Below are 57,671 nucleotides of genomic sequence, written 5' to 3'. Positions count from 1 at the left end.
GAACAGCCCGCAGCAGCGCGGGGTGAGGCTGTTCGTGAAGCGGGTGCTCATCATGGACCGCTGCGAGGAGATGCTGCCGCAGTGGCTGCGCTTCGTCCGGGGCGTGGTGGACTCGGATGACCTGCCGCTGAACGTGTCGCGTGAACTGCTGCAGGACTCGGCGGTGGTGAAGGCCATCCACAAGCACGTGACGAAGAAGACGTTGGACATGCTGGAGAAGCTGGCCAAGGACAAGCCGGAGGACTACCGGACGTTCTGGCAGAGCTTCGGCACGGTGCTGAAGGAGGGCCTGGCGGTCGACACCGAGCACCGCGAGAAGCTGGGCGCGCTGGTGCGCTACGAGAGCTCGCGCGAGGAGGGCCTGACGTCGCTGGCGGACTACGTGTCGCGCATGAAGGAGGGCCAGGAGGCCATCTATTACGTCTTCGGCGAGTCGAGGAAGGCGGTGGTGGACTCGCCGCACCTGGAGGCGCTGAAGAAGCGCGGGTACGAAGTGCTGTACATGACGGACCCGGTGGACGAGTGGGCGGCGCAGGGGCTGCGCGAGTACCAGGGCAAGCCGCTGGTGTCGGCGATGCACGCGGACCTGAAGCTCAAGGAGACGGAGGAGGAGAAGCGCGAGAAGGAGCAGCGCGCGAAGGGGCTGGGGCCGCTGGCGGAGCGGATGAAGGAGGTGCTCAAGGAGCAGGTGCGCGAGGTGCGGGTGTCGGATCGCCTGACGGACTCGCCGTGCTGCCTGGTAGTGCCCGAGGGCGGCTCGCACGCGTTCGTGGAGCGGCTGCTGCGTGAGCGGGGCCGGAGCGTGCCGCGCGCCAAGCGGATTCTGGAGGTGAACCCGACGCACCCCATCATCGAGCACCTGAAGGCGCTGCAGGAGAAGGAGCCGAGCTCGGCGCAGGTGACGGAGTGGGTGGAGATGCTCTACGACCAGGCACTGCTCACGGAGGGCAGCAGCGTGGAGGATCCGAACCGCTTCGCCCGGCGAATGACGGCGCTGATGACGCAGCTGGCGGCGCAGAAGGTGCCGCCCGCGGGCGCGGTGGCTTCCGGCCCCGAGACGCCCACGTCGGACGCGCAGCCCACGGAGGGAAGCGCGGTGGCATCCGGCCCCGAGACGCCGCTCCCGAGGAACTGAGCAGCGCGTTCAAATGAGAGGGGCTCCGCCGGTGCTCGAGTGCGAGTACCGGGGAGCCCCTTCTCCGTTCGGGACCGCGCTCCCAGCACTGGAGCGCGGTCCCGAAGAACACCTGACCTACTTCCGGCGACGGCGGGAGACGAAGGCGGCGAGCCCCATCAGCACCATCACCGCCGCCGACGGGTCACCGGCAGGCGACGAGCAGCCGCAGCTAGAGGGCTCCTCTTCGCCACCGTCGCCACCACCATTCCCATTGCCAGGATCGCCGCCACCATCCGGCGTACCCGGGTTGCCGCCACCATCCGGCGTACCCGGGTTGCCGCCACCATCCGGCGTGCCGCCGGCAATGGTCCACGTGTGGCGGACAGGCGGAGATTCCACGTTGCCCAACGTATCCTGGGCGCGAATCTCGACGGTGTGGGTCCCTGCGGAAAGGTCCGAGAGACTGTACGGGCTCTCGCACGGGGCGAACGCAGCATCGTCCAGACGGCACTGGAAGGTGGCCTTGGCGTCGTCCGACGAGAAGTTGAACGTAGCGCTCGTCTGCTCCGTCTGCGAGGGCGGAGCCTCCGTGATCGTCGTCACGGGCGCAGTGGCATCCACGCTGAAAGCACGGACTGCCGAATCGGTACTCTCGTTGCCAGCCGCATCGACGGCACGCGCCTTGACGCGATACTCGCCATCCCCGAGGGCCGTCTTCGGAACGAAGTTCCAGGCGCCGGTGGTGGAAGCCGTCGTCGTCCCCACTTCACTGTCATTGATGAAGACATGGACGGTGCTGTTGACCTCGGCCGTGCCGGAAATGGTCGGAGTGCGGTTGTTGAGCGAAGAGCCAACACCCGGCGCCGTCACCACGGGAGCTCCAGGAGGGGTGAGATCCACATAGACGGTGATGGGCGCGGTCTTCTCGCTCCAGGCATCGTCAATGACAGCGGCGAATTCGAGCACGTATGACCCTTCGCCAAGGGGTCCGAGTGATCCCTGGAATGTGCCTGACTCCGAACGCGTCACCCCCTTGCTATAGGTGCCGTTGACGAAGCAGGCGACATAGCCACTGCTACGGCCATTGCCACTCTGCGGCCCCGTCGTCTCGAAGCTAAAGTACGCAGCCTTGAACGCCTTGCCGTTTGAGGGGCTCAGCACCGTAGGCTTGGAAGGAGTGATGTAGCCGGTGGTGTAGCCGGGAGCCGGGGGGAAGACCGTTCCTGGCTGGCCTGCCGTGGCGCCATAACTGACATCATAGGGAGTCGTGGTCGAGTCCTGCTTTTGCCCGAAGAAGCCGAGAGACACCGAAGAGGGGCAGTACGCACCACTTGTGGCCTGATACAAAATATAGCCACCGCTCCCTCCGCCCCCAGGACCCACGTAGGAGGTGCCTCCCGCGTTGGTACTCGCTCCGCGCCCGCCCCTGGCCTCCAAGCCGGAGCACGCGCCCTGACCCACGAGCCGCAAGTGGATGGAGCCACCCGCCCCGGCTCCGCTCCCGCCATCCGTCAGGCTATTGCTCACCTGGGCGTTGCCTCCGCTGGCCGCGATGGTGCCAGCCCCCAACATCAGATTGGCCCGGATGAAGACGACACCGCCTCCATTGCCTCCGGCGCCACCCTTTCCATCCGCCCCATGTCCGGCGCCACCGCCACCGCCAAAGAGAAACCGCTCCTCGGGGTTGTACAACAGACGGGCTCCGCCCTGCCCCCCCACGTTGCGCGCTCCATCCAGCGAGGAATGGGAAAACCCACCCTGGCCGCCCCTGCCCCAGTTGCCGCCTCCACCACCTCCAGATTTCAAGCAGACGCCCCCACCACCGCCGGTGCTCACGTTGCCGCGGCCGGTGGACGTGGGACCATAGGCGAGGGCAATGCCCTCACCTCTCTGGGCTCCCTTGGGCGCGATCTCATCGAGACCCGAACAGCCGCCCGCGCCACTGCTGTCCTGGACATACGCTCCGCCCCGGAATCCCGCTCCGGATGCTGAAATCGTTCCAGCGTTGGAGAGGGTCCCTTGCACCAGGAAGGCAACGATGCCGCCCGTGCTCCCGTCCCATGGCTTCGCTACGATGGTACCAGCGCTACTGACCTGGACCGTCGTGTACTCCGGCACGTGAACCACCTGTGACACCGAAGCGGCATAGCCCTTGATGAGCGGCTGGGTCAGCACCAAACGGTTTCCCGACACCGAGGACACCCGCGCCAGCTCCCAGGACCCCACCGACGAATCGACAGCGTCCAGGTCGATGCTCGTCGTGGAACCCGACGTGGGTACGGGGATCAGCCCCGTCGTCTGATGCACCAGGATCAACTGGCCCGCCGTGAACCCGCTGGCGGATTGCACATCGATGAAGGTGGCCCCCGGCGCGAGCTTCGCGACCACCTGTGCGTAACGATTGACAACTGTCCCGGCTGTCGAAACCGTTAGCGCCCCATCCCGTCCAGTTCCGAGTACGAAAGTGTCGTATCCGGCTCGGGCCGGAAAGGCCCAGGCAGCCACCCACACGAGCGCGGCTGCAATCCAATGTCTTGATGATCTACACACGTTCTTCATTCCTCCAACAGGCACGAAGGTCTCCGGGCTACCGCCTGGGCCGTCTTGCCGAGAAAACAGCCAGCCCCAGCAGCCACAGAGTGGCCAGTACCGAGGAGCCTCCCGTTGTCGTCGAACAGCTCAATCCGCCACCAATCACCTTGCTATCACCGCCCAGGTACACCTGCCAGGTACGGCTGGCGGGCGACTTATCCTCGTTCTTCACTTGATCCAGCGCCCGCACCCGCAGGTTGTGCTCGCCCGCTGGCATGTCGTACGTCATCGTTGCTTCGCACTGTTCGAAAGGACCGAAATCGAGGCTGCACTCGAATGTCACCTCGCTCTCCGAGGCACTGAATTGGAACGAGGCCTGGGTCGTCCGGATCCTGCCCGAAGGGCCATCGGTGATCGTCGTGTCGGGAGGAGTCGCATCCACCATCACGGTGCGCGTCGTCGGATCAGGCCCCTTGTTTCCGGCAGCATCAGTGGCCCAGGCCTGCAGCTCATACCGGCCATCCGTCACCGCGAGTTCGACCGCGACCTTCCAGACTCCCTGCTCGTTGGCGGTGGCGCTGCCCACCTTCGCGGTGCCCAGGAAGACGTCCACCGTGCTGCCCTGCTCGGCCATGCCACGGACCTCGGAAAACGCCGTGGACAGCACGGCATCCGCTTCGGGCCACGTGATGTCAGGGGCAGCAGGCGGAGCGGTATCCACGACCCATTTATACTCGAAAGGAGTTGGGTCCACGTTCTGGGCCGCATCCCTCGCCTGAACCCTCAACACGTGCTCACCACTGCTCAACCCGGTATAGGGCTCGCTCGGACACACGGTGAACGACAAAGCGGTATCCAAGGCACACTCGAAGGTGGCCCCAGCCTCCGACCTGAAGACGAACGAGGCAGTGCTCGAGTTGGTCAGTGGCCGTGGTCCTGATTCGACAAAGGTATCAGGCTCCACCCTGTCCACCCGCCACGTGTATTGAGCGGGTGACGGATCGACATTGCCCGCCCTATCCTTCGCACGAACCTGCAGTGTATGCGTCTGGTCACCCGTAAAGCCCGCTGTCTCATGAGGAAAGGTGTCCGTGTTTTCGCAAGACGCAAACCCGACATCATCCAGGTTGCACTCGTACTCAATCCCTGTCGCATCCGAGGGAGAACCAAAGCCAAAGGTAGCGAAAGCCTGGTTGGTCAGTTTATCGGGAAGAGTTGACACGAATGCTGTGTCAGGAGGATCCGTATCAACGAAGAACTGTCTCTTGGTCGCCCCACTCAGGTTGCCCGCTTCATCCCGGATGACGACCCATACATAGCGCGATCCATCATCCTGGCGCGGCAAGGTCGTCTGCCACTCCTTGTTTCCAGGCAGGAGAAACTTCAATGCAGGAGTGTCATCGACATCCTCATCGATATAAACCTGTACGTAGAATGGCTCTGACGGCCGATCCGTCGGCAGCGCGCGCCCCTTGCCTTGCAAGGATGGGGTCTGCGTTCTCAAAAAAAGTCCATCCGCCGCGGGCACATCAATGCTCGAAGATGCCGGCTTAGACAAGTCCACGGTCCACGTAAAGGAGGCAGTGTCGAGATCGATTCCAGCGGAGGCGCTCAGGGACAGGGTATAGGAACCATCCGTCAGGCCTGTGTACTCGAACGACGCCGAGCAGCCCCTCCAATCATGCACGGGGGCGGTCTCACCACTCTTGATGAGTTGACATTGATACTCCGTAGGAGTCCGGTTGGAGCTCAGAGCGAAGAGTGCCGTCGAGAACCGGCTCAACTCGGCAGGAGATTTGTCAATGGAGATTTGGAACTCCGCATTACTGACATTCCAGAAACAGCCGACGGGAGTCGCATCGACATTACCGGCTTTATCCACAGCCCGCGCAAGCAGGACATGATCCCCCTCCTTTACGGATTCGATCGAGTACGTGCTCGAGCAGGGAGTCACACCATATTCCGCTCCATCGAGGCTGCACTGAAAGGACACACTCGCGAGCGTATCAGGCGACTCCACACCAAAACTGAAATTATAGGGCGCCGATGCCGAAGTACGATCAGGGCAACTACCCAGCGTGGTCTGAGGGGCAGTCCAATCAATCTTCAGGGTATAGGACGCCGATGCGGTCCTTCCCACCTCGTCTTCAGAATTGACCGTGAGCGTGTATGTCTGACCATCCGCTAGATCGCTCGTCGGGTCGACACTCCATCGCCACGCTCCATTGGTGCCAGCCGGAGAAACCGCCACGAGCGTCTGCGCCGGAGTGGTCGTGAGTGTCACGGTCACGCGCCCTGGCTCGTTGAGCTCACCCGTAATGGAAGGCCTCTTGAGGTTGATATCCAAGGAGGTGCCATCCGGGAATCCACCCGTTCCCCCTGTCTTGCTGCCCACGGACAGAACCTTCAACGTGGGATTGGACTGATCCACAAAATACAGGACTTCGGTGGCGGCTGCACCGGGGTTACCTGCATTATCCGTGACGGTAACCAATAGCTTGGCCGGAGTGGAAGGAAGAGTACCCGTCGCAACGGCCGCCAACGCCGTGAACTCCCAAACACCACTGCCATCCACGGTCTTATTTCCCACCGTGGCGGAGTTATCTGACCTCTTGACCACCACGGTGCTGTTGGGCTCGGCAAACCCCTTGATGCCAGGGGTAGTGGTGTTGATCTTCACGGCGGTCGTGGAGTTTGGCACCGGCACGCCACCGAGATGGGTCACCGTAGGAGCACTGGGTGGCGTCTTATCCACGGTGAATCTCACACTCGCCGACGGACTTGGATTACCCGCTTCATCCTGCCCCACCGCTTGCAACAAGTGCGACCCCTCAGTGACTGCGACTGACCCCAAGTTCCATTCGGCCCCGGCGGACGCCACCGTCGCTTCACCCTTTGATACTCCGTCAATCGAAATCAGCACCTTACCTTTTTCCGCAAATGTGCCTTTGATCGTTGGATTAAGGTTGTTGCTGACCAATTGTGGGAAGCCAGAAGACACCACTGGAGCTGCGGTAGGAGCCTGCTCATCTATCGTGAAATAGTAGTAGAAACTCGGGTTACTGGTACCGTCCGTATTCGTTGCAGTTACCACCAAGCCATGCAGCCCATCCGTCGTCAGTGCCTTGTATGGAGTGGCTGTCCACACCCAATCACAACTTCCACCAGGGCAGGAGTCTCCGTTGGCCTTTGCAGTCAACGTCTGCTCCAGATTCGTCAGCAGTCCTGTGAGCGAATCCCGGCCATAAATTTTCACCTCGACAGTTGTATTGGGGTCACTTGTGCCAACGAGTGGTGGCTGCAAGGTTCCGACAGGCAAGGGTTTGAACGGGTCCTGCCAGGTCGAACTCGATCTACCTGCAATAGAAGTGACTTTGGGAACCTTCGGGGCGGCCATAGGCAGCACGGAGTCGTCCCTTGTAGCGTCAGCGGACCGGCTGACCACGAAGGAATGGAGTGAGCTCCTCTCACTCTGGAGTCCCTGATAGGAGGTCTCCGCCTGAACGATGTGATTGCCCGCAGTCAGCGCCAGAGTCGGCGTGAAGGAAAAGACTCCGTCCGCGGCAACCACGCGCCCTGCTTCAGCCCCATCCAGGTAGACGATCACATCCATACCGGACATGGCTCTGCCGAGAATGGCAGGCCTCGAGGTGTCTACGGTGGAACCATCCCCGGGCCACACAATCGTGGCCGGCTCCGGACGGATGAGTCCACCCGGGAGAACCGTCACGGACTCCTCTCCACTGACTGCGGGAACCTCGCTCCAGGAGTCAGACAACCCGGCCCCGGCGGAAATGGGACAACCCGTCACCGAAGAGGACTGATACAGCACCCTGCCAGCGCCACCACCGCCCCCAGACACCGGCTCCGAGGAGCCCAGGCTCGCGCCGCCCCGTCCTCCCTCCGCATGAAGGCCCCCACAGCGCATGGGGCCTGCCAGACGCAACAAGATGCTGCCTCCTGCACCACCTCCGCCCGGCCCATCGGAGACAGAGAAGCCACCTGCCTCTCCCGAGGCGCTGATGGCTCCACTTCCGTCCAACCCGCCAGCGCGGATGAAGATAGCGCCACCGCCCCGGCCTCCTTGGGCCTCATGCGCCAGTTGCTCACCACGCACAGAGCCGCCACCACCGCCACCTCCAAAGGTGAGGTGATCGAGCAGCGAGTAGACGAGCGACGCCCCGCCCTTTCCACCTGAGCCCCAGGGCAGCATTCCCGCCTGACCACCCGCGCTCGCGTTACCACCGCCGCCTCCTGCGCGCCCATGGCACGAGCCTCCTCCTCCACCATTGGCCACGTTCTCGGGGCCGGTGGCGCGACCATGGGCCGTGCTGTCCACGCCCTCTCCCGTTCCTCCCGCCGAGGAGCAGCCCTTCTCCTGCCACGTGGGGCTGCCCCCACTGAAACCCATGCCACTGACATCGATGCGTCCTTCGTTGAGGACTGTGCCCGTCGCCAGGAATGCGAGCACACCACCCGTGGCACCATTCCAGGGCTGGGCCACGAGGCTCGCCCCAGGCAGGACATGAACAGAGGTGAGCTCCGGCACGCGGATGACCTGGCTCACCTCCGCCGCGTACGAGTAGAGGAGTGGGGAACGCAGAGACAGCACGTCACCATCGACGGCGTACACCCTGGCCAGTTCCCAACGACCCACCGCGTCCTGGCTGAGTACCATGGGCTCCACGCGGCCCGGCACGGCTGCGGGCACGAGACCGGTGGTCTGCAACACCATCACGAGCTCTCCCGCGGCGAACCCCTCGGCGGAATCCACCTGGACAGCGACGTCTCCCGTCGCCAGAGGGGCCTTCACCTGCGCGTACCGGTTGATCCGGGTCTCGGGCTGCGACACCTCGAGCGCGCCGTCACGACCGGTGCCCAGGTAGAACGTATCCGAGCCGGCCAGCACCGGGCTGGCCACGAGAGCCAGCAGCAAGCCCACCCACAGCTTCACGCAAGAGAGTCTCATGGTCATCGTGCCTCTTCTATCCTTGCGTCTGGCCACAACCGCCAATGGCGATGCCCCCCTCATGGGAGTCCCCCCGCTTCGAATGTTTCCCTTTGGAGCCGTCACAAAGGTGAGTCGCATACGTCTCGTCCCCATTCGAGCCCCGCCTACTGGCGGCGCTCCTCCGAGATCGTGTTGCCATCACGGATGATGAGGAATTCCACCCGGCGGTTGTTCTCTCGGCCAGTAGACGTCGTGTTGATATCGATGGGCCGTTCCGACCCGTAGCCCCTGGCCTCCAACCGCTCCGCAGGCACGCCCTTATCCATGAGGTAGCGCACCACCGATTCCGCGCGTTGCTGCGTCAACCGGCGGTTCTGTTCCGCGAAGCCCCGGTCATCCGTATGGGCCCCCACCACCACGCGAATGAGCTCCGGATGCTCGCGCATGATCTTGGCCACCCAGTTCAGCAATTCGAAGGACCGCTTCTGGATGCGCGCCTGCGACGCCTCGAAATAGACCTTGCCGCGCAAATCGAGCTGCCGAGGTGCGATGGCCACCAGTGGCATCTCCTGCTGGGGACAACCCAGATTGCTGTCCACACCTGGCTCCTTGACGCAGCTGTCCACCCGATTGGGCACCCCGTCCTTATCTCCATCCTCCTCCGGGCACCCCTGGCGCTCGGCCGGACCGGGTTCGTTTGGGCACGCATCCTGGTCGTTCTCGATACCGTCCTTGTCCCTGTCCTTGAGCGGGCAACCCCGGTTGTCCGCGGGACCGGCCTCCGTCGGGCAGGCGTCATCCTCTTCCCCCACACCGTCGTTGTCCTGGTCACGCACCGGACAGCCCTGGCGCGCCGCAGGACCAAACTCCGTCGGACAGGCGTCCAGCGAGTCCTCAATGCCGTCCTTGTCCGTGTCCGTTCGAGGGCAGCCATCGCGCTGGGAATCTCCCAGCACCGCTGGGCACTTATCCACGAGGTTGCGCACACCATCGCCGTCATCATCTCTGTCCGGGCACTCCTCCGGTGAGAGGGACAAACCCAGATCACACTTGACGGAGGATTCGCCCGGCCCCCGGCGCGGCGTCACGTCACCAAAGGAGCCACCCGCGAGTACCCGAAACATCGGGGTCCCCGGTGCGGACCCCACCCCCACACCCGCCAACGCAAATACTTCCATCGACGGGTTCAGCAGATAGCGAACACCCGGGAGCAATTCCACGGAGCCGGGCTGATTCGTCAGAGGGATCATTCCCCGGACGTTGAACTCGCCCCGCAGCCGGCGCCCCGTCGTTGCCAGCGCCAGCCCGACACGTACCTCATTACCCAACTCGTCCAGGGGCTTGCTGCTCACGTAGCTGACACGCCCCCCCGGGCGCACCAGGAATCCCGCATCCAACGCCGCTCGGATGAAACCGAAGTGCCGGCCCACCATCACTCTGGGCATGTAGCGAAGCCCCCCATCCCCCGCGAATCCCTCCATACTGCCCACTGGCAGTCCCACGTCTCCCTCGACCGCAACGTCGAAGCCGCCCTGGGCGTCCTGGGTCAGCAGACCCAGACGAAGACTCAGCGTGGGCGTCCCCAGTCCGGAGGACTTGGGGTTTGCCAGCAAGCCCTGTTCGGGCAACGTTCCAATCGTCTGTACCGCCACCACCGGGAGCTGCGCCCCCACCTGCAACCAATTCGTGAGGGCATAGGCGGCGGCCACATGCATCGTGGTGCGGCCACCAATAACCTCGTATTTGGTGTCATCCCAGTAAAGCAGCAGGGGTTTATGTGAGTAGTGGCCCACGGCGGAGATGCGGAACATCCCCTCCTGAAGCAGCTCTCCCGTGCCCACGACCAGAGACCCCTCGGCGCCAGGATTCAGCTCCAACCGCTCCAGTTCGAAGTTACGAAGCGGGGACTGAGCCAAGGCCGCCATTCCCGACAACAGAAGGCACAGCGCCAGCGCGCCAGGCCTGAGCATCCTTCGTCCCATGCATCCCCCTCTTTGGATGTGTCGCGGCGCGACCAGGGCGTGCGACGGCGTAGAGCTGAAGTACAAAACCGCGACACTCTAGCAGTGTTCGGTATCCGGCATGAAGTGCGCTCCCCACCTTCGATCGACCGAGAGCGCTCTGCCTGCTCGGCTGCCGCTCCATGCCGCTACATACCTGCCCCTGTCACTTGGGAACCCGATCCGTTCAGAGTGAACATGGCCCCTGGACTTGCAGCCTTTCGTACACTCTGGCAGGTTTTACGCCGTCCATCAGACCTGTGGAGGGGGGAAACACCGCACGTGAGAAGAGGACCCGTGAAGGCACAGCCACAGGCATGCCCAGAGGCATGCGTCCGTTCCGGTAGTCGAAGCAAGGGGGTGCTGTTCACGCTCCTGCTCGCGGCCACCGCCGGTACTTCGTGTGCGAAGCGCATCGCGCCCACGCCGTGCGAGACCCCGCCTCCCATGCAGGTCGTCCTGGATGTCTCCGATCAGGTGAATCCAGATCCGCGCGGGCGTTCGCTGCCCACCGTGGTGCAGGTCCTCCAGCTCAAGGACAGCGCGAAGCTGGAGCGCGCGGGCTTTCGCGACCTGTGGAACCGCCCCAAGGAGTACCTCGGAGAGGACTTGCTCCAGGTGGCCGAGTTCACCGTCGCTCCGGGCCAGAAGCTCCAGCGGTGGATTCAGAGGGATCCCAAGGCCCGCTTCATCCTGACCATGGGCCACTTCCGTCAGCCACTCGGTTATTCATGGCGCACCGTCAGTGCGCTGGATCCCGTGCCCCCGCCCCTGTGCGTCGAGAGACCCGCGGGAGACCAGGGCGAGCCCAAGTTCGGTGACGTGCGGCTGCGCTACCGGCTCCAGGGCTATCAGATCGACATGCTTCGCCCTCAGGCCATGCAGACGCAGCCGGCTCCCGCCGGGCCGTCTGACGAGGCCGAGGTGCCATCCCAGTCCAAGAGGAGTGCATGAAGAACGCGCAACGCGTCGTCTGGTCGGAGGGGATGTTCATGAGTCCCCACCACCTGCAGCAGCTCGACCTCTATCACGAGAACCTGCTGGACCTCCGGCTGGGCGCGGTGGAGCCCTATCCGTGGGGCATCGTCTCCCTGGAGTTCGACATGGAGGCCCTGCGCGCCGGCCGCGTGCAGCTGCGCCACTTCACCGGCGTCCTCCCCGACGGGATGCCCATCACCTTCCAGAGCGGCGATCCCGAGTCCCCGCCGGCTCGCCCCACGGAGGGCGTCTTCCCGCCGGCCCAGCAGGTGCTGGATGTCTACATCGGCGTTCCACGCGAGCGCAGCGGCGTGGAGAGCTACGGCGGCAGTGAGCGGAGCAGCGGCAACCCTCGCTTCACCCCGACCAACCGGCCGGTGAACGACCTGACCGCGTCCACCTCCATCGTCCCGGTGGCCTTCGCGCAGCGCAACGTCAAGCTGCTCTTCGGAACCGAGCCGCGCGAGGACTACGACGCCATCAAGATTGCCGAGCTGTCGCGTGATCGCTCCGGCAGCCTGACGCTCGTCGAGAACTACATCCCGCCCGCGCTGCGCATCGACGCCTCGCCCTACATCATGAGCGAGCTGCGCACGCTGCTACGGCTCATCGTGGCCAAGCAGCGCCAGCTCGCCTCGCGGCGCCGGCACCGGGACGCGTCCGCGCTCGAGTTCACCGCCTCGGACGTGACGCTCTTCCTGGAGCTCAACGCCCTCAACAGCATCATCCCGCTGCTGCAGCACGCCATTGACGCGGGCAACATGCGGCCGCACGCACTCTACCTGGCGCTCAGCCAGTGTGCAGGGCAGCTGTGCACCTTCGCGGCGGACGCGGACCCCACCACGCTGCCTCCCTTCCAGTTCATCCAGCTGCGCGTCACCTTCGAAGAACTGTTCCGCCGCCTCCAGTCGCTGATGCGCTCCGTGGCACTCGAGCAGTGCCTCACGGTGCAGCTGCAGTCTGGCGACGATCGGCTCTACCGCGGGAAGCTCGAGGACGAGCGGCTGGATCGCTGCGGCCAGTTCTTCCTCTCCGTTCGCAGCGAGCTGCCGGAGCGCACGGTGGCCGAGCAGCTGCCCAAGCTCGCCAAGCTGGCCAGCTGGGGCGACATCCAGAACCTGGTGCAGGCCACCTCGCCCGGTGTCCCCATCCAGGTCAACTATCGCCCCCCGCCCGAGGTGCCCATTCAGCCGGGGGTCCTCTACTTCACGCTCTTCACTTCGGACGGCTATTGGAAGAACGCGATGCGTGACCGCACGCTCGCGCTCTACCTGCCGCACCCCTTCGACGCCGCACAGACGACGGTGGAGCTGCTCGCCGTCCCCACCGCCAGCCGCTGACGACCGAACGCCATGCAACGAGTCACCGAAGCCACCAAGGACTGCTTCGACGCGGCGATCCGCATCCGCAATTCGGATGCCGCCACAGTCCCCCCTCCCGAGGTGCTGCACCACCGCCTGCGCGGCGTTGTGGATGAGATGCTGCGGCGCGCGGCCGTGCTGGGCTTCAGCCACCAGGACGCCCAGGACATGGCCTATGCCCTGGTCGCCCTGCTCGACGAGGTCGCGCTCACCCGGCCCGAGCCCTACCGCTCGTTCTGGATGAGCAACCTGCTGCAGCTCCAGTACTTCAACGAGAACGTCGCCGGTGACGGCTTCTTCCACCGCCTGCAAGCCATCCGGAAGGATCCACACCGCGCCGAGGTACTGCAGGTCTACTACCTGTGCATGCTCTTCGGCTTTCAGGGCCGCTACCGCATCCGCGGCGGAGAGCTGGAGTTGATGACGCTCATCGATTCGGTCCAGAAGGACCTGGAGCGAGCCAAACCCTTCGACTTCGACGTGCTGTCGCCACACGGTGAGCGGCCCTCCGAGTCGATGCTCGCTGGCAAGCGCAGGGTGTCCCCGATGATCATCTCGCTGGGGGCGCTGGCGCTCGCCGTGCTCGTCTATGGCGGGCTGGTGCTCAGCCTGGATGGAGCCGTCGGAACCTTCCTGAATGAGATCAAGCTCCACATGGCCACCAACACGGGAGAGACGCGATGATCTGGGCACTCGTCATCACGTTCCTGATGGGACTGGCATGGAGTGCGATCACCATGCTGGGAGCGCCGCCGATCCTCACGGGGCTCATCACCGCGGGCGTGTTCCTGCTGTTCGCGCTCGGCAAGTGGCTCGTCGGGAAGATCAAGTCGCGCAAGGCGGCCAAGAAGCTCGAAGGCGCGCTGGAGGCGCAGGCCGAGGAGCAGATCAAGACGGTCCGGCCGGACCTGCAGCCAGAGATCAAGGCCATGCAGGCCGAGTTCTCCAAGGCGGTGGAGGCACTCAAGACCTCCAAGCTGTCGCGGGGCCGCAAGGATGCCCTCGCGGTGCTGCCCTGGTACCTCATCGTTGGACCGCCGGGCGCGGGCAAGAGCACCGCGCTGCGCAACTCAGGGCTGAAGTTCCCCTACCTCTCCGCCAAGGGTGGCGGCGTACGGGGCGTAGGCGGCACGCGCAACTGCGACTGGTGGCTCACCAACGAGGCCGTCCTCCTCGACACCGCTGGCCGCTACGTGAGCAGCGAGGATGACAAGCCCGAGTGGTTCGCCTTCCTCGACACACTGACGAAGTACCGCCCGAAGCGGCCCATCAACGGCCTCATCGTGGCGGTGAGCGTCAGCGAGCTGATGGGGGTGGATCCCCAGGTCGCCGGCGAACTGGGGCAGAGCATCCGCGAGCGCCTGGACGAAATCACCTCGCGCCTGCGCACGTTGGTGCCCGTGTACCTGATGGTCACCAAGTGTGATCTCCTCCCCGGCTTCACGGAGATGTACGCGGACCTGACGCGCTCCGAGCGCGGGCAGATCTGGGGCTTCACCGTGCCCATGGGCGCTCAGGCCGAGGCCTCTACGGACCTGCTGCTAGAGCGCTTTGACGAGCTGGTAAACGTGCTGGAGCAGCGCACGATCAAGCGGCTGGGCCAGGAGCGCCGGCTGGAGGCGCGCGAGAACATCTACCAGTTCCCGCAGCGCTTCGCCGAGTTGCGCAAGAACCTGGCCGAGTTCGTCCAGCCGCTCTTCCTGGACAACGTGTACCAGGACACGCCGGTGATGCGCGGGTTGTACTTCACCAGCGGTACCCAGGACATCAAGCCGATGGAGCGGCTGTCGGGCTCCTCGGGAGAGCTCTTCGGGGACTCGCGTCCGCAGTCCGAGCCAAGCGCGGAAGGCCGCAGCTACTTCCTGTGGGACATCTTCACCAAGGTGATGTTCCAGGACCAGGAGATGGCCGCCCGCAGCTCCATCGAGGAGCAGAGATACCGTCGGCGGCAGCTGATGCTCACGGCCACCTACTTCACGGCGGCGGCCCTGATGCTGGTACTGCCCATCGTGTCCTACTTCCAAAACCGGGCGCTAGCACGCAACGTGCGCGATGCCATCACAGCCGTGCAGCTGGACGCCCGGGACGATCTCGCGCGCCTCAAGGATCTATCCCCTTTGCAGGCCCAGCTCCAGGAGCTGACGAAGCACAAAACAGAGGGTGCGCCCTTCTGGCTGCGCTTCGGTTTGTACGAGGGAGACAAGCTCTTCCCGCTGGCGCAGGCCTTCTACAACACCGCCCTGCGCCGGGTGCTGCTCGGCAACCAGTATGAGCGCATCGAGCAGAACCTCGACCTGTTTTCGAAGAACCAGGACTCGCCGGAATGGAAGCCCGGCTCCGATGACTACGCGAATCACTTCGATGCGCTGAAGATGTACCTGCTCATCACCTGGCCGCATGCGCAACGCGAGCCGTCGCTCGATGAGGTCCACCAGGACTGGCTGGTGGACCAGATCGTGCGGCACTGGGTCCATGTGAAGGGCCTGAATGGAGAGGCCCACTTGCAACAGGCCATCAACCGCCACGCCCGCACGTACATCCAGATGCTGGCGGCGGATCCGGAGCAGCTCGCCTTCGCGCGCAACAACAACATTGTGCGCGCTGCACGCCGGGCACTCAACCGCGTCCCCGTGACCGCGCTGGAGCTGGATCGCATCGTCTCTGCAGTGAGCCGTGATTACCCGGATCAGACGTTGGACGACATCGTCGGCGCCGTGCCCGCCATGCGAGCCACCAAGCGAGTCCGGGGCGCCTTCACCAAGTCCGCGTGGGATCAGGTGGTGCGCTCACGACTGGAGTCCGCATTCAAGAACAAGGAAGCCTGGGTGCTGGACCGGGACGCCAAGGAAGACGAGGAGATGTCCCGCGCCGAGCTGCGCACGCGCTACTACCAACAGTACATCCAGGAATGGAAGGACTTCCTCCAGTCCATCACCGTCCGGCCGCCGGATGACGTGAACCAGATGCAGGATCTGCTCGAGAGCCTCACGCGCGGCAAGCCACCTGCTTTCGGAAAACTGTTCCGGGCCCTTGCTCACAACGTGCAGCTGGTCCGCACGCCGAAACAGGAGGAGAAGAGCACGGCCCAGAAGATGCTCGAGACGGTCCTGCCGGCGAAGGGCACCGAGGAAAAGAACCAGCTCATCGACCCGAACGCGTCCACGGGCGAGTACACGCTCGGGCCCCGGGACGTGGAGAAGGAGTTCGCTACCCTCATTAGATTCACCACCGAGCAGTCCCGCACGGATGACGACCAGGAGACGCTGACGTCACTGGATTTCTACCAGGACCAGCTCGCGCTGGTGCTCAACGCCCTGTTGGGCGTGAAGGAGAAGCCTTCCGAGTCCGGCGCCCTGCTCGAGAAGATCAAGACCACGCGTGAGAGCGTGGCCATGCTCGTCAAGAAGTACGAGAGCGGCGGACCCATCCTGGAGAAGCTGCTGCTGCCGCCCTTCCAGGACATGCGCTCCATCGTCTTCGCCGGTGTGGCGCAAACCAAGAGCAACGATTGGTGCGAGGCCGTCACCAAGCCTTTCGCCCAGCTCATGGCCAACCGCTACCCGTTCGTGCGCGAGTCGATGCAGGACGCGCCCCTGGCCGAGCTCTCGGAGTTCCTGCGTCCCTCGGGAGGCACGCTGCGCAAGTTCATCCAGCAGAACCTGGCCGACGAGGTCGTCACCTCCGGTCGCAAGTGGACGTTCGCCAACCTCAACACACGCGACATGTACCGCGAGGACCTGCTCACCTTCCTGGAGAAGTCGAACAACCTGGCCACCACCCTCTTCCCGGGTGACACCGTGGACCCGCTCGTCCGCTTCCAGGTGCGCGTCCGCGCGGGCACGTCGCCGGACACCTCGCCGTCCGAGATCTCCGCCATCACCCTGACGATCGACGGCACCGACGAGATGTACCGCAACGGCCCGGACAACCTCTGGAAGCCGATGAGCTGGCCCGGCCAGGCCGGAAAGCTGGGCGCGCACATCCACGTGGAGAACGCCTCCGGTGCCACCGCGGACATCGATGAGCCCGGCGAGTGGGGCCTGTTCCGCTTGCTCGAGCGCGTGAAGCGCATCGAGCCCAGCGGAGACGGTCGCTTCTTCACCGCCGTCTGGGAGATCGAGGACATGAACGGAGCGCTCGTCGCTATCGACTTCCGCCCCGAGCGCACCGCCAACCCGTTCTTCGGCCTGTCCGGCAACAACACCTCTCGACTGCTGCAGATCTTCCGGGATCCGGGTCTGACGCCCCCCAACGGCATCGCCCGTGGGGGCAAGGGCTGCCTCGAGATGGTGAGCACCAACGGAGCTCCTTGAGGATGACGCAGGCGCCTCACATCGGGCTGCTGGGCAAGGCTCCGCGCCACGCGGAGTTCGTCCGGCACAACGCGGCCAGCCCCCTGGCCCGGTATCTCTTCCGCTGGATGGAGGAGAGCACCGGCCGGCTGCACGGGGCGCGGAGCGCGCTGCCCACGACTCACGTCAGCTTTGTCTTCACCGCGCCCGGCGAGAGCTCGGTGCTGGTGGGCGTGCTGGCGCCGAGCTCGGACAGTGTGGGGCGTGCCTTTCCGCTGGCCATCTTCCAGGAGCTGCCCGCCTCGGATGTGGCCGGACGTTACGCGCTGCTGCCAGAAACCTATCAGCCCTTCCTCCAGGCCTGCGTGGAGCTGCTGCGCGAGGCGGTCTCGCTCGACGTGCCGAAGCTGCAGGAGCGCACGGCCAAGCTGCCCACCGTGCGACCCGGAGACATCCGGGTGGCGGAGCGACTCCGGGAGGCGATGCTCTCGGAGAAGCGCTGCACGGAGCTGCTCCAACACGTCAATGGAAACCAGGCTCCCGAGGGGCGCTACTACGCGCTGCACACCTTCCTCACCGCCTGCGCGGGAGAGCGCCACCGCGAACAAGGGCTGGCCGGCGTGATGCTGGACTGTCCCTATCCCCCTCACATGGGGCCTGTCACCTGGCTGGAGCTGGCCACCCGGCTGCTGCGCTGGTCGTCTCGTCCTCCGTCCTTCTTCTGGTCCGACGGGCAGCAGCCCCGGCTCTTGCTCTGCCTCGGCGCCGCGCCCCCTACCCTGCTGCTGCACCTGGCCCAACCCACGCGCTCGGGCAACAACCTCTGGCCCCTGCGCACCGAGAAACCCGCCGCGATGGCGCAGGCGAAGCAGGCGCTGTCCGCCGCGCAACGCCAGGTCATCGATTCCTCCAACAGCACGCTCGAGCAGCTCCTGCGTGCCCTCGCGCGATGAAGGAGCGCCCCTCATGACGCCCTCCAACGACATCTTCCGCGAGCGCGCCAACACGTGGCTCGAGCCCATCTCCGCCGAAGCCCCTTGCGGAGCCTCGTCCAAGCACCACCCCACCTACGACAACATCTTCGCGGAGGTGGCCAAGCTCGAGTCCCCCACGGGTGATGCCGTGCGCTGGGACGAGGTCGTCCGCGACGCCGGGGAGCTGCTACAGACAACCACCAAGGACCTGTGGCTCGCCTCCTACTTCGCCTTCGGGCTGTACATGACGGAGGGCCTGCCCGGAGCCATCACCGGGACGACGCTGCTGGCGGAGCTCACCGAGCGCTACTGGCAGGGGCTCTTCCCAGAGGCCTCGCGCCTGCGCAGCCGCGGGCTCGCGCTGTCCTGGTACGTGGAGCGTATGAAGCACGTGCTCCCCACCGTGCAGGCCGAGAGCACCTCGCCCGCGGTGGTGGAGGCCCTGACCTCCGCCGTGTCGAAGCTCGCCGAGGTGACGCGCACGCGCCTCGCCTCTCAGGGCCCGGCGCTCGGACCGATTCTCACGAGCCTCGAACGGCTGCGCGCGTCCATGCCCCAGCAGGCTGCGGCGCCCACGACGGCCACTCCCGCTCAGGTGGCCCCTCCCGCTGCCCCTCCCACTCCGGAGGCTCCCGCGGAGACCCCGGCCGCCGCGGGAACTACCCCCGCTCCCGCCGTCACGCCGCCACCCACGCCCGCGCCTCCACCCGCCCCGGCCCCCGCTCCGGCGACGCCCACGCCGGCTCCTGTCGCGTCCCCCGCCACGGTGGCGGCCCTGGCCTCGCAGCTCCCCTCCGCGCCTACCGGTGACCTCACCAGTGCGGAGGCCGCCGCGGACTTCCTGCGCAACATCGGCTCGTCGTTGCTCTCCGCCTCCGGGGTGCTGCGCCGAGCCAATCCGGCCGACCCACTCGCCTACAGGCTGCTGCGCACCGGGCTGTGGCTGCACATCTCCCAGCTCCCTCCCACTGGAGCCAATGGCAGGACCTCCCTCCCGCCGCTGCCCACCCCGCTGCGCACCAAGCTGGAAACCCTGACAAACCATTCCCGCTGGGCGGAGCTGCTCGACGAAGCAGAGTCCGCCATGACGCAGTATCGCTTTGCGCTGGATTTGCAGCGATTCAGCGCTCATGCCCTGGCATCACTTGGCCCCACCCATGCACCCGCACGTGAGGCATTGCTGCTGGAGCTGAGCAGCCTGCTCAAGCGCATGCCCGCGGTGGTGGAGTTGGTGGCAGCAGATGGCTCGCCCATGGCGGACGCGGCCACCAAGGAATGGCTGCAACGCGAGGTCCTCGCGAAGCCCACCGCCGCGCCCCGGAACGTTATCCCGGCGCCCCTTCCTCGTGAGCTCGAAACCCCCGCGCAAGATGCAGCTCCGGAGGGCGAAACGCTCGCACAGCTCCAGGCTCGCCTTGCCTCAGCCACCACGGCCCGCGCGCGTTTCATCGCACGGCTGCACCTGGCACGTATGTGTGCCCAATCAGGACAGCTCACCACGGCTCGCGCGCTCTACGAAGCGCTCGATGCCGAGTGCACCGCGCAGGCTCTGGACTCCTGGGAACCCGCGCTTGCCGCTGCCTGTCTCGAGGGATTCCTCACCTGTGCCCTCGCCGGAAAAGATTCACCAGATGGTCTAGTAGGAGATTTCTGGATCCGTTATCGTCGTCTTGCTCAGCTCGACCCCGCTGCCGCCCTGCGCGTTCAACTTTGACCCTCGGGCAGCATCCTCGGACAAGCTTCAACTAGCGACGAGCCCACGCACCACCCACCTCACTCAAGAGGAGATAGCAGCAGATGAGCAAAGAGAGTTCCGTCGCCCCAACCGAGCGCGTCAACATCGTCTACAAGCCCGCCACGGGTAACATGCAGGAGCAGGTCGAGCTGCCCCTCAAGATGCTGATGATGGGTGACTTCACCGGCCGGCAGGATGACCGCCCGTTGGAGGACCGCGCTCCCATCAACGTCGACAAGATGAACTTCACCGAGGTGATGGCGCAGCAGAACCTCAAGGTGGACATCTCCGTCGCGGACAAGCTGTCCAACGAGGACAACGCCAACCTGCCGGTGTCTCTGCAGTTCAAGAGCCTGGCGGACTTCGCCCCTGAGAGCATTGTCAACCAGGTGCCCGAGCTCCGGAAGCTGCTGGAGCTGCGCAGCGCGCTCCACGCGCTCAAGGGGCCCCTGGGCAACGTCCCCGCCTTCCGCAAGAAGCTCCAGGCCATGCTCGCCGACGACGAGGGTCGCAAGCGCCTCATCGACGAGCTCGGCCTCAAGGCCGATGGCAACGGTGATTCCAAGAAGTAGTCCAGCAGCGAGAGCGTGACCCATGAGCACCCAGACCCAGACCCAGAATTCCGCGGGCGCCGCGGCGGCCGTTTCGCCCTCCCTGCTCGACGAGATCCTCTCCGAGGCGAAGATCAAGCCCAAGGACGAGGGCTATGACGTCGCCCGCCGGGGCGTGGAGGCCTTCATCACGGAGATGTTGGCGCCCAACCGCTCCGAGGAGCGCGTGGACAAGGCCCTCGTCGACGCGATGATCGCGGAGATCGACCGGCGCCTGACGGCCCAGGTCAACGAGATCATGCACCACCAGGAGGTCCAGAAGCTGGAGTCCTCGTGGCGCTCGCTGAAGTTCCTCGTGGACCGGGTGGACTTCCGCGAGAACATCCGCGTGGAGATGCTCAACGTCTCCAAGGAGGACCTGCTCAAGGACTTCGAGGACTCCCCCGAGGTGGTGAAGAGCGGCCTGTACCGGCTGGTGTACTCCAACGAGTACGGCGTGTTCGGTGGCAAGCCCTACGGCCTGCTGCTGGGCAACTACGACTTCGGCCCGGGCCCGCAGGACATCGACCTGCTGCGCAAGTGCGCGTCCGTGGCGGCCATGGCGCACGCGCCCTTCATCGCCAACGCCAGCCCGGAGATGTTCGGCGAGCAGAACTTCCTCAACCTGCCGAACCTCAAGGACCTCAAGTCGCTCTTCGAGGGCCCGCAGTACGCCCGGTGGCACTCGTTCCGCGAGAGCGAGGACGCGCGCTACGTGGGCCTGTGCATGCCGCGCTTCCTGCTGCGCCTGCCCTACGGTGAGAAGACCATCCCCGTGAAGGCCTTCAACTTCAACGAGGACGTCGTCGGCCACCACGACCGCTACCTGTGGGGCCACGCCTCCACGGCGTTCGCCACCCGCGTGGCGGACTCGTTCGCCAAGTTCCGCTGGAGCCCGAACATCATCGGCCCGCAGTCCGGTGGCGCGGTGGAGATGCTGCCGCTGCACCAGTACGAGGCCATGGGGGAGATCCAGACCAAGGTCCCCACCGAGGTGATGCTCACCGAGCGTCGCGAGTACGAGCTGAGCGAGGAGGGCTTCATCGGCCTGGTGTTCCGCAAGGACGCGGACAACGCGGCCTTCTTCTCGGCCAACTCGGCGCAGAAGGCCAAGTTCTTCGGCAGCACGCCGGAGGGCAAGGCGGCGGAGACCAACTACCGCCTCGGTACGCAGCTGCCCTACATGTTCATCATGACGCGGCTGGCGCACTACGTGAAGGTGCTCCAGCGCGAGCAGATTGGCAGCTGGAAGGAGCGCTCGGACCTGGAGCGCGAGCTCAACCAGTGGATGAGCCAGTACATCGCCGACATGGACGACCCGGCGCCCGCCGTTCGCTCGCGGCGCCCGCTGCGCGCCGCCCGCGTGACAGTTGAGGATGTGGAGGGTCAGCCTGGCTGGTATCGTTGCAGCCTGCAGGTGCGTCCGCACTTCAAGTACATGGGCGCGTCCTTCACCCTGTCGTTGGTGGGCAAGCTGGACAAGGAGTGAGCCCGTCGCACCCGTGACCCGTGGTTCCGCTGAACGCGGGCTCCATCAACCCCGGGCCCTGAGGGGCCCGGTCTTCCGCGCCGTACGCGGCGCACACACCGAGGTGGCTTTATGGCTGAGACAGTACACCTGTACCTGAAGGCGAACGGCACGGACATCAAGGGTGAGAGCACCCAGACGAGCCTGGGCCGCCAGGACTCCATCGAGTGCGTGTCCTTCGAGCACGAGGTCATCACCGCGCGCGAGTCCGGTTCCGGCCTGGCGACCGGTCGCCGTCAGTACCCCCCGATGCGCATCGTCAAGCGCATCGACAAGGCGTCCCCGCTGCTCATGAAGGCGCTGTGTGAGAACCAGGTCATCGACGCGACCTTCAAGTTCTTCCGCCCCAACCCGACGGGCGATGGCACCACCGAGCAGTTCTACACGATCGCCATCAAGAAGGGCCGCATCAACAGCATCAAGCAGCACGTGCCCGACAGCTTCATCCCGGCCAGCACCAACCTGCCGGCGATGGAGGAGGTCACGTTCGTGTTCCACACCATCGACTGGACCATCACCAACGGTGGCGTGACGCACACCGACACCTGGGATGCCCAGCGCTAGTCCGTCCCGCTCTCGGAGCGCTCGCGTGAAGCGCGGGCGCTCCGGAGCAGCCTCCGCACGCCATGGCCGAACGAGGACTCCTGACACGTCTGGCCTCCAGCAGCCACGGCGCGCTCGCGCCCCGAGGCAATGCGGTGGCTTCCATTGCCGAGCACCTGCGGGTCCTGCTCAACACCCGTAAGGGAGAGGCCGCAGCCGCCCCTTCCTTCGGCATCATGGACTTCAACGACATCATCCATCTGTTCCCTGCGGCCATCCCGAGGATGCAGCAATCCATCCGCACGGCCATCCAGGAGTTCGAGCCGCGGCTGAAGAACGTCGTCGTCATGCACGTGCCCGACGAGCAGGACCCTACCGCCCTGCGGTTCGACATCATCGCGCAGCTCAACATCAAGGACGCGCGCGGCACCGTCCGCTTCCATACCGAGTTGCAACCCGGCGGGCGGGTCGACCTCTGGTGAAAGGGCGAGGATGTTCAGCAAGTATTACCTGAGTGAGCTCAGCTACCTCCGGGAGATGGGCCGGGCCTTCGGGCTGGCCAACCCGAGCGTCGCCGGCCTGCTGGTTGAGCGTGGCGCGGATCCGGACGTGGAGCGCCTGCTGGAGGGCTTCGCCTTCCTCACCGCGCGCATCCGCGAGCGCGTGGACGACGACGTCCCGGAGATGGTGCAGGGGCTCACGGAGCTGCTGCTGCCCCACTACCTGCGCCCGGTGCCCGCGTGCTCCATCGTAGAGTTCACGCCGCAGATGCGCGCCCTGCGTGGCCGCTCGCGCATCGCCGCGGGTGCCGAGGTGGCCTCGACGCCGCTGGACGGCACCAGCTGCGTCTTCCGCACCACCCACGACGTGGACCTGCTGCCGCTCAGCGTGCAGGACGCGGTGCTGGACCGCTCGTCCGTGTCCTCGCCGGTGCTGCGCCTCTTCTTCCAGACGACGGAGCAGGGACGCGAGGAGCTGCAGAAGCCCCACGGCCTGCGCCTCTTCATCCACGGGGAGATGTCCGCCAGCGCCCTCATCCTGTTGTGGCTGCTGCGCTACTGCCGCCAGGTGCGCGTGCGCGGCTCCACCAGCGGCAACGAAGTGGTGCTCCAGCCCAGCTGCATCCGCCCCGTGGGCTTCGACAGGCACTTCCGCCTGCTGCCCTGGCCCCGGGCTTTCGACGGCTACCGGCTGCTCCAGGAGTACTTCACGCTGCCGGAGAAGTTCCTCTTCTTCGAGGTGCACGGCCTGGAGACGGCCGCATCCGCGCTCGAGGAGCGCTTTGAGCTCTCCTTCCACCTGGAGCGCCCGCCACCCCTGGACGCGCGGATCACCCGGGAGATGTTCCGCCTGCACTGCGCCCCTGTCATCAACCTCTTCCGGGCTCCGGCGGATCCGCTCTTCCACCATGCCCTGGGCAGCGAGCACCTCGTGCGCGCCTCGGAGCTGCAACCCCAGCACGCAGAGGTGTACTCCGTGGACTCGGTGACGGGGCTCACCGCCGGCCGCAGCGATCGCCGTACCTACCGGCCCTTCCACGAGTTCGAGCACACCCAGGGCGAGGGCGCCGAGCAGGCCTTCTACCGGCTGCGACGCATCCACTCGCCCGTGGATGACGGCATCGACACGTACCTCACCCTGGAGACGCCGCGCGACGTAGCGCCCACGCTCGGGGCTGAGGAGGTGCTGTCCATCGATCTCACCTGCACCAACCGCTCGCTGCCCGCGCGGCTGCAGGTGGGGGACATCACCCAGTCCACCCCGGCCTCGCCCACCAACGCCAAGTTCAAGAACATCACCCCGGTGAGCCGTCCGGCCCGCGCGCCGCTGGGCTCCGAGCTGCACTGGCGGCTGCTCTCGCACCTGGCCATCAACCAGCACTCCATCGCGGATGCGGCGGCGCTGCGGCGCCTGTTGGACCTGTACAACTTCCAGGCGCTCGCGGACAACCTGGCCGCCCGCGCCAGCCGCCTGCGTATCAACGCCATCCGCAACGTGGACACGAAGGCCCTCACGCGCTTCCTCGAGGGCTCCCCCGTGCGCGGCAATCGGACGATGGTGGACCTCGACGAGACGAACTTCATGGGTGTGGGGGATGCCTTCCTCTTCGGATGCATCCTCGATGAGCTGCTGGCCTCCCACGTCACCCTTAACTCCTTCAACGAGCTGGCCATCCGGCTCCAGCCCTCGCAGACGGAGTTCGCATGGCTCCCGAGGAACGGTTTCCTGAAGCTCTTGTAGACGCCGCCCGCCAACTGGCCGGGATGGCACCCCACCTGGGCTTCTTCCAGCTCGTGTCCTATCTCGAGCGGCTGACGGCCGAGGCGGCGCGCGTGGGCAGCGTCGGCCCGGTGAACGAGGAGATGATCCGCTTTCGGCACGACCCCTCGCTGGGCTTCTCCTCGGGAGACATCAGCGAGGTGAAGCTGCGCCGAGTGCCGGTGCGCGCGGAGGAGCCGTACACGCGGCGTCCCCTCTTCGAGGTCGTCACCCACTTCCTCGGGCTTACCGGCTCGGTGAGCCCGCTGCCGATGTACATCGCGGAGGAGATCGCCCAGGAAGACCCGGACCATGCCGTCCGCCGGGAGTTCCTCGACCTCTTCCATCACCGGCTGCTGTCGCTGCTCTACCGCATCGAGTCCAAGTACCGCGTCACCAGCGAGTCCAACTCCGGGAACACCGACCAGTGGTCCCGCCGGCTGCTGGCAGTCGCCGGCTTCGACACGTACGAGGGCAACGGTACGAGCAAGCTGCCCACGCGGCGGCTGCTGCGCATCGTCCCCTTGTTGAACTCGCGCGCGCGCACCGCCGATAAGCTGGAAGCCGCCCTGGAGGACGTGCTCGGTGATGAGTTGCAGGGCGCGCGGGTCCGGGTGGAGCAGTTCGTGGGCCGCTGGGTGGACATCGATGCCCGGCTGCAGCTCGGCCGCAACAACCACATCCTCGGGAAGAATACCGTGCTGGGAGGCAAGGCGTTCGACCGGATGGGGAAGATTAAAATCCACATCGAGCCCGTGCCCACCACCGTGTACCGGCGGATGCTCCCGGGGGGAGATCTGCTGGTGATGGCGCGCGAGGTGGTGCGGCTCTTCCTGAAGGATCCTCTGGAGTACGAGTTCGAGCTGGGGTTGACGGAAGGCGTCACCCAGACGTTCAACCTCTCGAGCACGCAGTCGGCACAGCTGGGGCGGGATACCTGGTTGGGTAAGGGAAAGCAGATACGCCTCAGCATTCCGGTCGTGTGAAGCGCGACCCCGGGAGCGCTGGCAACCGACGGCGCTGGCGCTCCCGGATAAATCTTCTGCCGTCCCCTGTTGGAGGGTTCCGCCATCCGAGTCGAACCGAAAGCCCTCGTCCGCCGCCTCACGCCCACGGCCACCCGCACCCTGGAGGCCGCGGTCGCGCGTGCCAGCAACGGGCGCTTCTATGAAATCGTGCCCGAGCACATGCTCGCGCAGATGCTCGAGCCTGAGGACTCGGACGTCGCCCGCCTGCTGCAGCACTTCCAGGTGGATCGCCTCCGTCTGGCCGCCAGCATGGAGCGCGCCATCCAAGGACTGCGCGCTGGCAACGCCGGCCGGCCCGTCTTCTCCGAGACGCTCTTCCAGTGGTTCGAGGACGCCTGGCTGATGGCCTCCGTGGAGCAGGGCGCGACGCGCCTGCGCTCCGGAGCGCTCTTCGCCCAGTTCGTCACCCGACGCAGCCGCTACACCGCCGAGCTCTTCCCCGAGCTGGACAGCATCTCCCGTGACGAGCTGATGGCCTCGCTGGACGTGGTGCTGCGACCCTCGCCGGAGAATGTGGAGATGGGCCCCGAGCCCGTCGCGGGAGGCGCTACGCCCGCGGCATCCGCTCGTGGCGCGGCCGGCGGAGAGGCGCTCCAGCGCTTCGCCACGTCCTTCACCGGCCGGGTGCGCGAGGGGAAGATTGACCCCATCTTCGGGCGCCACCGGGAGATCCGCCAGATGGTGGACATCCTCTCGCGGCGCCGGAAGAACAACCCCATCCTCGTGGGTGAGCCGGGCGTGGGCAAGACGGCGCTCGTCGAGGGGCTGGCCTGGGCCATCGTGAAGGGCGAGGTGCCCGACGCGCTGAAGAATGTGGAGCTGATGGGGCTCGACCTCGGCCTGCTGCAGGCCGGCGCGGGCGTGCGCGGTGAGTTCGAGAACCGCCTCAAGTCTGTCATCAACGAGGTGAAGGCGTCGCCCACGCCCATCATCCTCTTCATCGACGAGGCCCATACGCTCATCGGCGCCGGCGGCGCGACGGGTGGCAGTGACGGAGCCAACCTGCTCAAGCCGGCGCTCGCGCGTGGCGAGCTGCGCACCATCGCCGCCACCACCTGGGGCGAATACAAGAAGTACTTCGAGAAGGACGCCGCGCTCGAGCGGCGCTTCCAGCCCGTCAAGGTGGACGAGCCGGGCGTCGAAGAGGCCGAGTTGATGCTGCGCGGCCTGCGGCCCACCTACGAGGCCGCTCACGGTGTCACCATCCGCGACGAGGCCGTCTCCGCCGCGGTGCGGCTGTCCAGCCGGTACATCTCCGGCCGCCAGCTCCCGGACAAGGCCGTGGACCTGCTCGACACCGCGGCCGCGCGCGTGAAGATCGAGCTGTCCACCAAACCCGACGAGATGGTGGCGCTCGAGCAGGAAATCTCGGCCCTGGAGCGTGAGCGCGACGCGCGCAAGCGAGACATCGCCGAGGGCCACCCCGTGGATGCCGCGACGGTGGAGGCAGTGGAGCAGAAGCTCGCTGCCGTGAACGACAACCTGGCCTCCCTGCGAGCCCGGTGGGAGACGGAGCGCACCGCGGTGAGCGCGCTGATGGATGCGCGCAAGGCGCTGCTCTCCGCCCCGGCGGACGCGGACAAGGCGCCCCTGAAGGCCGTGGTGGACGAGGCCTCGGCGAAGCTGGCCCAGGTGCGTGGCGAGGAGCCGCTGGTGCACGCGGAGGTGGACGCGGACATCGTGGCGCGCGTGGTGGCCAGCTGGACGGGCATCCCCGTGGGCAAGATGCGCAGCGACCTGCTCACGGCGGTGCTGGGCCTGGAGTCGCGACTCACCGAGCGCGTGCGCGGCCAGGAGCCGGCCCTGCGCAAGGTGGCGGAGATCATCCGCATCGCCCAGGCGGGCATCCGCAACCCGGAGACCCCCATCGGCGTGCTGCTCTTCGTGGGCCCCAGCGGCGTGGGCAAGACGGAGACGGCGCTGGCGCTGGCCGACGTCCTCTACGGCGGCGAGCGCTTCATGACCACGTTCAACATGAGCGAGTTCCAGGAGAAGCACACCGTCAGCCGCCTCATCGGCTCGCCGCCCGGCTACGTGGGCTACGGCGAGGGCGGTCTGCTCACGGAGGCCGTGCGCCAGCGCCCCTACTCCGTCGTGCTGCTCGACGAGTGTGAGAAGGCCGACCTGGAGGTGATGAACCTCTTCTACCAGGTGTTCGACAAGGGCGTGCTCAACGACAGCGAGGGTCGCGCCGTCGACTTCCGCAACACCGTCGTCATCCTCACCAGCAACCTGGGCTCGGACATCCTCATGAAGATGCACGAGTCGGGCGCCACGCCCACCGCCGAGGAGATGATCGCCAAGGTGCGCCCCAGCCTCAGCAAGCACTTCAAGCCGGCGCTGCTCGCGCGCATGACCATCGTCCCCTACGCCCCCGTGGGCCCCGACATCATGCGGGAGATTGTCGCGATGAAGCTCGGCAAGCTCGTGGGGCGCCTGCGCTCCGTCCACGGTGTGGAGACGACGCTCGCCCCCGAGCTGCTCGACGAGCTGGCCCAGCGCTGCACTGAGGCCGAAACGGGCGCGCGCAACGTGGAGCACATCCTCCAGGGCTCGCTGATGCCCGCCGTCTCTCGTGAGCTGCTGGAGCGCCTGGCCGCTGGCTCGGTCCCCAAGCAGCTGAGCATCTCGCTCGACCCCGAGGGGGGTTGGGACATCCGGTTCGCTGAGGCATAGGTACCACGGCCCCCAGGGAGGCCCGAGGAAACGATGAAACGAAGACTCCTGGTCGCAGCCCTTGCTCTCACCACGCCGCTGGTGGGCTGCGCCACTGTTCCGAGACCCCAGCTGTGCGAGGCCGCCGTCAATCCGCGCGAGCGCTCCTTCCCCACGCCGGACACGTGGTTCGGCCTGCTGCTGCACGGCTTCGATGCGAAACACGGGGCGGCGCCCCGTCCTCCCGTGGACTGCTCGGGCGCTCCCGTGGCCTGGGAGGAACCCTCGGCGGACGAGTGCCGCGAGGCGGGCCCCCAGCCCAAGCCTCTCCCTCCCAAGGAGCGGCTGGACGAGAAGGACCTCATCACCGTGACCACCCAGGCCAATGAGCGGCTGGTGTGGGTCATCACCCGGCGCTTCGACAACGGCGAGGGGCTCGGCCCCGTGGCCCTGGTGGAGACGACGAAGAAGGGGTTCTCCGTCCGAGGTCTGGGCTCGTTGCGTGGCATGACGGAGAACGTGCAGCTGCGCATCGAGCACGTGGGCTCCACGGACGTGCTGGTGGCCGAAGGCGACGCGTGCACGACGGAGGAGCAGCCTCAGGTGTGCCGGCGCGCCGCGCGCATCCTCCCGCTGCGCAATGGCCGCTTCTTCGCGGAAGCCGTGTCCGACTCCGAGCGCGCCTGCCTGGGCGCTGGCTGGTTCCCGCTCGCCCGCGAGCAGATCTTCGAGATGCCCAGCGGCCTGCGCCGCAAGTTCGAGCTGACGTCCACCCTCGTCTTCAACTCCGACTCCATCACCGTCCAGGAGCAGGTGTCGGTGAGCGACTCGGACCCGAAGCAGCCCTCCATCCCCGAGCGGCTCTACCGCCGCGCCCAGAACGAGCGGAAGCTGACGGTGGAGGACAACGTGCTGGTGGGCAGCGCGCCCTCTCTCTGGTCGCGCATGGTGGAGTTGCAGGTGGCCGCGGGCGCCAAGCCCGTGCCCGCCAAGCCCCTCGTCGCGCCCGAGCCTCCGAAGGAAGATCCGAAGGCCACGGGCACGGCCAAGAACATCCCCTGACGAGAGGCCCCGCGGGCTCACAGGCCCGCGGCGAGCCCCTTGCGCAACGCCTGCGCGGGCGGCACGGGCGCGGTGGGGTCCACAGAGATCCTCCCCGTGTCGCCCTCGAGCGAGGCCGCCGTGTTGCGGCCCTTGGCGAACATCACCCGGGAGATACGCTTCAGGGTGTCCCGCCCGTTAGGCTCCCGGCCGATGAGGCGCAGCGCGTGCGCCACCGCGTTCATCGCGTCCTCCAAGGCGCGCCGTCCGGGCTCCGTATCCAGCTCCACCCAATCCACCTCGAAGCTCAGAGGCTTGCCGCCGAGCTTCTGCTCCCCGGGCCAGAACTGCTCGGTGAGGCCATGGGCCAGCTTCTCCGCGTGCCGCAGCAGGTCCTCCCGGTTGAGCGCGGGCCGCACGAGGAAGGGCACCTGGTTGAGCAACGCCGGGGGCTCGACCGTCACCGCGATGACGGAGGAGAACTCCACGTACGTCACCGCCTCGCTGCGCGACAGCAGGCCCTCCTTCGCTGAGGCCAGGAGAATGGCCTCGCGCGGCAGGTAGTCCAGCAACACCCCCGACAGCCTCACCCCCTGCGCCAGGTGCAGGGTGAGGTTGAAGGTCGGAACGTCCTCCCCTGCCCGTCCGCGCGCCACCTGGGCGGCGAGCGCATCCAGCATCTTCTCCACGCGACGTGCGACCAGCCGCTGAACGCCTTCCATTCCGCTGCGCCTCCTGTGTTCGAAAGTCTGGAGCCGGCTCAGCTCCCGCCACGACGGCGGGCCTCGGCATCCATCACACGCTTCTCCACCTTCACCCGAGCGAAGCCGGAGAACAACCCACCCGGCTGCATCCCCGACAGCGCGCGCATCTGCTGCCGAAGGTCCTCCAGTGTCTTCCCCGCCTGGCTCCGTCGCTCGGACAGCTCGGCGTTCGAGGCGAAGCGGATGGACAGCAGCATGTCCACGTCCACACGGCCGTCCAGCTCGCGCTCCTGCAGGTCGAGCGAAATGGCTCGCGGCGCCGGCTCGCCCAGGGCCCGCGCCACCACAGCCTGGAGCTCTCGCGCCACCGTGAGCAGGGAGGGCATATCCGGGACGGTATTCAGCCGCTCCATGCCCGCGGACAGGTCGTCCACCAAGGGTGTCATCGCCTTCCGGCCCGGAGGTGACAGCAACTGCGTGACGTAAGCATCCAGCCCATCCCCCCCCATCTGCTCCACCACCTGGCGCAGCAGGGGCAGCAAGTCCGCCTTGAGCTGCTCGCGAGTGGCCTTCATGGGTTCCTTCGAGCGCGCGGCCTTCTGAAGCGCCTCATCCAGGCTCTTCAACACGGCCTCGGCCGGCAACACGCCCCGTGGCGCCGCGGAGCGCTCATGCCAACGGTTCTGACGGACCTCGGGGGCCACACCGGTGAAGGCCGGGCTGCCCGGGCTCGTGGTCTCTCCGTTGAGGTCCGGCAGCTTGGGGCTCGTGCCCGGCCTGGCGAAGGGCGGACGCCCCGGGTTGGTGGGAACATCCTCGAAGTCGTCACCCCGCGACCGAGAAGGGAGCTTCGGAAGCACGAGCTTGCGCGGCTCGACCACCGTGGGCGAATCGTCATCTGCCCCCAGCGGCACACCCCTGGTGGGAACCTTCGGTTTCGACGGTGGAGGCGACATGTGAACTCTGGAGGCCATGTTGCTACGGCCCGGCCCGGCAAGGAAAGCCGCCCGGGGTAGTATGGCGGTCGGATGCCGCGTGCCCCCACCGCTCCGCCCTTCCTCGACGAGGAGGCGCTGGTCCACCAGTTCCCCGGACTCGACCGGCGCGCGATGGGTGCCTTCTACACCCCCGCGCCTCTGGTGGAGCGGACGCTGGCTCTCGCCCTGGCGTACGCTGGGAACGGGCCGCTCGCGGTGGTGGACCCCGCCTGTGGTGCCGGTGCCTTCCTCGCCGCCGCGGCTCGGGCTCGGCCCGACGCCCACCTCGCCGGCCTGGAGCTCTCTCCCGAGGTGGCCCGCGCCTGTCAGGTCCGCCTCTCCGGCGCGGACATCCGCGTGGGAGATGCCTTGCGCGGCGGGCTCGAGCCCCTCCTCTCGAGCCTTCCCTCGGGTCATCGCGAGGTGTGGATCGGCAACCCGCCCTATAACGGCACCTCCGCGCTCCTGAAGGATCGCGACGCCTACGCTCGACTGCGTGCCCTGCTGCCACTCGCGCTCCCTCCGGGCACCAGCCTGCGCGACGACTTCGCCTTCTTCCTCCTGCTCGCCGCGCACCGGCTCTCCTCACGCCTCGGCGTGCTCGCCTTCATCACCCCCACCAGCCTCCTGGATGCCTTCCTCTACGCGCCCCTGCGTGCCGCGCTGCTGGGAATGCTGTCGCTCCGCGAGGTGGTGGACCTCGGTCCAGGTGCCTTCGCCGGCACACAGGTCCGCACGTGCATCACCGTGTGGACGTCACCCCCGGATCCGCGGGTTCAACCCGTGTTTACCTCATACCCTCACCCCGTCCCTCTCCCAGAGGGAGAGGGGCTGGCGTCGACACCGTTCACTCCCGAGGCCCCCGAATGGCGCCTCGCTCCGACCTCTCCCGAGGCTGCTTCGCTGGATGCTCGCTGGCGCGCTGAGGGCGAGCCGCTCGACACGCTCGTCCCCGTGAGCCTGCCCGGCGTGAAGACGCGCTTCGACGAGTTGCTCGTGGATGACGAGCCACGACGGCTCCTCGAACGAATCCAGGACTTCGCTCGCACCCCCGTGGAGGAGCTCGACCGCTTCGCTCGCGCTCACTCCATCCCCGAGGCCCTGCTGCCCAAGCTGCGTGCCTTGAAGGAAGGCCCTCCCTTCACGGTGGAGCCCTCGTGCGTGCGCCCCTTCTTCCGCTACGCCGGAGCGCGTCACCGCGGCACCCTGCCCTCCGAGGCCCGCGCCTTCTGCTACCTGGACCGGCGCCTCATCCCCCGCGGAGATCACCGCCTGCGCGGACCGTGGGATCCCCACCGCGGCGCGGTGAAGCTCCTCTTCAACGTGCGCGAGCTGCCCCTGTCCGCTGCACTCCTGGAAGAGGAAGGCTGCGTGCATGACCACCGGCACGCACGCTTCGCGCCCCTGCTCGTCCCCCAACGTGTGCGCGATGAGGGCCTCGACATCACCCGTGTCACGCGCTCCGCGGCTGACCTCGGTCCGCTCGTGCCCAACCTCTCCCCACGTGGCCTGGCCTGGGCAGAGGCGCTCGGCGGCCCGCTGGTTGCCTACCGGACAATCGTGCGCTTCCTCAACAGCCCCGACGTGCAGCAGCGCTGGGCTCCTGTCTACGGCGCTTCACGCGTGGTGCCTGTCCCCCTGGCTGCTCTCCAGCCTTGAGGAATGTGCCTGACGCATTAGTGTCCACCTTCTCTCTCGATCCGGAAGTCCGGAATCGGGAATTCCCGCAGAGAAGGAGACACTGTTCATGAAGATTCGCGCGCTGCTCACCGCCACCGCCCTCTGCCTCGCCGGCCCCGCGTTCGCCCAGGGCAAGGCCCCCGCCGCCAAGGAGAAGGCCGCCGCCAAGAAGGAGGAGAAGGCCGCCACGAAGCCCGAGGCTGCGGCTGGCGCTACCGCCAATGTCGATGTGAAGGACGCGAAGGGCCAGTCCCTGGGCTCGGTGACACTCACCGAGACGCCTCACGGCGTCCTGGTGAAGGGCTCGCTCTCCAACATTCCTCCCGGCGAGCACGCCATCCACATCCACCAGACCGGCAAGTGCGAGGCCCCTGCCGGAGCCGCCGCCTTCACCACCGCCGGTGGCCACCTCAACCCGGCCAAGAAGAAGCACGGCGTCCTCGCGGCCGAGGGCAAGCACGAGGGTGACCTGCCCAACCTCTACGTGAACACCGATGGCAAGGTGCAGTTCGACTTCTTCGCCCACGGCCTGAAGATGAAGGACGTACAGGACCAGGACGGCGCGGCCATTGTCGTCCACGCCACCGCGGACGACTACAAGAGCGACCCCGCGGGCAATGCAGGTGACCGCATCGCCTGCGGCCTCGTAGAGGCGCAGAAGTAACCGTCTCACGCGGAGGAGGTGTCGGGCCCGGGGTCTAGCGCCTCGGCCCGGCCCTCTGTCCGCGAAGCCTCCTCACAGTGGCTGCGCAGGACATCCCCCCTTCACGGTCGAGAGCTCCAGCCGCGACCCCTCCGGCGGAGGCACAAGCTGGCGCAACGCCCCCTCTCGCCAGTGCAGGAACACGAGCGAGGGGTCCTCGAGTGGCGTATCGAAGTCGAAGCCCAGCCGTGTGGGTCCCTGGGCATCCGCGGCCAGCACCGTCACCCGCATTCCTTCCAGCGACACCTGCGCGCCCGTTTCGAGCATGAACTCCGGGCCCCGGACGCTCTGCTCCGCATCACTGGTGAGGAAGTGGCCTCCCCGGGGCATCTCCAGCGCGAGCGAGGCCGGCCCAGTACGGGTGACGATGGGGGACTCCTGCACCAGCGAGAGCATCCACCACGAGCGGGGGCGCTCCTGGCCCTGCAAGGCCCACATGACGGGGGTGTACAGGACCGTGCCCAAGTCACGGGCATCGAGGATCACCACCCGCTGAGAGGGCAACCGCGCCGGGTCCAGCTCGCGCCTGAGCTCCTGTGCCGTCCGCGCGGTGGTCTCACCAAGCTGACGAATCATCATCGACATCGCGGGCCAGCTCAGCGGTGCGAGGACGAGGTTCATGAGCGCGAGCACAGCGCCGGCGACGACAACACCCCGCGGGCGCCAGCCCTGCTTGCGCGAGCGCCACGCATGGAGGAGCACCACGGCGAGGAGCACCGAGGCGCCCAGGCTCGGCACGAACAGCAGCCGGCCCATGGGCATGCTGGAGGCCACGGGCAGCAGGGACAGCAACGCACCGGCGCCAAGCCAGCGGCAGTGCCGACGCTCCTCCTCGGAGAGCCCGGACCAGGCGGAGCGCAACAGGAACACGAGCAACGCAAGCCCACCCAGGCCCAGCCCCACCAACACGGGCCGGCTGTCCGCGCTCAACCCCCAGAGGTCCACGGGCACACCCAGCAGCCCACCGATGAGCGCCGGCACCCGACCGAGCGCGGCCACCAGGTAGCGACCGGGCTCCCCTACCGGATCCAAATACATGTTGGAGCCGTAGGCGCCATACCCGAGCGCCTTGTAGACCCCGAGGTAGACAAGCGCGAGCACCGCCGCGGGAGCGATGGCCCGAAGCCGCTCACCCGTTGTCCCCCGAGCGCCGAACAGCTCATAGGCCAGCAGGTAGGCGAAGACACCGAGGGCGGACTCTCCCGCCGTCAGGCTCGCGGCGAGCGCGCTCACGGAGAGCGGCAGGGCCCAAGGCCTGCGGGCCTCGCGCCACTCGAGGTGCATCCACAGCCCCCCCAGGGCAAGGACGGTGGACACCAGGGCGTTGCGGTTGGCGATCCACCCCACGGGGAGCAGGTGCGCCTCGTCTACGGCGAAGAGCAGCAGCGCGAGTGCCACGAGCGAGCCGGGCAACAAGCGCCTCAGCAGTGCACCCAAGAGGGCCACCACGCCGAGGTACCAGGCCAGTGAATGGAGGTGATAGCCCAGTGCGTTACGACCCCAGAGACGATGGTCCAGGACCGCGAGGGCGCTCGACAGGGGGCGCCAGAAGGAAATCTTCAGCTCGGGCAGCGTCCACCAGGGATAGGGACCCTCCTGCACGATGCGTCGCATGCCCTCGGGACTGCCTCCGGCGAAGCGGAAGAGGTCAAAGGGTGAGCCCAAGGGCCACTGTCCCTCGAAAATGAGAAGGTGGATGTAATCATCCAGCGCGAATCCCATGCTCAACGTGGAAAGGCCGAGAATCAGGGCTGCCAACAAGGCGGGCCAGCAGGCACGGGGAGAGTCGAACCAGCGCTTCGGGGCAGAGGCATCCAGAGGCATCAAGGCCCCTGACAGTAGCGCCAGTTGCCTGGTTCCATGAGGCTCCGCCGGGTGCTTTCCCGCTCGCCTGGCCTACATCCTTGGGTTGGACGCACCAAGAGCAAGCCTGCCAGGCGCAATCCCGTTGTAGTATCCGGGGATGCGGCACCGCGCTCCGAACTCGATGCCGCTGGAATGCGAATGGGTACTGAGTCGAATCCGGGCAACGACATCGTGTACGACGCCGAAAAGGATCTCCAGCACCGACTGAGCCTGGCGACACCCCAACACACCACGCGTGGATTTCTGTTCACCTCCATGCTGCGAGTGGTGCGGGAGCTTGGGCAGAACGAGGCGATGGTGCAGCGCTGCCTGGCGGCGAGCGGAGAGAAGTCCTTTGCGGAGTTCTTCAACTATCCCACCCGCTCCCTGCTGTTGTTGCTCTCCGCCGCAGCCCGCGCGCTGAGCCCCAGGTACAACGACAACTTCGAGGAGGCCCTGCGACAGATTGGCTTCAAGGCGGGGCAGAGCTACATGGAGACCGCCGTCGGGCGTACGGCGCTGCAGCAGGCCGGCTCGAGTCCCCAGCAGTTCATGATCGCCCTGCAGACGCTCTACTGGGTCGTGACGACCTATGGGAAGCCTGCGGTGTCCTGGACGGGGCCGAACAGCGGCGCCATCACCATCCAGCGCACCTTCCTACCGCTCGCCTACCATGAGGGAGGAGCGTGGGCGATCGCACAGAAGCTGGGGATCAAGCTCGTGAGTGTCCGAGCGCGGAAGACAGGAGACCTCAGCATCGAACTGGAGGTCTCCTGGTAGTCCCTCAGGACTCCTCGTGGGCCTGCAGCCGACCACTCCGCACCGCCTTCTGGAAGAGGGCGAAGTCCTGCTCGGTCTGGTCCGCATAGGCGCGCGCGAAGCGGCACAGGGCCTGGTCAAACGCCCTGCTCCGGCCGAGGTAACCGCGCAGCATGGCCGCGTCTCCCCCACGCGCATGGGCCCGGGCCAGCGTCTGACCACAGAGTGAGGCGTACTCGCGGAGCCCGCGGGGTGACAGGCGCTCCACGTCGATACTGCCCTTCATGTCGCGCAGCTGGCGCACGTAGAAGTCGCGTCCGCCCACCTGGCACCACCCGAGGAAGATGTCGCTGGCGGCCTGCATCAACCGCTGCCCCTCCACGACTCGCTGCCCAGCATGGGGGTAGGTGCTCTTGCCTGCGAAGGGCTCCAGCACGGACGGCCCCGCCTCCTTCACCTGGAGGAACAGCGGGTCCTCCTCGTGCGCACCGAGCAACAGCGCGATGTAGCAACGCGTCCCCACGCTCCCCACGCCCACGACCTTACGCGCCACGTCCACCGTCTGGTAGCGCCGCACCAACGTGCCGCGGTCCCCCTGCAGCGAGGACAGGTAGCCGCCAGTCATGACTTGGAGCACCTCGGCCAGCAGCTCTGCGTGCTCACGAGGGGAGCGCACCACGAGGGGCGGGGCGTGGATGATGCAGCGACGGCCCTGGCGCAGCTCGGTGAGCTTGGGCAGGGTGGCCAACTGGGTCCGCCGGCGCGCCTGAGCGAGCGTCCTCTCCGTACTCTCCCGCGCCTCACGGCCGATCGCCTCCAGCACCTCCTGGGCGTCCACGCACGAGTACCAGACGTCGAGGAAGGACCAGCGCGACATCCTGATCATCCAGCGGCGGTAGCTGCGCACACAGGCCGCCACCGCCTCCTCGCACCAGGCCTCCGTCGTGCCGTTGCAACGACCTGCCACCCAGACACTCGCCACCAGCCGCTTGAGGTCCCACTCCCAAGGAGCGGGGAGCGTCTCGTCGAAGTCGTTGACGTCGAAGACGAGGTTGCGCTCGGGAGTGGCGTACATGCCGAAGTTGCTCAGGTGCGCATCCCCACAGGCCTGCACCTTGATGCCCGTATAGGGGGTGTGCGCCAGGTCGTTCGCCATGACGATGGCCGAGCCGCGGAGGAAGGAAAACGGATCCTCCAGCATGCGCGCGTGGCGGATGGGAACGAGCGAGGGAAGCCGGCCGCTGTTGGAGGCCTCCAGCAGCGCGATGGGGTCCGGGCGATCTGCCGGGGGCACCCACTGGGCGTGCGCCGCTCGAGGCGTCTTCTCGCGCAGAATCCGCCCCTGATGCTTGCGCTCCCCACGGGTGGGAATGAGCTCGGGCACCAGCGGAGGACCGGGTTCCGGCGCGGTCAAGTCATGCTGAACCACGATCTGGGGCTTGCGACGAGAGCGACGTGAAACGGAATGACGCGCCGTGGCGCGAGTCTTGGACCGAACGGGCACCCACTCAACCTATGCATTCCAGGTCAATGAGGCTGAAGACTCGTACACAGCTCAACATTGGGTGACGCAGTACACGCACCGCCAGGATTGCTCATCACCAAGCCGGAAATGTCTGATGACCCGAAAAAAACGGTCCGCCTCTCCATGTGACGACCCCTTCGCCAGTCTTCGGGCCCGAGGGCGCCGCTCATCAAAGGAGAGCCAGAATGCTCATCCATCGTTTGCAACTGCTGACCCGACGCATGGGGGAACAGGCATTCGCACTGACGGTCATTGCCGCGCTGGTGCTGAGCCTGCTTCCCGCCCTGGCCTCCGCCGCTGACCGCGGCGCCTGGGCGGCCTACACCCACTACGCCGTCGCCGACACCGTCACCTACGCGGGCAAGGGCTACGAGTGCCGTCAGGCCCACCAGTCGCTCCCCGGCTGGGAGCCCCCCTACGTCGCCGCCCTCTGGCTCGAGAAGACTGGCAGCTCTGACACCCAGGCCCCCTCGGCTCCCTCGGGCCTGACCTCCACTTCCAAATCCTCCACCAGCGTCTCCCTCTCCTGGAACGCTTCCACCGACAACATCGGTGTCACCGGCTACGAGGTCTTCTCCGGCTCGACCCTGGCGGCCAGCACCACGGGCACCAGCGCCACCGTCTCTGGCCTCTCCCCCAACACCACCTATACGTTCACCGTGAAGGCCCGCGACGCCGCTGGCAATCGCTCCGCCGCCAGCTCCGCCTTCAGCGTCACCACCGACCCGCAGATCGCCGACACCCAGGCGCCCACCGCTCCGACGAGCCTGCGCGCCACGGGCACCACCAGCAACAGCGTCTCCCTCACCTGGAGTGCCTCCAACGACAACGTCGGCGTCACTGGCTATGAGGTCTTCTCCGGCTCGACCCTGGCGGCCACCACCACGGGCACCAGCGCCACCGTCTCCGGCCTGTCGCCCAGCACCACCTATACCTTCACCGTGAAGGCCCGCGATGCCGCTGGCAACCGCTCCGCCTCCAGCGTCAGCGCCTCCGCGACGACGCTCGCCACGTCCACGGGCGACATCCCCAGCAAGATCCTCATCGGTTACTGGCACAACTTCGACAACGGCTCCGGCTTCATCCGGCTGCGCAATGTCTCCCCGAAGTGGGATGTGATCAACGTCTCCTTCGCCGAGCCGACGAACGGCGCGACGGGAGGCACGATTGGCTTCACGCCCTACAACTCCACCGAGGCCGACTTCAAGGCGGACGTCGCCTACCTCAAGAGCCAGGGCAAGAAGGTGCTCATCTCCATTGGCGGCGCCAACGGCCAGGTCCGGTTGGAGACCGAGGCGGCCAGGACCGCGTTCGTGAACTCGATGATCTCCATCATCGAGAAGTACGGGTTCGACGGAATGGACATCGACTTCGAGGGCCATTCGTTGCAGCTCAATGCCGGTGATTCGGACTTCAAGAACCCGACGACCCCGCTCATCAAGAACCTGATCTCCGCCATCCGCGCCATTCGCGACCACTTCGGCTCGAAGTTCGTGCTCACGATGGCTCCGGAGACGTTCTTCGTGCAGCTCGGGTATTCGTTCTACGGCGGCACCTGCCTGGGTTGCGATACCCGGGCCGGAGCCTACCTGCCGGTCATCCACGCGCTCCGGGACATCCTCAGCTGGCTGCAGGTCCAGGACTACAACTCCGGACCGATCACGGGGCTCGACGACCAGTACCACAACATGGGCAACGCGGACTTCCACGTCGCGATGACCGACATGCTGCTCACCGGTTTCCCTGTCGGGAAGAACCCGAACAGCTTCTTCCCCGCGCTTCGTCCGGATCAGGTGGCCATCGGCCTTCCGGCCAATGTCAACGCTGGCGGTGGTTATACGCCTCCCGCGGAAGTGCAGAAGGCGGTGGATGCCCTGGTGAAGGGAACTCCGATCGGCTCCTACACCGTGCGCAGCAATGTCGCGAACAACAAGGGCCTCCGGGGACTGATGTCCTGGTCGGTGAACTGGGATGCCTTCGCGAACTACGAGTTCACGAACAGCCACCGGCCCTATCTGGATTCGCTGAAGTAATTCCAAACACCTCCACGGTAGGCGTTGCACCCCGCGCCTACCGTGGCGCTCTCTCATCCCATTCTGTGAGGAATCACTGATGAACCTGCCACAACTGACCCGTCGTATGGGGGAACAGGCATTCGCACTGACAGTCGTCTTCGCGCTGGTGCTGAGCCTGATCCCCGCCCTGGCCTCCGCCGCTGACCGCGGCGCCTGGGCGGCCTACACCCACTACGCCGTCGCCGACACCGTCACCTACGAGGGGAAGGGCTACGAGTGCCGTCAGGCCCATCAGTCCCTCCCCGGCTGGGAGCCCCCCTACGTCGCCGCCCTCTGGCTCGAGAAGACTGGCAGCTCTGACACCCAGGCCCCCTCGGCTCCCTCGGGCCTGACCTCCACTTCCAAATCCTCCACCAGCGTCTCCCTCTCCTGGAACGCTTCCACCGACAACATCGGTGTCACCGGCTACGAGGTCTTCTCCGGCTCGACCCTGGCGGCCAGCACCACGGGCACCAGCGCCACCGTCTCTGGCCTCTCCCCCAACACCACCTATACCTTCACCGTGAAGGCCCGCGACGCCGCTGGCAATCGCTCCGCCGCCAGCTCCGCCTTCAGCGTCACCACCGACCCGCAGATCGCCGACACCCAGGCGCCCACCGCTCCGACGAGCCTGCGCGCCACGGGCACCACCAGCAACAGCGTCTCCCTCACCTGGAGTGCCTCCAACGACAACGTCGGCGTCACTGGCTACGAGGTCTTCTCCGGCTCGACCCTGGCGGCCACCACCACGGGCACCAGTGCCACCGTCTCCGGCCTCTCGCCCAGCACCACCTATACCTTCACCGTGAAGGCCCGCGATGCCGCTGGCAACCGCTCCGCCGCCAGCGTCAGCGCCTCCGCGACCACGACGAGCGCCCCGCAGGGCGGCAGCAAGGTTATCGTCGGCTACTGGCACAACTTCGACAACGGCTCGACGAACATCCGTCTGCGTGACATCTCCCCAAGCTACAACGTCATCCAGGTCGCCTTCGCCGAGCCGAGCGGCGGCTCGACCACCGGCAACATGGTGTTCACGCCCTACAACGCCACCGTCGCTGACTTCAAGGCGGACATCGCCTACCTGAAGAGCCAGGGCAAGAAGGTGCTCATCTCCATTGGTGGCGCGAACGGGACGATTGAGCTGACCACGTCTTCGGCCAAGCAGAACTTCATCACCACGATGACGTCGCTGATCGACACGTATGGGTTCGACGGCCTGGACATCGATCTGGAAGGCAGCTCCCTGGCGCTCGACGGCGGGGACACCGACTTCCGCAACCCGAAGACGCCGAAGATCGTCAATCTGATCGACGCCGTCCGGCAGATCATCGCGCGTTACGGCTCTGGCTTCCTGCTGACGATGGCGCCCGAGACCGCGTACGTCCAGGGCGGCTACACGGCCTACGGCGGCCCGTGGGGCGCCTACCTCCCGGTCATCCACGCGCTGCGCAACCAGCTGACGTACCTGCACGTGCAGCACTACAACACCGGCTCCTTGACGGCGCTGGATGGCCGTTCGTACTCGCAGGGCACCGCGGACTTCCACGTGGCCATGGCGGAGATGCTCCTGCAGGGCTTCCCGATCGGGGGGAACACGAGCAACGTCTTCCCGGCGCTCCGGCCTGATCAGGTGGTGATCGGCCTGCCCGCTTCTCCCCAGGCGGCGGGCGGTGGCTACACGACTCCCGCCAACGTCCAGAAGGCGCTCACCTACCTCATCAAGGGGCAGTCCTTCGGCGGAAGCTACGTCCTCCGCAATCCGGCCGGGTACGCCGACTTCAAGGGGCTGATGACCTGGTCGATCAACTGGGACAAGTACTACAACTCCGAGTTCTCCAGCAGCCATCGCCCCTTCCTGGACAGCTTCCGGTAGGGACTCCAAGTGAAGAGGCACCTCGGACTTCGGACCTCGGGCGAGGTCCGAGGTGCTACCCGGCGGGCCGCCGCATGGCTGGCGGCCTGGCGGGCGTTCCCCGAGTAGGAGTTTCTAGGCGTCCCAGGCGCGACGTGGTTAGAGTCCGCGGCCGTGCCCCCCGAAGAGCTTTCCTTCTCGACCCGCAAGGAGCTCGAGGCCTGGGCGGAGGCCCATTCCGTCCCGCACGCGCTCACGATCTCCGCAGAGGTCCTGTTCTCGGAGCTGCCGCTCAACGAGCCCCAGCGGAACGCGCTCCGGCACGCGCTCAACGGACTCGCGGTGCGCGACATCGGCTCCAGAGAGGGCGCGCTCCGTTACGCGGGCGCACGAGGAAAAGGACTCGAGACCGCGCTCGCTGAGGCGGCACGGGCCTACCTCCAGCAGGAGGCGGAGTCTGTCCAGCAAGGACTCGCGGAGGAGCGTGAGCGTCGCGAGGAGCACCCCGACACCGCGATTGCGCCACTCTGGGCGCGCCTGCTCGAGCTGCGCCGTACCGTGCGGGCAACTGCGTTCCCTCGCTCACGAGGGCGGCGTTCGGAGGGAACGTGGGCTTTCGACGCGACGGCATGCGCCCTCTCGTGGAAGGAGCGCGATCGCCTGGTGCGTGGGGGCCCCGACTACAGCACGGTCGCTGGCACCGCGCGGCTGACGTTTACCGGCTCCGGAGAGGCCCGAATCGAGTGCAACTGCTCGTCGCGGTCTCGTGGCTGCACCCACGCGCTCGCGCTGCTCGACACCACACTCGACCTCCTTGAGAACCCCGCCCGCGTCACAGAGGCCCGGGCTTTGGCGGAGGAGATTCTTCGTCCGAGCTGGGCACGCGCGCTGAAGGAGCTCGAGCTCTTCGAAGCCGAAGCAACGAAGCCCCGCGCGCAGCTTGAGGTCTGGTGGTGCATCGAGCATGAGCTCGGAACGCTCACGGTGTCGCCGCTCGTGAAGAAGCAGACCCGTCGCGGCACACTCAGCCCGGGCGCGCGGATGACGGCGGCCCGCCTCCTCGAAGAGCACCGGGAGCTGCTCTCGGAAGCGGATCTCCGTATCGCGGAACAGCTTGCGTCCTGGGCGCCGGCCTCGCGTGCGACGGGTACCTATCCCTCACGGGCGTTCGCCGCGCTGGTCGGGCATCCGCGCGTGTCGCTCGAACTGCGCCCCGAGGAGCCGCTCGAGGTGAAGCGTGTGCGCCTCGGATTCACGGCGCTTGCAGCGGACGATCACATCCACCTTGAGCCGTCGATTGCGGGAGAGCGCTTCAATCCAAAGCTCCTCGCCGCCCTCCTCCGCACGTTCGCGCCCGGCGAGCCGCTGTTCACAGTCGAGGAGCAGCATGGCCGATGCCGATGTCTGCTGATCGACGTGAACGACGAGGCGCGCCAGCTGTGGAACGTGCTCGAGAAGCACGGCGACCGATTCCCGCCGGAGAGCCACGAGAAGCTGCTCGAGCGGCTCTCCCGGCTGGAAGCGAAGCTCCCCCTCGTCGTGCCGGAGACAATCAAAGGCCGGGAGCTCCAGCTGGAGACGACGACCGTCGTCCGGCTCCGCCTGCTCCCCGACGTGTCCCTCGAGCTCGAGCTGCTCGTGCGCCCAGGAGCGGGAGCGCCGCTGTACCACCCTGGAGTCGGACCCCGTGACGTGCTGCTCGCCCGCGGAGGCGAGCGCGGATACGTCCGTCGCCAGTTGCTGCTCGAGGAGGAGCGCGCCCGCGCAGCGCTGCGCCCGCTTCCGCTCGCCGGGGCCGAAGAGGGTCCACCGTTCTGCTTCCGGATGGGCGATACCGACTCCGCCCTGCAGCTCGTCGCGGCGCTCCAGCATCCGCCCCCGGGACTCGAGGTCGAGTGGGTCGACGAGAAGCCCTTCATCACGTCCTCTGTGGGCGCCGAGGCGTTGAAGGTGCAGATCGAGCGCAAGCGCGACTGGTTCGGCGTCTCGGGAGAGCTGAAGATCGAAGCGGGAAGGCTCGAGCTGGCGGTGCTGCTCGATGCGGCCCGGAGGCAGAAGCGCTTCGTGCGCATGGATACAAACCGCTGGGTCGAGCTCAGCGACACCTTGCGCAAGCGGCTGCTCGCGGTGGCGGACCACACCTTCGTCGGCAAGAACCGGATGGAGCTGTCCCCGGGCGCGGTCCCGGCGATGAACGCGCTGCTCGACGCGGGGGCGGACGTCGAGACCCCACCCGCGTGGCAGCTGTTGACCGAGCGCCTCGCGACCTCGCTCTCCCTCAAGCCCAAACCCCCCGCCGCGCTCGCGGCGACCCTGCGTGACTACCAGGTGGAGGGCCATGCCTGGCTCAGCCGCGTCGCCGCATGGGGCGCCGGTGCGTGCCTCGCGGACGACATGGGTCTGGGAAAGACAATCCAGGCGCTCTCCATCCTGCTGGATCGCGCCCGTCTGGGTCCCGCGCTGGTGCTCGCACCGACGTCCGTCGCCTTCAACTGGGTCGAGGAGATCCAACGCTTCGCACCGACGCTCCGTCCCATCCTCTACGCGGAGCAGACGGACCGGATGAAGTGCCTCGCGAAGCTCAAGGAGCGCGACGTACTCATCGTGAGCTACGGGCTGCTCGTGCGCGATGCCGCCCAACTGGCGGCCATCCCCTTCAGCACGCTCGTCGTCGACGAGGCCCAGGCAATCAAGAACCCGAACACGCGACGCGCACGTGCGGCACGGCAGCTCCAGGCGGGCTTCCGGATCGCGCTCTCAGGCACGCCGCTCGAAAACCACCTCGGCGAGCTGTGGAGCATCTTCGCGCTCGTCTTTCCCGGTCTGCTCGGAAGCTGGGAGCAGTTCCGCGAACGCTTCGCCGCGCCCATTGAACGCGGAAAGGATCCCGACGCCCAGGCGGCACTCTCCCGCGTCATCAGTCCGTTCCTGCTGCGCCGGACCAAACAGGAGGTCGCGCGCGAGCTGCCTCCACGAACGGAGATCCAGGTCCCGGTCGCGCTCTCCGAGGAGGAATGGGCGCTCTACGAGGACGCGCGCCTGGCCGCGGTCGCCGAGGTCAGTTCCCAGGGCAAGGGTCTTCGTGACGAGCAGCAGCGCTTCCAGGTGCTCGCGGCGCTCACGCGGCTGCGCCTGCTCGCCTCACACCCGCGCCTGTACGACGCGGAGTCCACCCTCTCCTCTTCGAAGATGCGGCGCCTGCTCGAGCTGCTCGAGGAGCTGCGCAGCGAGGGACACCGCGCGCTCGTCTTCAGCCAGTTCACGTCTCATCTCGAGCTCGTCAAGGAGGAGCTGGAGCGCTCGGGGTTCACGTACCTCTACCTGGACGGCTCCACCCCAGCAGGGGCCCGGGCGCAGCGGATCGCCGCCTTCCAGGGCGGAGAGGGCAACGTGTTCCTGCTCTCCCTGAAGGCAGGCGGAACTGGCATCAACCTCACCGCCGCGGACTACGTCATCCATCTGGATCCCTGGTGGAACCCCGCGGTTGAGGATCAGGCGACGGATCGCGCGCACCGCATCGGGCAGACGCGGCCCGTGACGGTGTACCGGCTGATCGCCCGGGGAACCATCGAGGAGCAGATCCTCTCGCTGCACTCGGACAAACGCGCGCTCATCGCGGGCGTGCTCGAGGGAACGAACGTGGCGGCGCGGCTCACGACGAAGGATCTCCTCGCGCTGCTCGCAGGCGGCGAAGGGCCACGCGAGCGGGCCGACGAAGAAGAGACGCCTCGTACCCGAACGGTGCATTGAACAAACGCACTCGCAAGTACGGACGTCAGGACGAGGCGGAGCCGCGGGGCAGCCGCACGGAGAAGGTGGTACCCACGGCGGCGCTGGAGCTCGCGGTGATGGAGCCGCCATGGGCCATGACGATCTGCTGCGCGATGTAGAGCCCCAACCCCAATCCCTGGCGTGAGCTGTCCGCGGAGCGGCGGAAGGGATCAAAGACATGAGGTAGCAGCGCCTCAGGGATGGGCGTGCCCTGGTTCGTCACCACGAGGACGATCTCCTGGCCCTCCTCGCGGAGGTCCACCGCCACCGGGGTGTTTCCGGCCCCGTGCTTCAACGCATTGCCGACGAGGTTGGAGATGACCTGGGCGAGCCGATCCAAATCCCACTCCCCGGAATAAGGGCCCTGCCCATGGGAGAACACGATGCGGCCCGGGTGCGTCATCTCGAACTCCTCGAGCGTGGTGCGCACCAACTCCACCAGCTCTCCGGACCGGCGCTGCAGGGGAATGCCTCCGCCCAATCGTGCGCGCGTGAAGTCGAGCAGGTCGGTGATCATCCGCGACATGCGATCTCCGCTCTGGACGATGCGCCGAACCCGGACGAGCACAGACTCGGAGAGGTTCTCCCGGCGCAGCAGCGTCTCGGCGGCCAGGGTGATGGCATGGAGCGGGCTGCGCAGATCGTGGCTGACGATGCCCATCAATCGCTCACGGAACTGCTCGGCCCGCTTGCGCTCAGTGACATCCCGGAGGAACACGGCAAGCCCCCCCTCGTCGGTGGGGTAGGCGTTCACGCTCGCCCAGAGGTCCTGCGGGGGGTAGTACTCCTCGAAGTGCACGGGGACCCGCTCAGTCATTGCGCGGTTGTACTCACGCCAATACGCGGACTCGGGATTGTTGATGGCTGGGAAGACGTCCCAGACGGAGCGGCCGAGCTCTTCCTCACGGCTCTTCTGGCTGATGAACTCCTGGTTCTTGTTCACCTGGATGATGCGGAAGTCCTTGTCGAGCAGGAGGAAGGGATCTCCATGCTCCAGCACCTCCACCGCGCGCTGGCTCTGGAGCAGCGCCTGCTCGGCTTGCTCGCGCAGACGGGTCTGCTCACGGAGGAGCTGCTCGCGCTCCTCCTCTCGGTGCTTCCGTTCGGTGATGTCCTGGCAGAAGGCGGCGATCCCATCGTCGATAGGGTAGACGTGGAACTCGAACCAGCGCTGCCAGGGGATGTAGAAGTTCTCGAAGGAGAGCGGGATGCGCTCGGCGGCCACGCGCCGGTAGTAGTGCTCCACGTTCGTTCCCAGGGTGGCCGGGAAGACTTCCCAGTGGTCGCGACCCAGTACCTGCTCGCGCGACACTCCCATGAAGCGCTCGGCCTCACGGTTGACGTAGGTGAAGCGCCAATCCTGATCGAAGGAGAGGAAGGCCTCGGACATGCTCTCCAGAATGGCGGTGAGCCGCTGCCTCTCTCGCTCGGTGGCCTCGCGCTCACGCACCCGCTCGGTGATGTCGAGTACCGTGCCGACGAGGCGTAGCGCCCGGCCGTTCTCATCGAAGAGAGCCCGCCCGTTGGCGGACAACCACCGCTGGACACCGTCCCTCAGGCCCACGGTGCGGAACTCGAGCTGGTGAGAGCCACTACCGGCCGGATTCAAGGATTGCTGCACCACCTGATGCACACGCTCACGGTCTTCCGGGTGCAGCGCGGAGAGGTGAACGGCGTAGTCCAGGGTGGCATCCGAGGGCAGGCCGAGCAGGAGCAGGCAGCGCTCGTCCGCGTGCACCACGCCCGTGATGGGGTCGTAGTCCCACATCCCCATGCCAGTGGCCTCGATCGCCAGGCGCAGATGCGCCTCACGCAGCTGCGGTGCCCCGAGACCGGAAGGGGTGTGGTGGCTGACATGAGGTGAGTGCTCAAAGACGGACTCGGTGTGCTCCATGGCGGCCTGGAGCCAGTCGGAGAGCCGTTGGGTGTCCTCGAGAGGGGGCTGCTGGTTGGGAGGGAGGGACGTCCAGAGGCTCGAGAGGAGCCGCCCGAGGAGGGCGAACTCAGCCTTCACGTCCTCCTGCGTGTAGCCCAACCGGAGACGCCGTCCGAGGTGGGCCTCTTCCAGACGTCGCCGGCTATAGCCAGAGTCCCCGCACTGGCAGTGAGAGCAAGCACGCAGGGAGTCCAGATACTCGGGGAGATTGTCGATGACATCCTGGGGTCGAACATCCCGAGCGGACGCGAGTCGGCTGGCCTCCTCGCGGTAATGCAGGAGCAGGTACTCTCGATTCTGCTCGATGAGGTCCGCAATGGATGGCATGGGCCGAGGTTTGACCTCTCCAACCCCTCAGCCTTCACCAGTCCCTGGCCCGCTTGGGGTGAAATCTTCCAGCGGAGTTGCGCTCCCGACAAATAAGAGCATGAAAAGCATACGCGCTCTCACAACTGGGGATGTTGCAAGGGGTTGTGGTTGAACAGCGTCTGGTCCGTTGATTTCTCAAAAACCAAGGCACCACGGACTAACGACATGTGACGGATTGTGCGGCCTTTTTGACGGAATCGTCGCGCGACTTTTCATGTCAGAGCGGTTGGGATACTCCTGTTTGTCTTGAAATACTCCATTCTCGAGGAGCTCTGGTGCTTCGACGATTCCTTCTAGGAGCCGCCCTCTTCCTGTCGGGAGAGGCGTTGGCCAAACCGCCTGCGGGCAGCGTGTTCTGCACCACATATCCCTCGGCGCCCGCGTGCACTGGACAGCAGCCAGCCTGCACCTACTGTCACGTCGCGCCGCCGCAGCGGAACGCCTTTGGCACGGGGCTGGAGGCCTACCTGGCCCCCGGTGCACCGCGTCCCCTGTCGGACGGTGACTTCGCAGCCGCGCTCCCCACGGCGTTGAGGGCCGTCGAGGCAGCGGACGCCGACGGCGACGGCGTGTCGAACCTCGTGGAAATCCAACGCGGCACCCTACCGGCCGACGCCAACAGCGTACCGGTGGACACGGGCGGCTGCGTGGCGGGCACCAATCCCCACAACCCCCAGTACGACGTGTGCCGCTACGACACGCGCTTCGCGTACCGGCGCGTGCTGCTCGACTTCTGCGGGCAGTCCCCCACCTATGCACAGCTCAAGGAGTTCGCCGCGTTGAACGCCGACGAGCAGCGCGCGCGGCTCGACGCCGAGCTCGACCGTTGCACCCAGAGCGAGTTCTGGCGCGGCAAGAATGGCCAGCTGTGGAAGCTGGCGCACCCGAAGATTCGTCCGGTGGGCTCGCTCAAGGCCGGAGAGGACAAGGGAGCCATTCCGCTCGCCGACTACTATGACGACTACGCCCTCTACACCTACGCGCAGATCGACGACCACGACGCGCGCGATGTGATGACGGCGAAGTACTTCGTGCGCCGGGAGACAAACCCCACGCGCTACTTCATCGAGACGTCGCTGCCGACGCAGTTCGTCGATGAGGCGCACCGCGCGGGCAACATCACCTCCTCGTGGAGCCTCATCTACTTCGTGATGTTCACCGCGCTGCCGCGTAACGCCGCGTCACAGGCCTACCGCGCGTACCTGGGCTACGACATCGCCAAGCAGGAGGGCCTCTACAGCATCCCCAGCGAGCCCCGCGACTACGACGCCAAGGGAGTGGCGGCGCCGACGTGCGCGGCCTGCCACGCGACGCTCGACCCACTGAGCTACCCCTTCCGCAACTACCAGGGCCTCTCCCTCACGGCTCGCAATACCTCGGCGCGCTACGTGCCCAACCGCCTGGAGACGTACTTCAGTGACGTCGCACCGGCCATTACCCAGACGCCCGAGGCTGGCTATCTCTTCGGCAAGCCAGTCAACAACCTCGTGGAGTGGGCAGAGGTAGGCGCCAACAGCGATGCATTCGCCATCGCCACGGTCACTGACTACTGGAAGCTGCTCATCGGCCACGCCCCGACGCCTGAGGAGCACGCCGAGTTCGTCGCCACCTGGCAGCGCTTCAAGGGCACGCACCAGTACCGCGTGCAGCGCATGCTTCACGATCTGATCCGCACGGAGGCCTACGGTGCGCCCTGATTCTCTTCGCGTTTTGCTCCTGTCCGCCGCCTGTGTCCTCACGGCCTGTCCGTCCCCCTCTCCCTCGGGAGAGGACGCCGGCACGCCGCCGCCCGTTGACGCCGGTACGCCCACGGACGTGACACGCTCCTCGCGCAACAACCTGCGCTTCAAGGGCCCGGAGCGGCTGGCCTCTGACTTCGCCGCGGCGCTGTCACTGCCGGCCGAGCAGGTGTGCAACGAGCTGGGCCGGTACCCCTGCACCAGCAATGTGCACATCGTCACACTGGGAGGCGTTGACCCCTACGGCCTGGGCGTCTACGAGCCACTGCCCTACACCGGAGTAACCACGCCCATCGCCGTTGACCGTGTGGCGACGGCGGCTTGCGCCCAGCGCGTCGCGCTCGACGTCACCACCCCCTCGGAGGCCGTCATCTTCGGGGGCATCGAGCTCGACGCCCAGGGACGCCTGGCCAAAAGAGAGAGCACGCCGGTGAAGAACGCCATCACCGCGCTCTACCAGCGCGCGCTGTTGCGAGACCCCACGAAGGCAGAGGTGGGCACGTTGATGCAACTGGCCACCGACATTGAATCCTCGAGCAGCCAGGCGCCCGGCCGAGACTGGATGAAGGCCGCCTGCTTCGTCGTCCTCTCCTCCGCCGAGTCCGTCTTCTTCTAAAGGGAAACTCCATGTCACTCCGCAACAATGGTCGGCTCTCGCGCCGGGAGATGTTGAAGGCGCTGTCGCTGTGCGCGGCGGGCTCCGCGACGCTAGGGCCCTTGCTGACGGGCTGCCGCGATGCACTCAGTACCCCAGCGGCACTCGAGCAACTCGGGGGCGTGCGCCGTGCTCGACTGGATGGCAAGCCCCGCTTCCTCATCGTGGTGGGCGCGGCCGGAGGCGCCTCCATCGTCGACAGCATGCTGGCGGTGCGCGCCTCGGAGGCCGGTGCCAACGCCTCGAAGCTCAACACCTTTCCTGACGAGCAGGTGCAGGGCGTGGACGGCTCCCCGTTCCGCGCGGTGAAGGTGAGCAGCCCCCGGCTGGGCAACATCCCCATGGCGGTGAATACGGATCAACTGCCCTTCGTGCGCAAGCACAAGGACTCCATGCTGGTGGCCACCACGGTGGGCACCTCGGTGAACCACGTCATCGCGCAGAAGCGGAGCCTCACGGGCAACGCGGCCTGGCGAGGCCGCACCCTACAGGAGTGCGTGGCCCTCCAGTACGGCGCGGGCTTCCCCATTCCCAACGTGAACATGGCGATGGGGGGCTACTCCGAGCGCGGCACCGACGGCACGCTGCCCGCCTACTGCTACGGGGAGGTGGTCACCAACGCCTCGCTCTGGCCCCTGGGCCTTGATGGCAGCAAGGGCATCAAGGACGCGCCCGCGCGCGACGTGATGGAGATGGCCCGGCGCACGCGCAACACGCTCGACTCCCAATCGGTCTTCGGACGGACCTTCGAGAACGCGGCGGCGCTCCAGCGGTGGAATGAGCAGCGCATGGTGGGACAACCGGCACTGGAGGCGCAGGATCTGATCAGCCGCCTCAACGTGCTGCCCAACCAGCCGCCGGCCCTCCCTCTCTCGGAGTATGGCCTGTCGAGCTCCCCCGATGGAGAGCGGCTGCGCACGGCCTTCCCGGATTACATGACGGACCCCGTGCAGGGACAGGCAGCGCTGGCGTTCCTCCTGCTCAAGTACCGGGTGTCCGTGACGGTGACGCTGGGCCCGTCGTTCAACGTGGCGGTGGGCAGCAGTGCGAGCCAATACATTGCCAACCCACCGCTGGCCTTCGACTTCAGCCATACCGAGCATCGCACGGGCCAGGCCTTCATGTGGGCCCGGGTGCTGGGCGTGGTGGACAAGCTCGTTGACCTGCTCAAGGCGGAGCCCTTCGATGAGACCACTGGCGAGAGTATGTGGGATCGCACGCTCATCTACGTAGCGACCGAGTTCGGGCGCACGCGCACGCGACCTGGCGACGCCGTGGAGTTCAGCTCCGGGCATGACCTCAACAACGGCTTCCTGATGCTCTCGCCGATGCTCAAGGGCAACACGGTGTTGGGTGGAATCGACCCGAACACCGCGCTGACCTACGGCTTCGACCCGCGCACGGGAGAGCCACAGCGCGGCAAGGTGGACACGAACGAGCCCGACATCTTCTCGGGCATCCTGACCGCGATGGGCGTCGATACCTCCGGCAGCGGACTGCCGGACGCGAGTGCCTTCGTACGCTCCTGAAAGATTGGGGAGGGGCCACACTCCAAGCGCGCTGCGGGTTCACTCGAGGCCCACGCTCGTCTCCTTTCGGCCCCTCCCCTTCAAAGTCCAGCCGCTTTTGAACAGACTTGCCATGAGCCGTGCTCGCTGCAGGAGCGTCCTCCTGACGAGCGCGACATGAACATGGCGAGCACATCCGATCTGAAGCGCGTAACCCCCGGAGCATCCAAGGTACCGGAGCCGGGAGCCAGACGACGAGGGCTGCACACCTGGCTCACGCCCTTGTTGGATGGGTTCCTCTCGGAGCACCTGCGAAAGGCCCCAGCCTCCGAGCTCCACCGGCACCGGATGCTGATCGGCTCCTGCCTGTTCGCGTTGACGTGCTCCGTGCTGTACCTGCTGCTCGTGCCGTTCACGCCCGCCGAAGTCTCCACGCTCATCGCGGGCGTGTGCTACCTCGGCACGCTGCTGCTGGCACGCAAGGCCCGCTCACTGGCCCTTCCGGCGGCATTTCTGTGCGTGTGCGCAGCGGTGGGGTACGTGGTGTCCATCTTCCTGAGTGCTCACCCCGAAGGAGGGCTGCACGCCACGAGCATGCTCATCCCCTCCTTCGCGGCGTACCTGGCGGGGCGACGCTTGTCATTCCTCATCACGTGCTTCCTCGCCGTGTCCATAGGAATTGCCCATCCTCTCTTCCGGGCGCAGCTCTCCACCTACTCCAGTCAAGTCACCCCGCAGGAGTTCATGGTCATGCACGGCAGCGCGGCCGTGGCCCTGCTGGGTGCCTGGGTGCTGAGCATGCTGCACAGCATCTCACGAGACTCAGCCCAGGAGGCGCTCGAGCGGACGCTGAAAACGCTTCGTGAGAGTGAAGGCAAGCTGCTCAGCCTCATCGAGAGCACCGATGACCTGGTGTGCTCGCTCGACACGGAGAAGCGCGTCATCACGGCCAACGCGGCGATGCGCCGGCTCTATCTCGAACTCCAAGGGCAAGAGCTCATCCCCGGGCAGCCGTTCATCCTCCCGAACACTCCGGAGCTCCAGGAGCATTGGTACGCGCTGTTCGACAAGACGCTCGCAGGAGAGCGCTCACGGCTCGAGGTGGAGCAAGCCCAAGGGGAGCGCAACCTCGTCCTGGACGTCTCGCTGAGCCCCATCCTCGGAACCGAAGGGAAGGTCACAGGGCTGACCCTCTTCTCGAGGGACATCACTGCGCGCAAGGTGGCGGAGACGAGGTTGGCCGAAATGCACCGCAGCCTGGTGGACGTCTCCCGCTACGCGGGCATGGCGGAGGTCGCCACCGGCGTGCTGCACAACGTGGGCAATACCCTCAACAGCGTCAACATCTCGGCCGGCCTGCTGAGCGACCGACTGCGCCATTCGAGAGTGCCCGGCTTGCGCAAGGCCGCCAACCTGCTGCATGAGCATGCCTCGGACGCTGGCACCTTCCTCACCACCGATCCGCGCGGACAGCAGCTCCCGGGCTATCTCCTCGCCCTCTCAGAGGAGTTGGAGAAGGAGCGGGAGTCGATGCGCAAGGAGGTAGGCTCGCTCACCGCAAGCGTCGAGCACATCAAGTCCATCGTGAGCATGCAACAGCAGTACGCGCGCGCCGCCGGGGTGGTGGAACGGCTGCCGGTGCCGCAGCTCATCGAAGAGGCCTTGCGCCTGCACGCCGGGTCGTTCGAGCGCAAAGGCATTCACATCGTGCGGGAGTATGACCCGGTTCCCCCCATCCTCGTCGATCGACACAACCTGCTGCAGATCCTCATCAACCTGCTGAGCAACGCCCAGCATGCGCTGATGGAAAGCAACACCCCGGACAAACGACTGAGCATCCGCATCCGGCTCAGCACCGGAGGAGACCAGCTCATCATCGAGTTCTCCGACAATGGCGTGGGCATCGCGCCGGAGAACCTGGCGCGCCTCTTTTCCCAGGGATTCACGACGAAGAAGACAGGGCACGGCTTCGGGCTGCACATCAGCGCGCTCGCAGCCACCAAGATGAGCGGGCGCCTCACTTGCACGAGCGCTGGGCTTGGCCGGGGAGCGACCTTCACGCTCGAGTTGCCGCTGGAGGGCCCGAATGAGCAACAGGAGTCCCAAATCCAGACATGAGCACAGGCCCAGGCACAATATTTTTTGGACACCCCCGGTAGGCCGACTACAAGCAGTGAGCACACACCTCAACGCCCATGCTCACTCTTCGAACCTACGCTCTGCTCCTTCTGCTCTCGGCCTGCGCTTCCTCGCCCCCCTCCCCTTCCACCGAAGCACGGCCAGCCCTCCCCTCGGATGAAGCCAGGCTGGCCAATGACGTGCGCGTGCAACGCCTCGCGCCCGGAGTCTGGCTACACGAGACGATCTCAGGTGAGGACTGGGGCCGGGCTCCCGCCAATGGACTGCTCATCGAGGACGGCGAGTCCTCGCTCCTCGTCGACACCGGATGGAATGCTCGGCAGGCAGAGCACCTGCTCGCCTGGGCCCGGGACACACTGCACCGCCCCGTGCGCGCCGCCGTGGTGACGCACTTCCACGTCGACCGGACCGGAGGCGTTCCCGCGCTCGCGGCCCAGGGTCTGCCCGTGTACGCACGCGCGGAGACAGCGCGGCTCGCGGCCGAGCGTGGACTGCCCGTGCCCGCTCAACGTCTCGCGGACACGCAGGAACTGGGGCCGCTGTCGTTGTTCTTCCCCGGGGCCGGGCACGCACGCGACAACCTCGTGGTGTGGCACCGCGACAGCGGCGTCCTCTTCGGGGGCTGCCTCGTGAAGGAGGCTGGCGCGCAGAGCCTGGGCAATGTGGCGGACGCGGAGATGTCTGCGTGGCCCGAAAGCATTGAGCGTGTCCGCCAGCGTCACCCCAACGTGCGCACGGTGGTACCTGGCCATGGCCTTCCCGGCGGACCCGAGCTGCTCACGCATACCGAGACACTGCTGCGCAACGCCAGCACGGGCAATCCGGCTTCACGTTGAAGCCCTCGGTCGCATACAGGTTCATTTTCATTTTCTTCACCACCGAGAAACCATCCAGCCACCGTCCACCCGGTGGCCCCCCTCCTCGAACTCATTTCAAGCACTATGAGAAATGGCTCATGAGGAGAGGTTTCAGCCGCTATTCATTCACAGCCATGTGTCATTCAAAATCACCGGGAGTGCGAGTCTTAAGCTCGCGAGTTCGTCGTTGCTCCTTACATCAGCGCTAATCAGGTTAAGCACGGAAACTCGATTGCTCTGGATACCGTCAATCGTTAGATTGAATTCATTCCAAGGAGCAATTCGCTCCGGAATGGAGATGAGTTTCCATGAAGATCCAGCTCAAGCGATTGAACGGCCTGCCCATGTTCCTGGGCCTGGCGTTGTCCGTCCTTCCCACCGCGAATACCTACGCCGCTGGAATCACTGACTACAACCTCACGGGGTTTGCCGCTGGCAACACCGGCGGAGGGCAGATCAGCGAGTCGGACACCGCCCGCTACAGGAAGGTCTACACCGCAACGGATCTCGCCCTCGCCCTGAAGAAGGGCTCTGGCGTCAAGGTCGTGGAGATCATGAATGATCTCAACCTGGGCTGGAACGAGCTCCCCGCGGCGGCCAAGGTCTCGCCCTTCTCGGCCCACAACGCGCCGCTGACCCATCCCGTGCTCAAGACGACGGGCGTCAGCAAGATCAGTGTGGACGGCTTCAACGGGCTGACCATCTTCTCCGCCAACGGCGCCAAGCTCAAGCATGTCGCCATCACGATCAAGCGCAGCTCGAACGTGATCATCCGGAACCTGGAGTTCGATGAGCTGTGGGAGTGGGACGAGAAGACCAAGGGCGACTACGACTCCAACGACTGGGACTACGTGACGTTGGAAGAGGACAACAAGGTCTGGATCGACCACTGCACGTTCAACAAGGCCTACGATGGCCTCGTCGACTCGAAGAAGGGAACCACGGGTGTGACCATTTCATGGTCCACGTTCAAGGGAGATGACGGCAGCGCGAACAGCTGGGTGACCCAGCAGATCAATGCGATGGAGGCGAACAAGTCCGCCTACCCGATGTACAACCACCTGCGGAGCAGCGCGGTGGGTCTGAGCAAGGAGGACATCATCGCGATCGCGGGCGCGCAGAAGAAGGGCCACCTGGTCGGCGCGACGGAGTTCGACTCGGGCAATGCGAAGCTCACCATCACGCTGCATCACAACTACTACAAGAACATCCAGGACCGGATGCCCCGCCTGCGAGGTGGCAACGCGCACGCCTACAACATCGTCATGGATAGCGCGGGAGCCTGGGCGTCCAAGAAGAAGCTCACGTCGGCCATTGCCTCGGCCATTTCGTCCAAGGGCTACCACTTCACCGTGACGAGCAACGGCGCGATCTCCACGGAAGGCGGAGCCGTCCTGCTCGAGAAGTCCCACATCATCGATGTTCAGTCCCCGCTCCGGAACAATCAGGCGGACCCCTCGGATGCAACCTATACGGGGAAGATCCGCGCCATCGACACCATTGACTCCCTGAATGGGGTGACCTTCCGCGGAGACAGCGAGACCTCCGGGAGCACGCTCATTCCCGAGCCCGCTCCCGTGAAGGCCTTCTCCTGGAACGGCTTCACCACCCTGCCCTATGGCTATACGCCGGAGGATCCGTCGACCCTCGTGAACCGGCTGACGGCCGCCGACGGGGCGGGAGCAGGGAAGCTGACCTGGGCGAAGAGCAACTGGCTGAAGACCAGCTACTAACAGCGCCACACCTGCATGAGCCCCCGCGCGGAGAACCCTTCCGCGCGGAAAGGCTCACTCAGAGCTCAGGTAGACGCAACTCCTTTGCAAAAGTGATTGCATTGGTGAAACCTACCGGCCTAGGTTCCGCGCGCTTCAGGCAGGGCGCGCGAGGACACCCGTGGATTCAGTCGTGCAGAAGAAGGTCGGTCGGAGAACCCCATCCCCACTCGTGGCCACACTGCTGCTGGTATGGCCGGCGCTCGCCGCCTCCCAGTCGGCGGAGCCCCCCCAGCCCGAGCAACCCTTCCCCACGCCCTCCCGGGAGCTGCCTCCTGAGGGCAGCGAGGACACCTCCCTCTCGCTGGGCGAGGTCGTCGAGGTGCAGGGCCGCAACGTGGGCCCGCTCTCCAGCGCCGAGGTGCTCACCTCCGTCAACCTCCTGGGTCGAGAGCAGCTTGAGCAGGAGAACGCCAACGAGCCCCTGGAGCTGCTACGGCGCGCTCCGGCCGTCTACGTAGACACCTACAACCAGGGCGTCATCGGCTCCGAGCTGGGCATCCGCGGCTTCAGCACCCAGGGCGACACCGCCCACACCAAGCTGCTCATCGACGGCATCCCCAGCAACATCCATATCGGTGTGAGCGATCTCAAGGCGATCTTCCCGCTGGAGATCGAGCGCATGGAGGTGGTCAAGGGAACGAACGATCCGCGCTACGGCCTCAACAACGTGGCCGGTAACGTCAACGTGTACACCCGCCGCAGCGGCAACGAGCGCAAGGTGCGCCTGCTCGGCGGTAGCTTCGGCACGCTGGAGCCCCAGGTGATGGCGGGCTTCGATAACGGCCGGCTGGCCCAGACGTACGTCGCCGCGTACCGCCACGCCAATGGCTACCGAGCGAACTCGGACCTGGACAGGCTGGCGCTCTCCGGCAAGTGGTTCCTCACGCTCAACGAGCGCTCGAGGGTGGGGCTCATCCTCCGAGGCATGAACCTGGAGGCCCAGGCCCCCGGCTACCTCACGCTCGACGAGGCGCGCCTGGACCCCATCGCCTCGGTGGGTTACGCGAACAGCGACGGGGGCAAGCAGCGCAACCTGCACGCCAGCCTGCACTTCGACCACGACTTCTCCTCGTCACTCTCCTGGTCCCTCAAGGCCTACGGGCAGGGCTTCCGGCGCAACCGCTGGGTGCGCTTCAGCGCCGAGTCCAGCCAGCAGGAGCGCATCGAGAACGAGAAGCAGTACGGCGCCATCTCCGTGCTCACGCTGCGCACCGATGAGTTGGGCCTCGAGGGCTTCTC

The 57,671-nt window shown here is 66.3% G+C and carries 36 protein-coding genes (2 of these 36 only partly in view); 28 read left to right on the top strand and 8 right to left on the bottom strand.

Translation table 11 applies throughout. The annotated features are described in order from the left end of the window. Positions 1-1,135, top strand: partial view of a molecular chaperone HtpG gene (htpG, locus tag F0U60_RS12250; protein ID WP_395818364.1) — the 3' portion only. It extends 881 nt beyond the left edge of the window; only the last 1,135 of its 2,016 coding nucleotides appear in the window; its start codon lies beyond the left edge, outside the window; it ends in the stop codon at positions 1,133-1,135. A gap of 117 nt (positions 1,136-1,252) precedes the next feature. Here the strand turns inward: htpG and agmC (F0U60_RS12245) are convergent, their stop codons facing one another. The 3 genes from agmC (F0U60_RS12245) to F0U60_RS12235 all read right to left on the bottom strand — a co-directional run bounded on the left by agmC (F0U60_RS12245) (position 1,253) and on the right by F0U60_RS12235 (position 10,582). Continuing rightward, a complete protein-coding gene (gene agmC / locus F0U60_RS12245; RefSeq protein WP_395818361.1) occupies positions 1,253-3,676 on the bottom strand; it encodes an adventurous gliding motility protein AgmC in 2,424 nt (807 codons plus the stop codon). A 28-nt stretch (positions 3,677-3,704) separates the two neighbouring features. Then, complete coding sequence (gene agmC / locus F0U60_RS12240; protein WP_395818358.1) at positions 3,705-8,603, bottom strand: adventurous gliding motility protein AgmC; 4,899 nt, start codon at positions 8,601-8,603, stop codon at positions 3,705-3,707. Between the two features lie 161 nt (positions 8,604-8,764). Next, complete coding sequence (locus F0U60_RS12235) at positions 8,765-10,582, bottom strand: OmpA family protein (protein ID WP_395818356.1); 1,818 nt, start codon at positions 10,580-10,582, stop codon at positions 8,765-8,767. 378 nt (positions 10,583-10,960) lie between these two features. On the opposite strand from F0U60_RS12235, the gene tssJ reads away from it, so the two are divergent. From tssJ to F0U60_RS12165, 14 genes are all read left to right on the top strand, one after another. After that, positions 10,961-11,554, top strand: coding sequence for a type VI secretion system lipoprotein TssJ (tssJ, locus tag F0U60_RS12230; protein WP_395818354.1), 594 nt, complete (start codon positions 10,961-10,963; stop codon positions 11,552-11,554). Further along, positions 11,551-12,918 (top strand): type VI secretion system baseplate subunit TssK, encoded by a 1,368-nt coding sequence (gene tssK / locus F0U60_RS12225; RefSeq protein ID WP_395818351.1) that lies wholly within the window; start codon positions 11,551-11,553, stop codon positions 12,916-12,918. Before tssJ ends, tssK begins: the two co-directional genes overlap by 4 nt. A 12-nt stretch (positions 12,919-12,930) precedes the next feature. After that, a complete protein-coding gene (locus F0U60_RS12220; protein WP_395818349.1) occupies positions 12,931-13,623 on the top strand; it encodes a DotU family type IV/VI secretion system protein in 693 nt (230 codons plus the stop codon). Next, positions 13,620-17,252: a type VI secretion system membrane subunit TssM gene (gene tssM / locus F0U60_RS12215; protein WP_395818346.1), complete on the top strand. Its 3,633-nt coding sequence runs from the start codon at positions 13,620-13,622 to the stop codon at positions 17,250-17,252. The genes F0U60_RS12220 and tssM overlap by 4 nt, the downstream gene beginning before the upstream one ends. A gap of 2 nt (positions 17,253-17,254) precedes the next feature. Further along, positions 17,255-18,184, top strand: coding sequence for a type VI secretion system-associated protein TagF (gene tagF / locus F0U60_RS12210; RefSeq protein ID WP_395818344.1), 930 nt, complete (start codon positions 17,255-17,257; stop codon positions 18,182-18,184). 13 nt (positions 18,185-18,197) lie between these two features. Then, a complete protein-coding gene (locus F0U60_RS12205; RefSeq protein WP_395818341.1) occupies positions 18,198-19,919 on the top strand; it encodes a TssA family type VI secretion system protein in 1,722 nt (573 codons plus the stop codon). An 83-nt stretch (positions 19,920-20,002) separates the two neighbouring features. Continuing rightward, positions 20,003-20,512, top strand: a complete 510-nt coding sequence (gene tssB, locus F0U60_RS12200) for a type VI secretion system contractile sheath small subunit (RefSeq protein WP_395818339.1) — start codon at positions 20,003-20,005, stop codon at positions 20,510-20,512. Between the two features lie 22 nt (positions 20,513-20,534). Next, entirely contained in the window at positions 20,535-22,019 is a 1,485-nt protein-coding gene (gene tssC / locus F0U60_RS12195; protein ID WP_395818336.1) for a type VI secretion system contractile sheath large subunit, read from the top strand. A 111-nt stretch (positions 22,020-22,130) separates the two neighbouring features. Then, positions 22,131-22,622 carry a type VI secretion system tube protein TssD gene (gene tssD, locus F0U60_RS12190; protein ID WP_395818333.1) on the top strand — a complete coding sequence of 164 codons (492 nt, stop codon included), beginning with the start codon at positions 22,131-22,133 and terminating at the stop codon, positions 22,620-22,622. 62 nt (positions 22,623-22,684) lie between these two features. Beyond that, positions 22,685-23,083, top strand: coding sequence for a type VI secretion system baseplate subunit TssE (gene tssE / locus F0U60_RS12185; protein WP_395818330.1), 399 nt, complete (start codon positions 22,685-22,687; stop codon positions 23,081-23,083). Positions 23,084-23,093: 10 nt separating this feature from the next. Beyond that, on the top strand, positions 23,094-24,842 hold the full coding sequence (tssF, locus tag F0U60_RS12180; RefSeq protein WP_395818327.1) for a type VI secretion system baseplate subunit TssF: 1,749 nt from the start codon (positions 23,094-23,096) through the stop codon (positions 24,840-24,842). Continuing rightward, positions 24,806-25,846: a type VI secretion system baseplate subunit TssG gene (gene tssG / locus F0U60_RS12175; protein WP_395818324.1), complete on the top strand. Its 1,041-nt coding sequence runs from the start codon at positions 24,806-24,808 to the stop codon at positions 25,844-25,846. The genes tssF and tssG overlap by 37 nt, the downstream gene beginning before the upstream one ends. 69 nt (positions 25,847-25,915) lie before the next feature. Then, positions 25,916-28,564 (top strand): type VI secretion system ATPase TssH, encoded by a 2,649-nt coding sequence (tssH, locus tag F0U60_RS12170; RefSeq protein WP_395818321.1) that lies wholly within the window; start codon positions 25,916-25,918, stop codon positions 28,562-28,564. A gap of 33 nt (positions 28,565-28,597) precedes the next feature. Further along, positions 28,598-29,605, top strand: coding sequence for a hypothetical protein (locus F0U60_RS12165; RefSeq protein WP_395818318.1), 1,008 nt, complete (start codon positions 28,598-28,600; stop codon positions 29,603-29,605). 17 nt (positions 29,606-29,622) lie between these two features. On the opposite strand, the gene F0U60_RS12160 is transcribed toward F0U60_RS12165, so the two are convergent. Both F0U60_RS12160 and F0U60_RS12155 read right to left on the bottom strand, forming a co-directional pair. Beyond that, on the bottom strand, positions 29,623-30,306 hold the full coding sequence (locus tag F0U60_RS12160; protein ID WP_395818315.1) for a hypothetical protein: 684 nt from the start codon (positions 30,304-30,306) through the stop codon (positions 29,623-29,625). 38 nt (positions 30,307-30,344) lie between these two features. Beyond that, positions 30,345-31,244 (bottom strand): hypothetical protein, encoded by a 900-nt coding sequence (locus F0U60_RS12155; RefSeq protein ID WP_395818312.1) that lies wholly within the window; start codon positions 31,242-31,244, stop codon positions 30,345-30,347. A gap of 72 nt (positions 31,245-31,316) precedes the next feature. On the opposite strand from F0U60_RS12155, the gene F0U60_RS12150 reads away from it, so the two are divergent. Next, entirely contained in the window at positions 31,317-32,924 is a 1,608-nt protein-coding gene (locus F0U60_RS12150; RefSeq protein WP_395818309.1) for an N-6 DNA methylase, read from the top strand. 88 nt (positions 32,925-33,012) lie between these two features. Further along, positions 33,013-33,609, top strand: a complete 597-nt coding sequence (locus tag F0U60_RS12145) for a superoxide dismutase family protein (protein ID WP_395818306.1) — start codon at positions 33,013-33,015, stop codon at positions 33,607-33,609. A gap of 72 nt (positions 33,610-33,681) precedes the next feature. Here F0U60_RS12145 and F0U60_RS12140 read toward each other — a convergent pair whose 3' ends face one another. Further along, complete coding sequence (locus F0U60_RS12140; protein WP_395818303.1) at positions 33,682-35,370, bottom strand: hypothetical protein; 1,689 nt, start codon at positions 35,368-35,370, stop codon at positions 33,682-33,684. A 282-nt stretch (positions 35,371-35,652) separates the two neighbouring features. Here F0U60_RS12140 and F0U60_RS12135 point away from each other — a divergent pair, with 282 nt between their 5' ends. Continuing rightward, the gene (locus F0U60_RS12135) at positions 35,653-36,273 is read left to right on the top strand and encodes a TIGR02265 family protein (protein ID WP_395818300.1); all 621 of its coding nucleotides are present in this window, start codon (positions 35,653-35,655) and stop codon (positions 36,271-36,273) included. A 4-nt stretch (positions 36,274-36,277) separates the two neighbouring features. On the opposite strand, the gene F0U60_RS12130 is transcribed toward F0U60_RS12135, so the two are convergent. After that, positions 36,278-37,666, bottom strand: a complete 1,389-nt coding sequence (locus F0U60_RS12130) for a DUF2252 domain-containing protein (RefSeq protein WP_395818297.1) — start codon at positions 37,664-37,666, stop codon at positions 36,278-36,280. A gap of 332 nt (positions 37,667-37,998) precedes the next feature. On the opposite strand from F0U60_RS12130, the gene F0U60_RS12125 reads away from it, so the two are divergent. From F0U60_RS12125 to F0U60_RS12115, 3 genes are all read left to right on the top strand, one after another. Beyond that, positions 37,999-39,810: a fibronectin type III domain-containing protein gene (locus F0U60_RS12125; RefSeq protein ID WP_395825203.1), complete on the top strand. Its 1,812-nt coding sequence runs from the start codon at positions 37,999-38,001 to the stop codon at positions 39,808-39,810. A 79-nt stretch (positions 39,811-39,889) separates the two neighbouring features. Beyond that, positions 39,890-41,704 carry a fibronectin type III domain-containing protein gene (locus F0U60_RS12120; protein ID WP_395818294.1) on the top strand — a complete coding sequence of 605 codons (1,815 nt, stop codon included), beginning with the start codon at positions 39,890-39,892 and terminating at the stop codon, positions 41,702-41,704. Between the two features lie 153 nt (positions 41,705-41,857). Next, entirely contained in the window at positions 41,858-45,433 is a 3,576-nt protein-coding gene (locus tag F0U60_RS12115) for an SNF2-related protein (protein ID WP_395818291.1), read from the top strand. Positions 45,434-45,458: 25 nt separating this feature from the next. On the opposite strand, the gene F0U60_RS12110 is transcribed toward F0U60_RS12115, so the two are convergent. Further along, entirely contained in the window at positions 45,459-47,717 is a 2,259-nt protein-coding gene (locus F0U60_RS12110; protein WP_395818289.1) for a PAS domain-containing protein, read from the bottom strand. A 317-nt stretch (positions 47,718-48,034) separates the two neighbouring features. Between F0U60_RS12110 and F0U60_RS12105 the strand changes: the two genes are divergently transcribed. The 7 genes from F0U60_RS12105 to F0U60_RS12075 all read left to right on the top strand — a co-directional run. Further along, complete coding sequence (locus tag F0U60_RS12105) at positions 48,035-49,456, top strand: hypothetical protein (RefSeq protein WP_395818286.1); 1,422 nt, start codon at positions 48,035-48,037, stop codon at positions 49,454-49,456. Next, positions 49,446-50,114 (top strand): hypothetical protein, encoded by a 669-nt coding sequence (locus tag F0U60_RS12100; protein ID WP_395818283.1) that lies wholly within the window; start codon positions 49,446-49,448, stop codon positions 50,112-50,114. Before F0U60_RS12105 ends, F0U60_RS12100 begins: the two co-directional genes overlap by 11 nt. 11 nt (positions 50,115-50,125) lie before the next feature. After that, entirely contained in the window at positions 50,126-51,682 is a 1,557-nt protein-coding gene (locus tag F0U60_RS12095; RefSeq protein ID WP_395818280.1) for a hypothetical protein, read from the top strand. A 162-nt stretch (positions 51,683-51,844) separates the two neighbouring features. After that, positions 51,845-53,779, top strand: coding sequence for an ATP-binding protein (locus tag F0U60_RS12090; protein WP_395818277.1), 1,935 nt, complete (start codon positions 51,845-51,847; stop codon positions 53,777-53,779). 200 nt (positions 53,780-53,979) lie between these two features. Then, entirely contained in the window at positions 53,980-54,636 is a 657-nt protein-coding gene (bla, locus tag F0U60_RS12085) for a subclass B1 metallo-beta-lactamase (protein ID WP_395818274.1), read from the top strand. 329 nt (positions 54,637-54,965) lie between these two features. After that, positions 54,966-56,390 carry a hypothetical protein gene (locus F0U60_RS12080; protein WP_395818271.1) on the top strand — a complete coding sequence of 475 codons (1,425 nt, stop codon included), beginning with the start codon at positions 54,966-54,968 and terminating at the stop codon, positions 56,388-56,390. Between the two features lie 172 nt (positions 56,391-56,562). Beyond that, positions 56,563-57,671: the 5' portion of a TonB-dependent receptor gene (locus F0U60_RS12075; RefSeq protein ID WP_395818269.1), read on the top strand. It continues 991 nt past the right edge of the window; only the first 1,109 of its 2,100 coding nucleotides appear in the window; its start codon is at positions 56,563-56,565; its stop codon lies beyond the right edge, outside the window.

The sequence above is a fragment of the Archangium minus genome, assembly GCF_044360475.1.
Lineage (GTDB): Bacteria > Myxococcota > Myxococcia > Myxococcales > Myxococcaceae > Archangium > Archangium minus.
The sequence above is the reverse complement of the archived record's forward strand: the minus strand, read 5'-3'. Positions and strand labels throughout refer to the sequence as shown.

Bases quoted from the DNA above. Each gene is read 5' to 3' on its own strand.
- F0U60_RS12080 (WP_395818271.1), top strand. From the start codon at position 54,966: ATGAAGATCCAGCTCAAGCGATTGAACGGCCTGCCCATGTTCCTGGGC.
- tssB (WP_395818339.1), top strand. From the start codon at position 20,003: ATGAGCAAAGAGAGTTCCGTCGCCCCAACCGAGCGCGTCAACATCGTC.
- tagF (WP_395818344.1), top strand. From the start codon at position 17,255: ATGACGCAGGCGCCTCACATCGGGCTGCTGGGCAAGGCTCCGCGCCAC.
- F0U60_RS12125 (WP_395825203.1), top strand. From the start codon at position 37,999: ATGGGGGAACAGGCATTCGCACTGACGGTCATTGCCGCGCTGGTGCTG.
- F0U60_RS12140 (WP_395818303.1), bottom strand. From the start codon at position 35,370: ATGGGATTCGCGCTGGATGATTACATCCACCTTCTCATTTTCGAGGGA.
- F0U60_RS12160 (WP_395818315.1), bottom strand. From the start codon at position 30,306: ATGGAAGGCGTTCAGCGGCTGGTCGCACGTCGCGTGGAGAAGATGCTG.
- F0U60_RS12220 (WP_395818349.1), top strand. From the start codon at position 12,931: ATGCAACGAGTCACCGAAGCCACCAAGGACTGCTTCGACGCGGCGATC.
- tssE (WP_395818330.1), top strand. From the start codon at position 22,685: ATGGCCGAACGAGGACTCCTGACACGTCTGGCCTCCAGCAGCCACGGC.
- tssM (WP_395818346.1), top strand. From the start codon at position 13,620: ATGATCTGGGCACTCGTCATCACGTTCCTGATGGGACTGGCATGGAGT.
- agmC (WP_395818361.1), bottom strand. From the start codon at position 3,676: ATGAAGAACGTGTGTAGATCATCAAGACATTGGATTGCAGCCGCGCTC.
- F0U60_RS12120 (WP_395818294.1), top strand. From the start codon at position 39,890: ATGAACCTGCCACAACTGACCCGTCGTATGGGGGAACAGGCATTCGCA.
- F0U60_RS12090 (WP_395818277.1), top strand. From the start codon at position 51,845: ATGGCGAGCACATCCGATCTGAAGCGCGTAACCCCCGGAGCATCCAAG.
- tssK (WP_395818351.1), top strand. From the start codon at position 11,551: ATGAAGAACGCGCAACGCGTCGTCTGGTCGGAGGGGATGTTCATGAGT.
- F0U60_RS12155 (WP_395818312.1), bottom strand. From the start codon at position 31,244: ATGTCGCCTCCACCGTCGAAACCGAAGGTTCCCACCAGGGGTGTGCCG.
- tssD (WP_395818333.1), top strand. From the start codon at position 22,131: ATGGCTGAGACAGTACACCTGTACCTGAAGGCGAACGGCACGGACATC.
- F0U60_RS12235 (WP_395818356.1), bottom strand. From the start codon at position 10,582: ATGGGACGAAGGATGCTCAGGCCTGGCGCGCTGGCGCTGTGCCTTCTG.
- F0U60_RS12145 (WP_395818306.1), top strand. From the start codon at position 33,013: ATGAAGATTCGCGCGCTGCTCACCGCCACCGCCCTCTGCCTCGCCGGC.
- F0U60_RS12205 (WP_395818341.1), top strand. From the start codon at position 18,198: ATGACGCCCTCCAACGACATCTTCCGCGAGCGCGCCAACACGTGGCTC.
- F0U60_RS12135 (WP_395818300.1), top strand. From the start codon at position 35,653: ATGGGTACTGAGTCGAATCCGGGCAACGACATCGTGTACGACGCCGAA.
- F0U60_RS12110 (WP_395818289.1), bottom strand. From the start codon at position 47,717: ATGCCATCCATTGCGGACCTCATCGAGCAGAATCGAGAGTACCTGCTC.
- F0U60_RS12095 (WP_395818280.1), top strand. From the start codon at position 50,126: ATGTCACTCCGCAACAATGGTCGGCTCTCGCGCCGGGAGATGTTGAAG.
- tssG (WP_395818324.1), top strand. From the start codon at position 24,806: ATGGCTCCCGAGGAACGGTTTCCTGAAGCTCTTGTAGACGCCGCCCGC.
- tssC (WP_395818336.1), top strand. From the start codon at position 20,535: ATGAGCACCCAGACCCAGACCCAGAATTCCGCGGGCGCCGCGGCGGCC.
- tssF (WP_395818327.1), top strand. From the start codon at position 23,094: ATGTTCAGCAAGTATTACCTGAGTGAGCTCAGCTACCTCCGGGAGATG.
- F0U60_RS12165 (WP_395818318.1), top strand. From the start codon at position 28,598: ATGAAACGAAGACTCCTGGTCGCAGCCCTTGCTCTCACCACGCCGCTG.
- F0U60_RS12150 (WP_395818309.1), top strand. From the start codon at position 31,317: ATGCCGCGTGCCCCCACCGCTCCGCCCTTCCTCGACGAGGAGGCGCTG.